Source organism: Geofilum sp. OHC36d9, from assembly GCF_052400685.1.
Lineage (GTDB): Bacteria > Bacteroidota > Bacteroidia > Bacteroidales > Marinilabiliaceae > CAZHHH01.
Map to the genome: position 1 here is coordinate 1 of NZ_JBQTGJ010000022.1, position 57,671 is coordinate 57,671.

General features: G+C 42.1%; 32 protein-coding genes (1 of these 32 running past the window's edge). 22 read left to right on the plus strand and 10 right to left on the minus strand.

All coding sequences use genetic code 11. The features are described from left to right. Positions 1 to 409: 409 nt before the first annotated feature. The 4 genes from ACT3CD_RS15305 to ACT3CD_RS15320 all read right to left on the minus strand — a co-directional run bounded on the left by ACT3CD_RS15305 (position 410) and on the right by ACT3CD_RS15320 (position 13,603). On the minus strand, positions 410 to 3,241 hold the full coding sequence (locus tag ACT3CD_RS15305) for a glycosyl hydrolase family 95 catalytic domain-containing protein (RefSeq protein WP_444646527.1): 2,832 nt from the start codon (positions 3,239 to 3,241) through the stop codon (positions 410 to 412). A gap of 522 nt (positions 3,242 to 3,763) precedes the next feature. Next, the gene (locus ACT3CD_RS15310) at positions 3,764 to 6,931 is read right to left on the minus strand and encodes a hypothetical protein (RefSeq protein WP_444646528.1); all 3,168 of its coding nucleotides are present in this window, start codon (positions 6,929 to 6,931) and stop codon (positions 3,764 to 3,766) included. Positions 6,932 to 6,942: 11 nt separating this feature from the next. Further along, positions 6,943 to 9,789 (minus strand): glycoside hydrolase family 2 TIM barrel-domain containing protein, encoded by a 2,847-nt coding sequence (locus tag ACT3CD_RS15315; RefSeq protein WP_444646529.1) that lies wholly within the window; start codon positions 9,787 to 9,789, stop codon positions 6,943 to 6,945. Between the two features lie 262 nt (positions 9,790 to 10,051). After that, complete coding sequence (locus ACT3CD_RS15320) at positions 10,052 to 13,603, minus strand: malectin domain-containing carbohydrate-binding protein (RefSeq protein ID WP_444646530.1); 3,552 nt, start codon at positions 13,601 to 13,603, stop codon at positions 10,052 to 10,054. Between the two features lie 379 nt (positions 13,604 to 13,982). Here ACT3CD_RS15320 and ACT3CD_RS15325 point away from each other — a divergent pair, with 379 nt between their 5' ends. The 5 genes from ACT3CD_RS15325 (at position 13,983) to ACT3CD_RS15345 (ending at position 19,719) form a co-directional block, all read left to right on the plus strand. Then, complete coding sequence (locus ACT3CD_RS15325) at positions 13,983 to 14,729, plus strand: outer membrane lipoprotein-sorting protein (RefSeq protein WP_444646531.1); 747 nt, start codon at positions 13,983 to 13,985, stop codon at positions 14,727 to 14,729. Between the two features lie 45 nt (positions 14,730 to 14,774). Then, positions 14,775 to 16,190 (plus strand): ABC transporter permease, encoded by a 1,416-nt coding sequence (locus ACT3CD_RS15330; protein WP_444646532.1) that lies wholly within the window; start codon positions 14,775 to 14,777, stop codon positions 16,188 to 16,190. A 35-nt stretch (positions 16,191 to 16,225) separates the two neighbouring features. After that, positions 16,226 to 17,659, plus strand: a complete 1,434-nt coding sequence (locus tag ACT3CD_RS15335) for an ABC transporter permease (protein ID WP_444646533.1) — start codon at positions 16,226 to 16,228, stop codon at positions 17,657 to 17,659. 169 nt (positions 17,660 to 17,828) lie between these two features. After that, positions 17,829 to 18,524: an ABC transporter ATP-binding protein gene (locus ACT3CD_RS15340; protein WP_444646534.1), complete on the plus strand. Its 696-nt coding sequence runs from the start codon at positions 17,829 to 17,831 to the stop codon at positions 18,522 to 18,524. 55 nt (positions 18,525 to 18,579) lie between these two features. Further along, complete coding sequence (locus ACT3CD_RS15345) at positions 18,580 to 19,719, plus strand: DUF1302 family protein (protein WP_444646535.1); 1,140 nt, start codon at positions 18,580 to 18,582, stop codon at positions 19,717 to 19,719. Positions 19,720 to 19,754: 35 nt separating this feature from the next. Here the strand turns inward: ACT3CD_RS15345 and galB are convergent, their stop codons facing one another. The 3 genes from galB to ACT3CD_RS15360 all read right to left on the minus strand — a co-directional run bounded on the left by galB (position 19,755) and on the right by ACT3CD_RS15360 (position 25,290). Then, the gene (gene galB, locus ACT3CD_RS15350) at positions 19,755 to 22,499 is read right to left on the minus strand and encodes a beta-galactosidase GalB (protein ID WP_444646536.1); all 2,745 of its coding nucleotides are present in this window, start codon (positions 22,497 to 22,499) and stop codon (positions 19,755 to 19,757) included. 128 nt (positions 22,500 to 22,627) lie between these two features. Further along, positions 22,628 to 24,256: a glycoside hydrolase gene (locus tag ACT3CD_RS15355; protein WP_444646537.1), complete on the minus strand. Its 1,629-nt coding sequence runs from the start codon at positions 24,254 to 24,256 to the stop codon at positions 22,628 to 22,630. Positions 24,257 to 25,119: 863 nt separating this feature from the next. Continuing rightward, a complete protein-coding gene (locus ACT3CD_RS15360; protein ID WP_444646538.1) occupies positions 25,120 to 25,290 on the minus strand; it encodes a hypothetical protein in 171 nt (56 codons plus the stop codon). Positions 25,291 to 25,601: 311 nt separating this feature from the next. On the opposite strand from ACT3CD_RS15360, the gene ACT3CD_RS15365 reads away from it, so the two are divergent. The 11 genes from ACT3CD_RS15365 to ACT3CD_RS15415 all read left to right on the plus strand — a co-directional run bounded on the left by ACT3CD_RS15365 (position 25,602) and on the right by ACT3CD_RS15415 (position 43,772). Beyond that, positions 25,602 to 26,495, plus strand: coding sequence for a patatin-like phospholipase family protein (locus tag ACT3CD_RS15365; RefSeq protein ID WP_444646539.1), 894 nt, complete (start codon positions 25,602 to 25,604; stop codon positions 26,493 to 26,495). 45 nt (positions 26,496 to 26,540) lie between these two features. Next, the gene (locus ACT3CD_RS15370) at positions 26,541 to 27,110 is read left to right on the plus strand and encodes a pentapeptide repeat-containing protein (protein ID WP_444646540.1); all 570 of its coding nucleotides are present in this window, start codon (positions 26,541 to 26,543) and stop codon (positions 27,108 to 27,110) included. A 598-nt stretch (positions 27,111 to 27,708) separates the two neighbouring features. Then, on the plus strand, positions 27,709 to 29,031 hold the full coding sequence (locus ACT3CD_RS15375) for a rhamnogalacturonidase (protein ID WP_444646541.1): 1,323 nt from the start codon (positions 27,709 to 27,711) through the stop codon (positions 29,029 to 29,031). Between the two features lie 500 nt (positions 29,032 to 29,531). Then, positions 29,532 to 29,876, plus strand: a complete 345-nt coding sequence (locus ACT3CD_RS15380; RefSeq protein WP_444646542.1) for a hypothetical protein — start codon at positions 29,532 to 29,534, stop codon at positions 29,874 to 29,876. Positions 29,877 to 29,926: 50 nt separating this feature from the next. Then, positions 29,927 to 31,240, plus strand: a complete 1,314-nt coding sequence (locus ACT3CD_RS15385) for a hypothetical protein (protein WP_444646543.1) — start codon at positions 29,927 to 29,929, stop codon at positions 31,238 to 31,240. 296 nt (positions 31,241 to 31,536) lie between these two features. Then, entirely contained in the window at positions 31,537 to 33,195 is a 1,659-nt protein-coding gene (locus ACT3CD_RS15390; protein WP_444646544.1) for a DUF6377 domain-containing protein, read from the plus strand. Positions 33,196 to 33,645: 450 nt separating this feature from the next. Further along, entirely contained in the window at positions 33,646 to 36,627 is a 2,982-nt protein-coding gene (locus tag ACT3CD_RS15395; RefSeq protein ID WP_444646545.1) for a SusC/RagA family TonB-linked outer membrane protein, read from the plus strand. Between the two features lie 12 nt (positions 36,628 to 36,639). Next, positions 36,640 to 38,169: a RagB/SusD family nutrient uptake outer membrane protein gene (locus ACT3CD_RS15400; protein WP_444646546.1), complete on the plus strand. Its 1,530-nt coding sequence runs from the start codon at positions 36,640 to 36,642 to the stop codon at positions 38,167 to 38,169. Between the two features lie 163 nt (positions 38,170 to 38,332). Continuing rightward, positions 38,333 to 39,820, plus strand: a complete 1,488-nt coding sequence (locus ACT3CD_RS15405) for a glycoside hydrolase family 30 protein (RefSeq protein ID WP_444646547.1) — start codon at positions 38,333 to 38,335, stop codon at positions 39,818 to 39,820. A gap of 217 nt (positions 39,821 to 40,037) precedes the next feature. Further along, positions 40,038 to 41,363 carry a DUF5125 domain-containing protein gene (locus ACT3CD_RS15410; protein WP_444646548.1) on the plus strand — a complete coding sequence of 442 codons (1,326 nt, stop codon included), beginning with the start codon at positions 40,038 to 40,040 and terminating at the stop codon, positions 41,361 to 41,363. Positions 41,364 to 41,555: 192 nt separating this feature from the next. Then, positions 41,556 to 43,772, plus strand: coding sequence for a glycoside hydrolase family 3 C-terminal domain-containing protein (locus ACT3CD_RS15415; RefSeq protein WP_444646549.1), 2,217 nt, complete (start codon positions 41,556 to 41,558; stop codon positions 43,770 to 43,772). Positions 43,773 to 44,983: 1,211 nt separating this feature from the next. Here ACT3CD_RS15415 and ACT3CD_RS15420 read toward each other — a convergent pair. Continuing rightward, positions 44,984 to 45,118: a hypothetical protein gene (locus ACT3CD_RS15420; protein WP_444646550.1), complete on the minus strand. Its 135-nt coding sequence runs from the start codon at positions 45,116 to 45,118 to the stop codon at positions 44,984 to 44,986. Positions 45,119 to 45,367: 249 nt separating this feature from the next. Then, a complete protein-coding gene (locus tag ACT3CD_RS15425) occupies positions 45,368 to 47,416 on the minus strand; it encodes a TonB-dependent receptor plug domain-containing protein (RefSeq protein ID WP_444646551.1) in 2,049 nt (682 codons plus the stop codon). Between the two features lie 289 nt (positions 47,417 to 47,705). Here ACT3CD_RS15425 and ACT3CD_RS15430 point away from each other — a divergent pair, with 289 nt between their 5' ends. From ACT3CD_RS15430 to ACT3CD_RS15445, 4 genes are all read left to right on the plus strand, one after another. Then, a complete protein-coding gene (locus tag ACT3CD_RS15430; RefSeq protein ID WP_444646552.1) occupies positions 47,706 to 48,776 on the plus strand; it encodes a hypothetical protein in 1,071 nt (356 codons plus the stop codon). A 2-nt stretch (positions 48,777 to 48,778) separates the two neighbouring features. Further along, positions 48,779 to 50,560, plus strand: coding sequence for an aminopeptidase P family protein (locus ACT3CD_RS15435; protein WP_444646553.1), 1,782 nt, complete (start codon positions 48,779 to 48,781; stop codon positions 50,558 to 50,560). Between the two features lie 79 nt (positions 50,561 to 50,639). After that, the gene (locus ACT3CD_RS15440; protein WP_444646554.1) at positions 50,640 to 52,064 is read left to right on the plus strand and encodes a redoxin domain-containing protein; all 1,425 of its coding nucleotides are present in this window, start codon (positions 50,640 to 50,642) and stop codon (positions 52,062 to 52,064) included. Between the two features lie 8 nt (positions 52,065 to 52,072). Next, entirely contained in the window at positions 52,073 to 53,089 is a 1,017-nt protein-coding gene (locus tag ACT3CD_RS15445) for a DUF4465 domain-containing protein (protein WP_444646555.1), read from the plus strand. A 6-nt stretch (positions 53,090 to 53,095) separates the two neighbouring features. Here the strand turns inward: ACT3CD_RS15445 and ACT3CD_RS15450 are convergent, their stop codons facing one another. Then, positions 53,096 to 55,243, minus strand: a complete 2,148-nt coding sequence (locus tag ACT3CD_RS15450) for a trypsin-like peptidase domain-containing protein (RefSeq protein ID WP_444646556.1) — start codon at positions 55,241 to 55,243, stop codon at positions 53,096 to 53,098. Between the two features lie 499 nt (positions 55,244 to 55,742). Here ACT3CD_RS15450 and ACT3CD_RS15455 point away from each other — a divergent pair, with 499 nt between their 5' ends. Together ACT3CD_RS15455 and ACT3CD_RS15460 are read left to right on the plus strand one after the other, a co-directional pair. Beyond that, entirely contained in the window at positions 55,743 to 56,903 is a 1,161-nt protein-coding gene (locus ACT3CD_RS15455) for an iron-containing alcohol dehydrogenase (protein WP_444646557.1), read from the plus strand. Between the two features lie 562 nt (positions 56,904 to 57,465). Then, a protein-coding gene (locus ACT3CD_RS15460; RefSeq protein WP_444646558.1) for a damage-control phosphatase ARMT1 family protein crosses the window boundary here: on the plus strand, positions 57,466 to 57,671 show its start. The gene runs 667 nt beyond the window's last position; the window shows 206 of its 873 coding nt (coding positions 1–206); the start codon lies at positions 57,466 to 57,468; its stop codon lies beyond the right edge, outside the window.

The following is a 57,671-nucleotide window of genomic DNA, read 5'->3' on the forward strand; positions in this document are numbered from 1 at the left end:
GCTATTTGTTAACATGGCAATTCCTTTTTTTTTCATTTTACTTGACTTTTTACGTCAAGCTATTTCAGAATATGACAGCGAACCATCATCCCCAAGGGGCGCAAGGCTCGGAAACTCCCCCAAATGACCGGATACAAAGGAATAGCCAAAAAAAATATAAATCGATACACAAGGCAACGAATCAAAAAACATTCTTCTCATTTACCGCTGTCACAAAAATGAAATGGCAATGCAAAACCCTTCTGAAAATAATTTCAGCCGCTGAGCTAATGGAGAATTCCACATTCATAAACGACAAAAAAATAGCAATGGTGAGAAATTTAATCAAAGTCCTCTTTAATCATATATCACGTTAAACCACAACCGCATTTATAACACCTAATAGGTTTGTTAATTGTTAAATAAATAATCACCTGGAAACGAGGGTGTAAACACCCCCAACTTCAGTATTCAGGGTTTTAATTTCATCGCCAATCTTAACTTTAAGAACATTACCTGAATTAGAGGTAATCTCGACAAAACAGAGCTTTCGGTTCTGCCATTTCATATCAACCACAAAACCACCACGCGCCCTGACGCCTTTCAATTCGCCGTCGGCCCATTCGTTGGGTAAAGCCGGCAACAAATGAACCATTCCATTCTGACTTTGGATGAGCATTTCCGCAATACCGGCAGCCGCTCCAAAATTACCGTCAATTTGAAAAGGAGGATGCGCATCCATCAAATTAGGATAAGAACCACCCCCACCCTCGTGATCGGTATTCAACGCATCACGAAAAATCATTTGCAGCATTTTATAAGCATGCTCCCCATCGAGAAAACGAGCCCAGAGATTAATTTTCCAGGCCAGGCTCCACCCGGTACCATCATCGCCCCGAAACACCAACGAACGACGGGCGGCCGACATCAAATCAGGTGATTGTTGCCAGTTAATTTCGTGACCTGGATAAACACCCCATAGATGAGACACATGACGATGCGTACTTGTGGTATCATCAATATCAGCCAACCACTCCTGTAACTGGCCAAACTGACCGATGTTATCAGGGGCTATCTGAGACAACTGATTTTGAAGAATTTCGGAAAACTCCTTGTCAACGTTAAGAATCCCGGCGGCTTCAATCACATCACGGTATAAAGTTCTGATAATTTGATGATCCATAGTTGGACCCGCCACAAGTCCGCCATGTTCAGGTGAATTAGACGGCGTACTGATTAAATAACCTGTTTTAGGATCTTTGACAAGAAAATCCACAAAAAATTCTGCGGCTCCTTTCATTAAAGGATAAGCCTTTTCGCGCAAAAAAGCCGTATCCTGCGAATACAGATAATGTTCCCATAAATGAGTTGTCAGCCAGGCTCCCCCGGTAACCCAGATACCATGATTGGAATTATTAATTGGTGCGGTGCCACGCCACTGGTCTGTATTATGATGTACCACCCAGCCATTGGCTTTATAGTACTCACGCGCCGTTGCCGCACCTTTTATGGCCAGATCTTCAATCATTCCAAATAAAGAATAATGGCATTCATCAATATTTAAAACTTCCACCGGCCAATAATTCATCTCGCAGTTTATATTAAGCGTGTATTTGCTGCCCCACGCAGGGAACTTTTTATCGTTCCATATACCCTGAAGATTGGCGGGTTTAGTCCCTTTTCGTCCCGAAGACAACATCAAATAACGGGCATATTGTAAATATAATGCCGCCAAATCGTTGTCGGGTGATACTTGCGCCTGTCGGATGCGCACATCGGTAGGCAAAAGACGCTTATCCTTACCACCCAAATCAATATCCAAACGATTAAAATACCGCTTATAATCAGACTCATGTCGTGCTTTTATGGTATCATACGCAATGGCTTTGATCTGATTCAACTGTTTCAGGCACAAGGCCGATGGATCACCAGAAACCTCATCGTAAGAGACATAATTTGTGGCAGCCACTAATTTAAGCAGTGCTTCATCGGCGTTGGTGACCCTAACACGCCCATTTTTAGTAACAACAACATCACCCCCTAAAGTCGAAACATGAATATACGCCGAGCCTTTCATAACACCATTATCCACTTTAACATCAATAGCTAAGGTATTAGCATCAATCTTCCGGAGGCCATAATTTTCATGAGGAGATTCAAAAGACACATTAAAACTAAGCGAGCCTTTGCGACTGGCAGATAGCTTTACAGCAATTACATTATCAGGATAACTTGCCAACACTTCACGTTGATAAGTGGTGCCATCCACATTGTAGGATACATAAGCCAAAGCGTCATTCAAATTCAGACTACGACGATAATTGGTGTAATTTTCATGTCCCGGAAACTGAATCATTAAATCGCCAAAAGGCTGATAATTGGCTTGATATTGCGGATAATAAGGCGGCTTATGATCTATCACCCTATATTTCCAGGCCCCTTCAACAATAATGGTATCCTGAATAAACGCATTCAATCGAAGATTCATTTTGTGCGGCTTAACCCTCACGCCGTTAAAGCCTCCCGTTGACACATAATTGTTTATTAAAACAGCAATCACATTCTCACCGGTATGAAAAACACCTGCGGGAACCGTATAGCATCTATTCCCATTTTCGTTGAACGTTGAACCCACCAGCAAGCCATTAATAAAGGTAAAATCCTCATCCTTAATACGCCCCATCTGAAAAGTCACCGGCTTATTGGCCCAGTTATCAGGGATAAACACTTTTCGACGAAAAAGAACACTTCCATTCAAATCGGGCAGACCATGTCGCTCCCACACACTCTTATAGTCAATCAACATTTCAGGCCATACCGCGTCATCAAAATCAGACTTCACCGCTTCTTCTACAACAGAAAGATGCAATACACTATCAGCCCATGCCTTACGTAAATTCTCAAATTCATTTTCATACGAAAGCCTGCCCATAAACGTTTTTGCAGCCAATAGCTCAGCCTCTTTTTGTTTACCTTTAAAAAGCAACGACCGGATCTCATTCAGATGCAGATAAGCCTTATTACGGTTATAATCACGCGGGCCACTGTCCCACAATGTTTCCTCGTTAAACTGAAGATGTTCGCAGCCAGGTTCGCCAAATACCATTGCACCCAACCGGCCATTACCGATGGGCAAAGCCTCCTCCCAAACAGAAGCCGGATGGTTGTACCACAGCTCAAAATCATCGGACGCCTCACGTCTCATTTTACATGAAAAGGCAACAAATACAATAAACAAAACAGGAAGCACAAATCTTCTCATAACAAAAAATTTTAACTTAAAGCCGCAAGTCAGAGTTTGACTATTTCAATTTAAGACAACCATTGACTATCAATCATAATAATATCTGCGAATTCACTATTGTCCGGTAAAAAATATATTCTCCATTTAAGTGCTCAAGCCGCACCGGCTTTTACTTTTTTTACTCATTGAGGTTTTTATTTCAAAGGAATTCGTGATCCGCTTCGCTCCACTACAGCAAAAAAAAGTAAACAAAAAATGCCGCCGCTGCAAGTAATTTCCTAAAAATCAATTTCATTGTCTAAAATCCGGGAACTCGCTTCGCTCAAACAGCCCGGATTTCTTTACGCCAATAAAATTGATTTTCTTAACGGAAATTTCTTGAGGCGGAAAGCAACCCCAATATCTCCTAAAATCTCTGACTATCACATTGGATCTGGGTTCTAATCATTTCTCTAAATTTTTACCGGACACCAATGCTGCGAATTATAAATTTTAACGAACCATCTGGAAATAAATACCAGAAATATTGAAATATCACATTTATTGAACCGTCAGTTCGTCCAACTGCTGCGTACAAATTTCAACGGGTTTCAGCAAACCAAAAGGAACCATGTAGTAGTTATCATTCCATGCATCAGTTTGTTCCCCCTTTACACGTAAATCGTACCAATCACGATTTCCACGGCCGTTAGGAAAACCGCCTCTGCCTGAAAAGGTAGCAGGGCCAACCCTATTCATCTCTTTCCATACATGATGATGAGGACCCAACAAATTACGCAGCGAGTTAACCAACGTTACTTTGACACTATTTTCACCTTCATGAATACTGCTGGTAACATCCATTTTATAAGGCATCCACACCAACGGGGCATACTTATTTCCATTAATTTCGACCTGTAAAACAATGGCTTCATAGTCCGGGAAATTAAAAACATATCGGGTCGACGAGTTGATCGAATCCAGAGTAAAAGAAGAAGTCAACTCAACCGCGCCGGCATAAAACGGATAACCTTCATCAGTGAGGCTCCCTGAAACAGAATCTCTTTCGCCGTCGATAAAAAAAGCATCGAAAACATGCACCGGACGAATAGGTGAAAGCCCCGACCAATTGCGCTGATTATCAAACGATAGTTGCTGAGTTTTACCAAACACCCCAAAATCGCCCATCAGATAAATGCTTTCTATTTCAGTACCATACCGATCGGCCGGCTTCATTTCTTTGGGTTGTGGCGCTTTAAAAATCAATGACACATCGACACTATTCACCCCAACATTCACCCACCGGGTAATCTCGTTGGTTAAAAATTTAGTATCAATATAATATTGGCCGTTGCAGAACTGTTGTACATGGTTATTTATCCGGACATTCCCGTTAGTCATTGATTCTTCCACAACCAGGCTCATCTTTGAGGGTATGGTTTTCACTTCAAATTCGTAGTGCAACATCAACGGGCCATTATAACCAGCATCAGTCAGCCGTTCATGAATGCCAATAACAGGCTCTTTATCGCTAAACGTCAATCCGCCATCGGTTGAATACGAGGCAAAATCCAAGGTCATAGCATTTGAATTGAGTCGTTTTGCAGACCACTGACCTGAAGTAGAATCAACAATTGCTATGGAAGCAGGCACCTTGTAGCGTCCTGACAGTTCAACATCAGAAGAGAGCGCCCCAGTGGTTATCCAGGCTAAAGATGAGGGAGCAAGCTCAATTTCAAACCAACCATTAGTTTGAGGCTTCAAAGTGTAACATTTAACAGATTCAGGTTGCCATAAAACAGGGTTATCATCAAAAAAACGGCTTCGTACAAAAAACCTTTTACTATCAAACATATCCTGATTCATCAACATCACCAAATGACCATTATCAACTTGCCTGTGACTCACCCATATTTCCTCAGCATCCGCTCCTTCAACCTGAACTTCAGGGCTTATGAGTTGCTGTATATCAAAATTAAAACTATCCGGTTTAAGCGAAATAACATCCTTTTGTAATTGACTCAAAGCCTTTTCATTCTTTATCCCATTTAAAAATGAAGGAAAACGTTTACCCAGATGAGCCACCTTGCCCCCATTTTGTAAAAACCTTACAAGCAAGTCCAGTGTTGATTTACGCATCTCAATCATATCAGGAATAATGACCAAACTATAGTGCATAGCGCCCACTTCAAGAATTTCATCTTTTACTCTGGCAATGTCGGCTAGGATTTGCTCATCGCCAATGTCATAATCAAAATGAGCAGACTGAAGTCGTAGGAGTACCTCTGAAACACCTTTAGTAAATTTAGCATCTTCTGAGCCTGCAATAAATTCGCTTTCGAGGGGACTGAGAACCAACACCTGCGGTTGATACTCGCCCACCGTTGCAGCATACGAGATGCGTCCCTGATAATCTTCCTCCAATTTATTGTAGGGCCAGTAAGGCTGATGTTCTGAAAAAGCAGGTGGATAGTCACGTTTACGTAACCCTGTTAAGCTGTACTGTGTGAGGTGCGGTACCAAATGATTAATTCCATTCATGGCATGCCAGTTAGCGATACGCTTACGATCCTGAAAATTCATATTGTGTCCGCTAATACCGAATAACTCACTCATACGTCTGGGAATACCATACTGATTCGCCACAGACGTCATACGTCGCGCCGTAATTAAACGGTCATCGGTTGACATGCCCAGCATATCGATACCAGGGATTTGCATATTTCTATAATGAAGCATCGAATTACCGATACGATCGCGCACCTTGGTCAAAACATCTTCTCCCAGATAGTGACCTACAAACAGACCGTTATGATCGCCCATATACTGTCCCATTTGAGCCGAGAAAGAACTCTCAAACTGCGCTGCGACAGCCGTATAATACTGCCAACGAATCTCACGCCAGTTGTCCTTCTCCTCGAACAACAAATTCACTTTATCCATTAAATCAGTCCCATACATCTCTTCATAGCGTTTGCGTACAACAGGCGAATATGACACAATACCCTCATTGGGTGTGTTTTTATCAAAATACCGGGCATGAATGTGTGGCTCGTCCGAAAAAATGGTAACGGGATATGGTAATTGACTCTTATACCGATCTAAATATTGCTGATGGGTTAAATGAATAAAAGTTGTCACTGTTTCGGGATTCATCAAATCAACATACGAAGTACCATTAAACAGCGGATTTCCCGGTTGAGCCGTATAACACACATACCTGTGCACGTCATCCTCCTTTAAGACATCGGCACCTTTAGGCAGGGATACATCTTTAGATAAACGCACCAGTGATTTAGCTCTAAAATCATCAGAGGCCAACGGAACCGCTCCGCCGGCAAAACCACTTGGCCAACGGTCTTCATCATAAAACCGAATCTGAACATCGGCCTCCAAAGCAGCTGCCACAGCGGTATCAACGGCCTGCCACCACTCTTTTTGCAGATAAGGCGTTAGCAATCCTTCGCGACTGTGAAAATAAAAACCACCAAACCCTGCCGCTTTAAAATGATGAATCTGTCGTTTCAATTCTGCCGGATCAAGCGTATCGTTAACCGAATAAAACGTAAACGACCTGTATTGATTTGGTGGATCAACAAATTTAGAGTAATTCAAATTTGCTTCGTAGTCGCCCTTCATTTTGGGACCTATAATCTCTTCTTTTGAACAAGACTCAAGACCAAATACTAACAAAACCGCAACAGAACATAACCCTATCAATTTTATCATAACTAACAGGTTTAAAAAATAAACATAAGAGAGCCATGCTGAATGCCTGAAACTTTTGCAGCCTGTGAAGAAGGTCCAACGAGGTCGGTATTGTTAACCTTATTGCGGACAGCCGGAATCACATCCAAAAATGAGATGCCCGTTTCAGGTAAGGTATATAACAATGCATCCCGACCATCGCGAGGCGTATAAACGCCAAGATATGGCGTACCTCCTTCATTGCCAATAGCAATATTGCCTTCGGTTGTCGAGAACACGGCCCATTGCCAGTCGCGGAAATAGCCTTTAAATTCCGGGTAAATAAACGATTCACCAGGAATTGCATCATTATATTTATTTTCCCAAATGCCCAGTGTAGTGCCTCTCAGCCTGTTTTGCCAAACGCGATATGGCCCTTGTCCCAAATAACGGACAGAAACCATCCGGGACTCCGGATAATCAAACCTGACGCCCATTAATTCCACAATTCCATCATACCTGTAATCATAATCAAGTTGAATTGTTCCATTCGAAAAAATACGCCAGACAACTTTTTGTAAAGCTCCGCTATATTCAGACGCTATAATTACACAACTATCAGTCTGGAAAGAACTAAAATGCGTCAATTGTGAGTTCACTACAATTTCGGGATAAATGCGATCAACATTGTCAGGCAAATTTTCTTCGACCCATCCATCCAATGAACGGTCGCCCCGCCGCGCGGCAACAAATTGAGGTCCGTTACCAAACGAGATGGATTTCCCATCTAGCTCAACCCCCTCCAGATAACCTGTTGCAGTATTAAAAGTATACTCTGAAGATCCGGCATTCACCACCAACAGACTATCATCTTCTGCCGTTTCAAAATGACCTGTTGATAGAGGGGCAGGCACAGCCCTCACCCGCTTCAATTCAAAAGACCAGGTCCATATCTCATCGCCAGAGGGATCAGTTGCAGTTACATACAACACATTAGCCATTCTGGCATTTGCCGGAAACGAAAGTCTAACCTCTTGGCTTGCCCCAGGAACCACATCGGGCGAGTCTATGTTGCCTTTTGCTAAAACAACACCGGAGTTTTGATTATCAGTAATCGCCGGGAATTTTTCCAGCTGATAAGTAAATTCACAAGCTCGCAAATTGATAAAATCGTATCTATTCTCAAAGATAAGAATACACGTATCCGGTGATATTTCATTTTTTGGATGGATGCACACCGGCGACCACACTTCCCGAATGGTATTAAAGCTCCCTTCTTTTTCATGATGAGGCCCAACGATGCCATCGGCGCCATGATTTCCATCCGTATCAATACGGTTATTTTGATCCGTTCGGGCCACCCCTTCATCGGCATAAGCCCACAAAAAGCCACCGGTACAATTGGGATGCTGTCGCATCATCTCCCAATAATCAAACAGACCAGCACCATGACCGCCGTCATAAAGACCATGCAAAAATTCTGTGGGCATAAACAAATCCTTTCCCCGCAAATATTCCTGTGTCTGACCAAAAGACCGATAATGCATTGTTTCAAGTCCATTTAACTCCTGCTGCGGATGTATCACAGGTCTGTTCTGAAGATCATACTTACCAAATTCGGAATCCAGTTCAGTGTTCCAACCGCCCTCGTTACCATTAGACCACAACAATACCGAAGCATGATTTACATCGCGTGTAATCATTTCCTTGACCAATTTACGACCAACACCAGTATCGTAATGGTTATGCCACCCCCCCAGCTCATCAATCACATAAAGGCCTAACTCATCACAGGCATTCAAAAAATCAGTATCAGGTGGATAATGAGACATGCGCACGGCATTCATATTCATCTCCTTAATTAACCGGGCATCTTCATAGTTTAACGCTCTATTCAATGTACGGCCAGTTTCAGGCCAGAAACTATGACGGTTAACTCCTTTCATCATAATACGAGAGCCATTCAGATAAAGCCCATCTCCCTGACGAATTTCGAATGTTCTAAAACCAATTCGTTCTGTTTTTTGATGCAACAATTGATCATTTCTGAACAAAGAAAAACGCACTTGATAAAGATTAGGTGTTTCGGCCGTCCATTGGCTAATTCCTGCAAATTTTGACTTTAGATTTACCTGATCGGAACCATCCCCTATCTTCGATAAAAATGGTTCACCAATTATTTTTCCGTTTAAATCAAACAATTCTGCTTTTACAGAATAATTACCTGTTACACCTTCCGATAAAAATACATGTGCTTTACAAGTTCCATCGGCTTGAGCCGACACAGCCACCCTATTAATAAAACAAGGCGGCATAACCTCAAGATACACGGGCCGGAAAATACCTCCAAAATTCCAATAATCGCCCCGTCGCTCAGCCATATTAACACTAACATTATCAGACTCTTTACTAACTAAAACAGACAGCTGATTTAACTTACCAAACTTCACATAATTAGTAATATCATATTTAAAGCGGTAAAAAGCGCCCTGATGAGTACCCACCTTTTTACCGTTGATGCGTACTTCAGCATCGGTCATTACTCCCTCAAAAACGATATATATTCTTTTACCACGCCATTGAGACGAAACATCAAACTGATGACGATATTCACCCTTCTCAGAGGCAATCAACGGATCGCTTTTTTTACCATAAAAATTCACACCATAGCCATATTCCCCAAAACCTTCCTGCTCCCAGCAAGATGGCACTTTTATAGTACTCCACTCATTACTGTTACGGCCACCGGTGCAAAAAAAGTCCCAATTAACGGCATCATCAAACCCCTTACCTGAAAGATAAATTCTTTGTGTCTCCACACTCTGGGGTACAGCGGACATAAGACCTATCCAACTGACCAGGATCAGCATTCCCCATTTTTTTAATTGATTAAAAACCATCTCTTATACTTTTAAATATTTACAGCCTGACTTAATGAACTCCGGCTTATTTTAAGTCCTCGACAAAACATCTTTCGAACCTGTGCTTGCAAAAAGCTCCAACTTCTGCGTTATGCTTATTCTCAAATAAATCATTTACCCTAATAAACTCACATTTTCAGGACTTCTAAATAATTAATTTAAAACACTTAACAACAGACACTTCAATATTATCGCCAACACTCGTTAACAAATCGAAAATTCTATTTTTTTAATATCAATATTATTGAACCTTCACCCAATCAAAATACATCTCTCCTTCTTTCAATGGCGTTAGTCTAATTTCATAAATACCGGCATTAATGGTCGTCCCCGTATCTGTACGCAAACTTTTCCACTTCTCCGAAGATGGAGAAAAATCCAATATCCCCATCCACTGAATGGTTTCATCCGAAGAAACAATTTCCATTTTGACAGGGATAGCATCATTACTCAAATTCAGGTATCTGAAATGCAAACCGTATTTAGAGGCCAGTCCAACAGAAAAAACAAATGAGAGCCTGTCATGTCCTTCACGTTGAACCATCACACAGTCTTTATTCTTATAATAAACCACACGCGCTGTTGCTCCATTCATATTCCCATTACGGGCATAATATGTGTTAGTTGGTCTCAAATCAATGGCATCATCCATCCCATGTGCCGCATTAACAGCTATAATAAATTGACTATTTGTAGTAAAAACAGGCACCTGAATATTGGCTCCTGCGGGGAAATATTTTTGATACACCTGATAAACACCATTATGTTGCCCCGTTATTACGATACTGTCATTAATACTATTCCAGTCAAACATCTCATCCGGCATTATTTCAGCTTTATTAACAGCTGCATAGACACAGACATTGCGAGAAACGGTAAATGACAATTTTTGCTTATCAACGCTATTTTCCAACTGTTTTGGATATTGAATCCATTCGGCACCATACAAATCAGGAGGTAAATAAGAGAACTTCGAAGGGCTATCCACAAAAACAAGGTCGCCTGTTGACAGCCATTTTTTGGAAACCGGCGATTGGTCACCAGATAGTAATACAATATCCTCAATCAAATTATGTGCAGGCGGCGCAGCCTTAACCAATTTGTCATCCAACGACGACACAGCAATAGCCGAAATAACAGCCTGCGAAGCTTTAACGCCATTAAAGCCAATTTCCAGACAGCCTCCGGTCACCTTTACAATTGCGACTTTTTTCAAAGCCTTATTAGTTCCAACCTCGTTCCAAATATCAAGGTCATCAACCAGTGTCAGGCCATTGGCAACCACATCAAAAAGCCGCCAGTTTTTACATGACGTGGCACCCCCAACGCCATACCAGGGCTCCATAAAAAACAGTTCCACCCGATAGGTTCCGTCCGGTATCGGAAACCGGTATCGTAGCCCCTCCATTCCATACCGATAAGTTTGAAACAAAGGCCACTCACGAGTTCCGGTAACAGGTGAATAAGATTGTCGTTGACTGCCATAAAAAGGTGGCATATCATTGAAATAATCAGTCCAGTTAAGAGAACCCCACGACGTTGAATCCTGCCATTGCACATCACCCAGCCAAGTATTACCATGTTCGTCGGCATAATCATCACCGCCGCAGTTAACGCGATAAATATAATGACCATTAGTTTGCGGAATAACAAGCGACTCATGAGTCGACTTCAACTGCGCAATACCAGGTGCTTTATGCAGATGGTTCAACAACACCTCATCAGTAGCGACAGGCTTTCCGTTATTATAGCCCACTGCGTGTAACAAATTATAAACCACCAAAACACTATCCCATTCAAAATGAAAGCCACGCCCTGGATTTTTAAGTCGTCCCAAAGAAGAACCATTAATATCATTAAAAAGCTCGACTTCTTCGCAATTTGAAAAAACAGAAATACGACTTTTTGTTCCCGGTAAAACAAATCGGTCGGGCCATGAATGTCCGGCAATATAAACCATCGGGTCTTTAACGCCATCTGCATAATTAGCCCTATACATATAATACACATCGAGCGGCTCACCCCAAACTGTAAAAAGCCCTTTATAGTTCACTGGCCCCACGCGGTCCAACGCTCTAAATCCTTCGCCGCTTTGAGTTCGACCGGGATTTTCATGCGAAGCAAACAGCCACTGTATATGTCCACATGAACTATCAGAAACACTTTCAGCCAGACGAAGCTTCATTTCCATCAGTTGCCACATACGTTCTTCGGTGTAACTGCCTTCCTGATCAAATTCACCTTCGGCATGCCAGTCAGCACTTCGCCAGGCACCATATTCACCATTAAAAGCCTGCCGTTTTAAATCTTCATCATATTTTTCAGGTTGCCCGCCGTAGGTCCCCGACCAATTTTGAACCACATTCCAATCCGTGCCCGTTCCGCCATTGCAAGTGGTGACCAACCTTTGTGTGGATGCTGTAGGGTCCATTTCCCTGAAAATTTCGGTGCATTCACGGGCAAAAGATTCGGGTAATACGCTCTCATTCTGTAGCCCCCATAGAATATTGGAAGGACTGTTGCGTCGTTCTTTGATAAAATCACGCAGACAGGCTTTAAAATTATCACGAAACTCAGGAGTGTCAAACCAAATATGAGCCGACATTTGAGGCCACCATAGCATCCCGGTTTGATTCCACAACTTATTATACCTTAAATTGTGAGGCTGATGAGCGTCTCTAAAAAGATTAAATCCTGCTGCTCTTATCTGTTCTACACGCGACTGAACCATTTCATCGGTAAAAGAATGACTACGCCCCATAAGGTGCTCATATTCTGCCGTACCATTCAAAAAGAAAGGCTTCCCATTGACATAAAAACGATTGGTGGCTTGCTTTCCCCGTAACTGTTTAAGATCCCATTTCACCCAACGAATCCCATACCTGTCGTTCACCTCATCCAAAATCTTTCCGCTTTGATACAACCTTGTTTGGACGGTGTAAAGATACGGCCGGTCCGGATGCCATAACACCGGATTTTTGACCGGACTAATACTCGCAAATGACGTAAGAGTCTGACCGGCCGCGATGGTAACCTTTTTCCTTATTTCAGCGACTAAATCACCTTTATTATTTAAGAGTCGGTTCTCAATCACAATTAAAAAATCACCATCCGAATAATTTTTCACTTCCGTATTAACATAAATCTGCGCTTCCTTATCTGTTACTGTTGTATCATTCCAAATATGAACACCAAACGGTTCTACCCGAACAGATGCTGTTTCGATTAATTGAACCGGACGAAAAATTCCCAAAGGCTGGCTCCCTTCCGAAAATCCCCACTCCGAACTACATCCGCCACAAACCCATGGGAGATCATTAATATGAGCGGGTTCATCAGCCCGTACAGCCAATAAATTAGCATCACCTTCGGCAATCGCATCAGTGATATCAAGCGTAAAAGTAGTACGGCCACCGGCGTGATAGCCAACCTTTTTACCATTAACCCAAATTGTAGCATAAGATCCAATCCCTTCAAAAAACAAAAAATATCTTTTCTCCTTCTCAATTTTTGAGATCGTAAAATATCGACGATACAAGGCTGAACCATGCTTATTTCCATGCTTTAAACGGCGGTATCCATAGTATTGATCCCAATTGTGCGGTACAGTGACAGAATCCCAACCTATCAGCCCGAAATCCCTGTTTTGAAAACCATTATACTTTTCAGCGACCGTATCCGCAAGGATAGAAACCCATCCTTGATCTAATCTTCTAACATTTCTAATTTCAGCATTGTATGGTTGACAACTTACCATAAAGGCAAGAGAGATTAAAACAATGATTCGCATCATCAATCGGCTTTCAAATTCAGTTATGGACCAGTTCATTATGAAGGGGAAAAATATTTAGTTTATAAATAATGTTATCGTTTTCACATTATTATACTCCAACATTTCAAGATATTAAACAACGACAATATATGAAATAATGAAAACGTTTAAAACGCAATTATATTTTTAACCCGGAAACTTTGCAATAATTCACACAAAAAACTTAAAAAAACGAATAATGTAACTCACCAAATAGCAGATGCGGCAATGTGACTGGTATAACTTTCATCCAAAAATTGTATATTAACACCTGAAAGAACCAGGAGAATTACTTCACACACAGGTGCATGATTAATTTGAGAAAGTTTCATGTGACCTTAACAAAACAAATTATAAAAGCATGAAATTAAAAGTACTGACAATTGCGCTAATTAGTCTGTTTACCATTAAAGGATTCAGCCAATCGGCCACCGAAATCATTAAAAAAATGGATGACAAAACACAAGGAAATTCAAACATAAGTGAAATGTCGATGGCCATTGTCAGACCCAAATACACCCGAACCATTGAATTTAAAAACTGGTCGTTGAAACGCGATTATTTCATGACCTACATAACCGCTCCAGCCAAAGATAAAGGTCAGGTTTTTATGAAGTATAAAACCGAAATGTGGAACTACACGCCATCAATAAACCGAATGATCAAACTTCCGCCCAGCATGATGTCACAGGGGTGGATGGGATCTGACTACAGCAACGACGACCTGGTGAAGCAATCGTCGGTAGTTACCGATTACAACCATACGCTCATAGGTGAAGAAACCATAGACGGACGCATGTGCTACAAAATTGAAATGATTCCCCATCAAACCTCGAACATTGTTTGGGGAAAAGTATTAATCTGGGTGGACAAAGCACTTTTCATTTCTATGAAAGCCGCCTATTACGATGAAGAAAACTATCTGGTTCGAACCGAATACGGAAAAGACATTAAGACATTTGATGGCCGCAAACTAACTTCAGTTATTGAAATCATACCGGCAGATGAGCCCGAAAACAAAACCATTATTACCATTAAATCCATGGACTTCGACGTGGATGTTAAAGAATCATTTTTCACCCAACAAAATATGAAACGCATTCGATAACCCACAAAAAAGTCTTTCCATCAAGGAACCTATAAAATAAAAATCATGAACAGAATTGTGAGCATGGCCTGGCGTAACATCTGGCGAAATAAGCGACGCACACTAATAACCGCCTCATCAATATTCTTTGCCGTTTTTTTTGCCATCATAATGCGTTCGTTTCAGTTAGGAACATACAGTCACATGATTAAACAGAGCATTGAAATGTTTTCGGGGTACCTGCAGGTACAAAATCCGGATTATTTTGACGATCCCAATCTCGACAACTCCTTTGAGCTTTCACCTGATGTGTTAAAGACCATCCGGACCACCCCGGGCATAAAAGTAGCTGTTCCGCGTATCGAATCGTTTGCACTGGCATCAACTGGACACCAAAGCAAAGGCATAGTAGTGACCGGCATCGACCCTTTGAAAGAAAAACAAATCAGCAACCCCGAACACATGCTGGTACACTATAAACTAACGCCTGAATTGGTGACAGCAGTCTTAAAAGAGACAGACTTACCCCAAAAGCAACAAGACCTATTATTACTGCACCAAAACAGCATTTACAACAATCTGGACAGACTAGCACTTGACCTGGGTTTAAAAAGCAACGAGATAAAACCCTATAGAGAAGTGTTTGAAAAATATTTTAAGTTTCCGGGAACGCATCTTAACCCCGACGACAAGGGGGTTTTAATCAGTTACAAGTTATCTCAGTTTTTGCGTGCCTCGGTAGGCGATTCGCTGGTGCTTATTGGTCAGGGATATCATGGAAATTCAGCCGCAGGTCTGTTTCCTGTTCGGGGAATAGTGCATGTGCCTTCACCCGATCTGGATAACAAACTCATCTATATGACACTGAGTATGGCACAGCATTTTTATTCCCTGGACAACCATATCACATCTGTGGTATTGAACCTGACCGATGCCGGACAAATGAAGGAGATTCAGGCCAGTCTATCCAACAAACTGCCAAAAGATCAATATCTGGTAAAAAACTGGCAGGAGATCAACCCCGTTTTAAAACAACAAATTGAAGGCGATAATAAAAGCGGACAAATCTTTGTTGGAATTTTATACCTGATCATTTTCTTTGGCATATTTGGAACCGTACTCATGATGATTACAGAACGTAAACGCGAATTTGGTGTATTGGTGGCCATTGGCATGCGAAAAAGAGTGTTGGTAACTGTTGTGGTACTTGAGATGTTTTTTCTGGGTTTAATCGGTACCGTATCAGGAATGCTGGCTGCCATTCCCCTGGTACTCGGTTTTAACGCCAATCCTGTCCGCATTACCGGCAATATGGCTAAAATGTATGAAGATATGGGTTTTGACCCGGTAATGCCTACGGCACCCATTGAACATTACTTTGCCTGGCAGGCCCTCATCATTCTGATAATGGTGCTGGCAGCCTGCTACATCCCGTCAAACCGTATTCGTAACATCAAAATAGTAAAAGCCTTAAAAGGCTGAGCAAGCTCACATCATTCTTTAACAACAAACCAATTATGAGCATAATACCAAATATATCCTGGAAAAACGTATGGCGCAATAAACCACGCAGCTTAGTCGTGATTGGCGCAATAACGCTGGGAACGGTGGCTGGAGTTTTTGTGGCCGGTATGATGAAAGGCTGGGTTGATCAAAAAATTAATGCCGCAGTATACACCGAATTGGGCCATTTAAAAGTGCAAAACCCCAACTACCTTATTAACGAAGAAATTATTTATAGCCTGCCCAATGTCAAAAAGCTTGACAACTATCTGTCGAAAAACAACGCCGTTAAAGCCTACGTATTTCGCAGCAAAGTGATGGCTATGGCTACCACAGCACGCGGCAATGCCGGCGTGGTGCTAAAAGGAATCGACCCCGAAAAAGAAAAAACAGTCAGCGATTTATTCACCAAACTACTCCCCAACCAGGGAAATTATTTTGAAGCTGAAACACGTTTGCCTGCTGTGTTAATTAGCTTAAAAACAGCCGGGCAATTACGAATCAAAAATTACCGCGTGACGCAGCAGGTAGAAGACAGCTTAACCCGGCTACAGATACCACAAAATATCGTGAGTCAACTCGACAGCATCAAAGACATTCGTTTCATTACCGAAAAAAAATTCGAACGGGCCGTAAGTCAATTGTGGAGCAAAGCAACGATTCAAAAATATGGGCCCAAACTGATGAATACAGCCATGTATATCAATCCCCGGTCGCGTATCACCTTTAGCTTTACCAACACGCAAGGACAACTGACTTATCAGACCTATCGCATTTGTGGCGTATTTAAAACATCCAACACCATGTTCGATCAAAGCAGCGCATTTGTCCGGCAGCGTGATTTGGCACCAGTAGCTGGTCTGGCTACCAATCAATATCATGAAATATCCATCCTTCTTAAGGACAATAAATTACTGGAACCAACCAAAAAAGCCATTGCAACAGCGTTCCCCAATCAAAATGTGATGACATGGAAGGAACTGGCGCCCGATGCCGGAATCATGGCAGACTTCATACAGGTATACTATTACATAATTATGGGAATCATCTTTTTTGCTTTGGCATTTGGCATCATTAACACCATGTTAATGACAGTCCTTGAACGCATTAAAGAATTGGGAATGCTGATGGCCATTGGCATGAAAAAAAGAAAAGTTTTTCAGATGATCATGCTCGAAACGGTATTTCTTACGCTTACCGGAACATTTATCGGTATGTCGCTGGGGGCGTTACTCATAAAAATAACCGGACACACAGGCCTGAACTTTTCGTCGGTGGCCGAGGGATTCGAAGCTGTAGGTTGGGCTGCTGTAATCTATCCATCCATCGAGCCCAGCTTCTTTTTTGGAATAACAATTATGGTTACCATCATTGGCATATTAGCCTCCATAATACCGGCACGCAAAGCGCTTAAAATGAACCCCATTGAAGCGATAAGAATTGAATAACACAATTTTGTTTTCCTATTTCAGTTTTAAGCGATGCTAAAAACACGTAACTAAATTCCATATGGCAAATGATAGACAAATGAAACGAACCATGCGAATTACTTCACACACAAGAGGATGATTAATCCCGGCGAGTTCCATATGACCTTAAAAATCAAATAATAAACAGATGAAAGTTATAGAAATAAGTAACCTGAATAAAATTTACAATGAATCCGAAATTCAGGTGCAGGCGGTAAACAATGTGACAATAAATTTTGAGGAAGGGGAATTTACGGCCATAGTCGGGCCGTCCGGTTCAGGTAAAACAACCTTGTTAAACATGATTGGAGGTTTGGACGAAGCCACGTCGGGAGAAATAAAGATAGCCGGCCATTTGATGAGTTCATTGAAAGGAGCTGCCTTAACCGATTTCCGACTGCACAACATAGGCTTTGTGTTTCAGGCCTACAATCTGATTCCGGTTTTAACAGCCAAAGAAAATACCGAATTTGTGATGCGCTTACAGGGTAAACCGGCTAAAGAATGTGATGCCCGAACCACAGAACTGCTAAAAGCAGTCGGCCTAGGAGAACGCATGAACGCACGACCCGCCAAATTATCGGGCGGACAGCAACAACGCGTTGCAGTGGCCAGAGCTCTGGCCTCCAAACCAAAATTTGTATTGGCCGACGAACCAACAGCCAACCTCGATTCCAAATCCACAGAAACACTACTCGACATCATGGAAAAGCTGAATCGCGAGGAAAATATCACCTTCATATTTAGCACTCACGATGCCCGTGTGGTTAAAAAGGCAAGACGCATTATAACCCTTGAAGATGGTAAAGTATTAAGCGATGTGTTTAAAAATAACCGGGCGTAAAACAGGCACAAAACAGAAGCATTTCAAAAAACAACCATCAAAAGCGATCAATTCGATGAAACGACCGATTTCATTAATCATCCTACTATTTACAGGCATAAACATCATTGCCCAAAATCAACTGGCGGTCGATGGTTATATCTCACAATTGGGATCTTCACAATTCTACCGGGAATCATCAAATGCCACCTGGGACTATGTGTGGCATAACCGCATAAATATGGCGTGGTATCCGTCCGACAAATTCACCCTAAAACTACAATTTCGCAATCAATTTTTATGGGGTCAAACAATGAAAAACACGCCGGGCTATGCCAACCTCTTCAGTGCTGACAAAGGGATGATTGATATGAACTGGAACTGGTTCAACGGTAACAACACCCTTCTAAACACACAAATTGACAGGCTGTATGGCGAATATAATAAAGGGAATCTGGAACTGACCCTGGGCCGTCAACGAATCAACTGGGGGCGCTCATTGGTCTGGAATCCCAATGACATTTTCAATGCGTACTCGTACTACGATTTCGATTATGCCGAGAAACCAGGTTCGGATGCCCTTCGCGCGGTGTATTATACAGGAACTGCCTCGTCGGTTGAATTGGTGACCAAGGTCGACAGCACCCACAACATCACCATTGCTGCATTAACCAAGTTTAACAAATGGGGTTACGACATACAATTTTTAGGCGGCTATGTTAACGGCGAAGATTTTATTTTGGGGACCGGATGGGAAGGCAATATAAACCAATTTTCACTTCGTGGCGAAATATCCTATTATCATCCTAAAAAATCATTTGCCGATACTTCGGGTGTGTGGTTAGGCACAATTGGAACTGATATCAGTGTGAATAACAGTCTCACCATCCAGGCCGAATTTTTGTACAACGATAAACAGACGGTAAGCAATTTAAATCAGTTAATTGCGGCGCCGGCCAATTCAAAAAGCTTATCAATCTCCCAATTCAACCTGTTTGCCAATGTCAATTACGTCATAACACCTATTATATCAGCCTACATGGCAGGTATGTATTACACCGATCAGAAAGGTTTTTTCCTAATGCCGGGATTTGATTTGTCATTAAGCAACAACCTTTATTTTTCCATTATCTACCAATATTTTAATGTAAAAATGCCGCTATCAGACCGGCTGGCCTTAAATATGGCATTTGCCCGACTGAAATGGAATTTTTAAACCATAATACAAAGCAGACTGTAAATTTCATAAAACTATTGACCGTTAATTACAACCGAGGCATCGGGTAGCCCGACCGATTTGGCTGTCACCTTAATGGCTCCCGGATTTCCGCTTTGCGAGCGTACAATGACAAGAGCCAGCCCGTTAAAGGCATGACGTGACAGGGACGAAAAAGCCATCATATCCGTAGGATCGCCATTATCGGTCGCCACAATAATGCCAGGCCCCTCAATACCAAATTCAATCAGATTATTGGTCCGGGGCACCATACGGCCATCATCATCCGACACCTGAACTGTAATAAATGATAAGTCCGTTCCATTGGCCTTTATTATCTGACGATCAGGTAAAAGCTTCAACTGAGCCGGAACGCCAGTAGTTTTTACCATCTCTTCGGCCCATATCTGACCGTTTTTATAGGCAACAGCTTTTAACTCACCAGGCTGATAAATAACGTCGTCCCATCTCAAGCGATACTTACGCGTCTTTTTTTTCTTTCGTCCCAACGACTTTCCATTTAGAAAAAGTTCCACCTCATCACCTGATGTAAATACATGTACCGGGGTGATTTTGCCAATACGCTCGGGCCAGTTCCAATGCGGCAGGATATGAATCATCGGATAATCGGGACGCCACCGCGACTGATACAAATAAAAACGATCTTTTTTAAATCCCGCTAAATCGATGATACCGGTGTACGAACTTCGGGCCGAATAGTAAGGCGTAGGCTCGCCCAGATAATCCCAACCCGTCCAGACAAACTCACCCGCAACGAAAGGATGACTGTCGAGAGATGCAAAAACTTTATCCGCCGAAGCACCGAAATCAACAGCATACAGTTCATAAGAGCTCACCTGACAAATATTGGAGTCACCTCCACTACCCTCTCGTACCGGCGCACTAATGCCATGCGAAACCGGGAACAAATAGATACCACGACTGCTAAAAGCCGATGCTGTTTCAGTACTAAGAATCATTTTGTCAGGAAACTGATGATGAAAATTATCATACTGCGGCTTTGTTCGTATACGATCGGTTTCTTCGAACATCGGATCCTGCCGGATGCCTTCCCCCTGATAGTTGAGTCCGATAATATCAGGCACCTCCGGCAATTTCATATAAGGCTTGGCAAAATTCATAGCTGTAACTGCTGGCCGCGTGTTATCTTCTTCTTTTAACATTTTGTACAAACGGCGTCCAACAGCAGCCCCTTCCGAATCGGTATATTGCTCACCCACTTCGTTGCCAAAGCTCCACATAACAACCGACGGGCAATTACGATCACGCCGCACAAAAGCGCGCAAGTCGGGCTCAGACCATTCAGGAAAAATAAGATGAAAATCATAAGGTGTTTTTTTCTGCTCCCACGAATCAAATATTTCGTCCATCACCAGAAAACCCATTTTATCTGTCAACTCCAGTAATTCGGGCGCTGGCGGATTATGCGACATGCGTATGGCATTGCACCCCATCTCTCTCAAAATTTGTAATTGACGCTCAGCAGCTCTGGTATTAAAGGCAGCACCTATTGCACCCAAATCGTGATGCTGATTAACACCTTTAATGATGATGTGCTCGCCATTAACAAACAGACCACTATCGGGATTAAAGGTTAACGATCGAATGCCAAAACGAGTCTCATAATTGTCAACCGGCACCTTATTTACATATACAACCGTCATCGCCTTATATAAATCAGGTTGCTGTGAAGGCGGCGGTCCCCACAAACATGGATTTTCTATTTTAACACGCCCATCCAGCTTTATATTGTGCCCGGCACTCACAGTCGCCTTCAATAAAGGGACTTCAGTCACTTCCATATCATCATCTATTTTGCCTTCTGCATTAAGACCATAGATGCGTGTTATAACTTCAACGGTCTTTTCTGATTCAGAATCATTGTCAACCTGAACCATAACATTCACAGTAGCCAACGTATCCGACACCTCTTGAGTGGTAATATAAGTTCCATATTGCGCCACATGTACTTTGTTTGTTTTAGTAAGCCAAACATTGCGATAAAGGCCGGCTCCGGGATACCAACGTGCTGAATAATTTGGGTTGTCGAGACGAATAGCGAGCTGGTTCACCCCTCCGGGCACCACATAAGGCGTAAGGTCAAGACGCCATGAATTGTACCCATAAGGCCATCCACCCACCAAATTACCATTCAGCCAGACCATTGCATACGACATAGCGCCATCCACATCCAGAAAAAAGCACTGATCCGCATCTTCCAATGCGATATCCAATTGTCTGCGATACCAGGCCACACCATTGACAGGCAATCGTCCCATGCCACCACTCACCTCCGGATTATTGCCTTTCTGAAAAGGTCCTTGTGCAGCCCAATCATGCGGAAGTGTCACGGATTGCCAGGCACTATCGTCGAAGCCGGGTTGAACAAACGGAAAATCAGCACCGGGATTACCTTCGGGACGCTCATGCCACTCTTCCCTATTACTGATAAACGGGTTGGCCGAAGGAAGAATCCAGGGCTTTAAAACCTTCTTTTTTGTGTCAATCTTTTGCGCCAACGTCGGACGGGCATCGGCCTCTTTAATTGTATTTGCACCATTTACTTCCGGTCGGACATCATACACAAGATCATCCGCCGATTGAGCACTATCATATTTAAAAAATCGCCAGTTCTGGTTAATTGAAATACGTTCGCGCACAACTTCGTCAGATTGAGGAAAGCTGGTGCACCCCACCAACCATATTGATAAAACAACCAACACAGTTCCTTTTAAATAATTGAATAGTTTACACATCATAAAACCAAATGATTATTTGTTATATTATCCAGTGCTTGCAAGATACCGCTCCGGCCCCATAGAACGGCGTTGCTCTCAAATAGATTTCAGTCCCTTCAATTGAGGCAGATTCAATCTCTTTTCCATTATTAAAATTCAATCACCACAGTAGTCACGCTTCTGGCATCCAGATCCAGAGTAATACCACCATTGTTGGCTGCATCAAGTATTATCGCTTCCCGATCCTTTTCCAGAGATGTGGTATAAGCAACCGCCGCCGAAATACCAGTCAAACCAATCAGATTAGCCTGGGGAACGATGCTGTAGGCATCATTAATTATAACCACTACAGTTTTACCGTCACCGGTATAAGCCGTCGCCTTGACTCCTGCAGTTGAATTTTCAACCTCAGCATCAATACGGACATAACCGGGCCGTATAAACTTTGAAAACTGAGAGTAGGCAAAGCCTCGTTTAAGTATTTCGCCCCTCGTCGTCCCTTTTTCACCATCGCCCAAAAATGAATAATACCGTCGAATGTACCACCAGATATAGGCATTCCAGTTGTTGCACATAACAGCATGTATTTCATCAACCATCTGCATCGTTTCATTCCAGATAGTAACCGGATCAGTATATTGGGTCCAAAGTTCAGGATTGTTACCACTGTCGAGATTCAACAAATGTTCGGTCATCCACACTTCCTTTTGCTTTTCAGCCGCCAAAGGATACGGCGCATTACCTGAACCATACAGATGTCCACCAATAATATCAATATTATCAGCAACCACAGCATCATTTAGGATGGCTGTTGTGTAGGCTTGATTGGAATTAAGTGATTCAGCAACCATTAATTTGGCCCCCTGAATCATGTGACCCTGATTTTTAACAAAATTAAACATCTGATTTACAGTGTATTCACAACCTTCGTAAGAGACTTTCCAATCGGGTTCATTTTGTACAGAAACCACATCAACAGTCGCATTTGCATCGGCCATATATTGAATAAAATCATTAATATAAGTTGCAAAATCAGCGTAATGATCTTCGAGAAGGTACCCACCTCCATTCACGCTATTGTTACTCTTCCATTCGGCCGGAGGCGACCATGGACTAGCCAACACCTTAGCGCCATAACTATTGGCCATCGTAACAGTGTTCACCAAACCAGGCCAATCACTTTTGGAAGAAGACAAACGCACTCTGAAAATAGATAATCCGAGCCCTTTATCACCAGTGCCAAAAGCCAATTCCATTTCATTTTGATTGAGGTAGTCGGTGCCCCAAATAGCATTTGCACCTCCAAAACCAGTAATGGATTGATGTATTTTGGATGCATCGAGTGTGATATCAAAAGGCTCCACTTCTTTGGCCAATTGCGACACAACAAATGTGTCGGCCAGACTGCCATCAGGGGAACGAACCACAATTCGTTGCTTATTAACTGAATAGGTGTCGTTATTTTCATACACAAAGCGAACCTCTGTGGTGCGCCCCTCCATCTCCTCATCACCAAAATACGAAGGCGATACTTCGCTTATAAAAGGACTCCCTTCAATAGTCTCGTCAAGGGATACTCTCACTATCGTGAAAGCCCATGAAACACCAATGGTAAATTCACCGGCCTTACTTGACAAACTGGTAGCAGGAATAGTCGTTTCATCAATCGAAAGGGATGGATTCGGATCGACCTCATTGGCATCGTCGGTACAAGACATCGCCATTAAAACGATGAATAGATTTAAACTGAAAAAACAGGCAAAAAACTTTTTTCTCATCTCGTAAAGAATTATTTAATAATTGCCAGATGAAACTCACCGGAAATAATCATCCTCTTGTGTCGGAAACAATTTTTATGGTTCGTTACATTTGTTTAGAACAAAGCTAAGGAGATTACCTCTTTACAAAGAGGAATTTTTTGCTCAAAGAGAGGATATTTCTAATTAAAGTCTGTCTATAAAGTCCAACTTCTGCGTTACGCTTGCTCTCAAAATGGTCATTTACGGGAGTAAACTCACATTTTTCGAGCTGCGCAAGCCTTGAATTTGAACTTTATAGCTCAAACTCCCGACTTTATGGACAGACTCTAATTAGTTTTTGTCTATAAAGTCAACTTCTGCGTTACGCTTGCTCTCAAAACAGTCATTTACGAAAAGTAAACTCCTTGATTTTTATGACTTCGCAAGCCTTGAATTTGAACTTTATAGCTCAAACACTTAAGTTTATGGACAGGCACAAATTAGTCTTTGCAAAAAAGGTAAAACACTGCGTTATTCTCGTTTTTGAAACAGTCATTTACAATTAGTACACTCCTTGGTTTCAAGAAATTAGAAAGCCTTGTCTTTGACAATTTATTATCAAAGACCAAAAAACAAGGGATTTTCTTGAAGGCACTAATTCATGGGGATGAAATAAGGGAATTAACAGATAGCACCAGTGGACGGACAATCAAATATTAAAAAAAACTTTGATGTGGCACAAGAAATAAATCTTTCGGTAGATTTAAATTCTGACGTTATAAGTAAGGATCAACGCATTGTGAAACTAAAAAATAAGGTATCAACAAACAGAACCACAAAAATAAAGGCTTAAACAATACACTTTACAGCTTCAACAACACCCAATTTTTACAAAAAATCTTTTACTCCTCAACATTTTGAATCGACGCCAAATCATCAGCCGGCACACTATGAGCGCTATACCACAAATTTGAACAATTGCAGGGTTTGGGCGCCCGTGAGGTGCTGCGACAGGCGCCTAGCGTAAACAGAAACAAAACAAGTAAAAGCAATAGATATTTTTTAGCCGTCATGATTTCAACGTTTGGCAATAAAACGGCAAAATTAGCAGAATGTTACACTACCGGATATTATTCAAGCAATTAACGTTATAAAAAACTGGATTTCAAACAGTCTATACCCCCATCTACAACCTTAAGCAAACACCCGAACAGCATATTAATAAATAAAAGAAACAGGAACTCAACACAAAATACTTATGGGTGGCGGCATTCCAGTCTCACCAGTTTTATATTTTTAATGCCAAAACAATCGAAAATAATATTTAATCGTAATTTTGAGACCTAAAAAAACAGTTATAATAAACCACCATCGTTAAATATAAATGAATCAAACCACAGAAAGAACGTCAAACGCCCCCATTCAAGATGTAGCCTTAGTGCTTGAAGGTGGCGGGTTTAGAGGTATATATACCGCAGGCGTGCTGGATGCAATGATGCAGCAACAACTCTATTTCGCTTATTTAATAGGCGTTTCGGCCGGTGCGGCTTACAGCGTATCATACATATCGCATCAATACGAACGAAACATAGCTGTTAACCAATATGTAAATGATAAACGATATTGCAGCTGGGGCAACCTTATCAAACGGGGCACTTATTTCAATTGGGAGTTTATGTATCGTACAATTCCTACGCAAATTATCCCATTCGACTATAACTCTTTTTATCAATCATCCTCCCATCTAAAAGTTGTCGTCACAAACACGATTACCGGCAAAGCGGAATACAAAGAACTACGAACCAACCAACCTGACGAATTCCGTGACTGGCTCACAGCCACCTCGTCATTGCCATTTATTGCACAACCCAAACAAATTAACGGTCAGCTCTATATGGATGGCGGTTTAAGCGATTCCATTCCGGTGCAACAAGCCTTAAAAGACGGAAACCAGCGCGCCGTGGTGGTATTGACACGTCCCCTTGGATATCGAAAAAAAATGATGAAAAACAGTTGGATAATAAAACAGTATTATCGTAAATATCCAAAACTGGCAGAATGCATAGTGTCGCGCGCACAAGCGTACAATCATACGCTTGATGAATTAGACCAGCTGGAACAGGCAGGAAAAGTATTTGTTATCCGACCCGCCAATACCCTTGTTGTCTCGCGTCTTGAGAACAACCCCGACAACCTTAAAAGAGTCTATGACGATTCGCTAATACAAATGAAGGAAGTGCTGCCCAAACTAAACAAATGGCTGGCAACCAAAATTTAAAAACAGCACCGTGCTGATCGCCTCACTAATTCTCAAAAATAAATAATGGAATATATAGATAGTAAGACCTTTCACAACATAAATTTTGCAACGACACCGTGCGAAGCTAAAGAATATGAGACCTGTTCGTTTCAGAATTGCGATTTTTCCAATGCCAATATTTCCGGCTGTCTGTTTTCCGACTGTCAGTTTATGGATTGTAATCTCAGCCTGACAAAAATAGACAGAACGGCCTTTCAGGATGTCACCTTTAAAAATTGCAAAATGCTGGGTCTTCACTTCGATAGTTGCAATCAATTTGGTCTTTCCTTATCATTTCACGATTGTCAGCTTAACCACTCCTCCTTCTTTAAACTGAAACTCAAAAAAACGACATTTAATAACTGTCAATTACACGAAGTTGACTTTGTTGAAAGTAATTTAACCAGTGCCCTATTCAGCAACTGTGACCTGATGGGAGCCATGATTGAAAATGCCAATCTCGAAAAAGCAGATTTCACAACCGCCTACAATTTCTACATCAATCCCGATCTTAATAAAATTAAAAAAGCGCGCTTTTCCATCAATGGTTTACCCGGATTACTTGGCAAATATGATATTGTTATCGACCAATAAAAATTTATTTACAAATCATTGGTGTCCGATAAAAATTTAGAAAAATGATTAGAACCCAGCTCCAATGTGCGAGCCAGAGATTTTAGGAGATATTGGGGTTGCTTTCCGCCTCAAGAAATTTCCGTTAAGAAAATCAATTTTATTGTTGTAAAGAAATCCGGGCTGTTTGAGCGAAGCGAGTTGCCGGATTTTAGACAATAAAAATCCAACTCCGGCCTTACGCTTTCAACCTGAACTTCACAGCTACAATATTGATTTACAAACTGGCACTGATGATATCTATTAATTTACCGAAACAAACAAATGGTAAGTTAATATGTCTGGCCCAAAGAACAACCTGAGTATACAAATTCACACAATTAGTATTTGAAAAAAAATTATGACAGGTCGGGTGATTGTTAAACTATTCAATAAAAAAAAAGAAAAGAATAACGTAAAACAAATAACTGAGAAACAGCCATAATAAAGAGATAAAGGTAAAACACTACGTTACGAACAGGCGCAAACGACCTTGGAAATTTCTTAATTTTTTGTACTAACAATACCACGAAACTACAACATAACATTATATTTGCGAACGAACCAATATAAACAAGTTATGTTAAAACAATTTACTTTAATAGTGAGCATACTGTTATTTCATCAATTCGTATTCTCACAAACAGAAAATAGTTTTCCTGATGGCACCCCCTTCAGCACCTGGATTACCAACTCCACAAAAATTCAGCTGAAAGATTTAGGAACTCAGTATACCATCACGGACTTCGGTGTTGTAAACGACAGCACAATCCTTCAGACGAAGGCAATACAGTCTGTCATCGACCGTGCTGCTAAAAATGGCGGTGGCGTCATCATTATCCCCGAAGGGACCTATCTGAGCGGCGCTCTCTATTTCAAGCCCAACACGCATCTGCACATAACCACCAATGGGGTATTAAAAGGCTCTGATAATATAGCCAATTATCCACTTATACCTTCAAGAATGGAAGGACAGAATCTGGACTATTATTCAGCACTCATCAATGCCTATAATGTCGACAACTTCACTATCACAGGCCATGGCACCATCAACGGCAATGGACTAAATTTTTGGAAAGCTTTTTGGCAACGACGGGCCGAAAATCCCAAATGTACCAACCTTGAGGTTTCGCGCCCCCGTCTTGTTTTTGTATGGAGTTCCGACAATGTGCAATTCCAGGATATCCGTGAAATAAATTCAGGTTTCTGGACCAATCATTTTTATCAATGTAACAACATTAAGTTGCTTGATTTACATATCTTTTCGCCAAGTGCTCCAATCAAAGCGCCCAGCACCGATGCCATCGACATCGATGTATGCTCCAATGTATTAATAAAAGGCTGTTATTTATCTGTTAACGATGATGCCATAGCCCTTAAAGGTGGGAAAGGACCTCAGGCCGATAAGGACACATGCAACGGACCTAACACAAACATTTTAATAGAAGATTGCGAATTTGGCTTTTGCCATTCTGCCCTTACCAACGGAAGCGAAGCCATTCACAACAGAAATATTATCATGAGAAACTGCTCCGTTAACGATGCAAAAAGACTACTATGGCTTAAGATGAGACCTGATACGCCCCAGAAATATGAATATATCACCGTGGAGAATATCACCGGACAAACCCACCTTGGAATAGATGTCTTTTCCTGGCGACAATTCTTCGACCTGAAAGGTCACAATGAGATACCTTTATCCTATGCCAATCATATAACCTTAAGAAATCTCAATCTCAAATGTGATACATTTTACGATATCGAAGAAGATCCCAATATAAGGCTCTCTAACTTCACCTTCGAAAATCTTCAGATAGAAACCAAAAACTCGTCCATCAATAAAAAACTCGTTGACGGACTTATTTTGAAAAATGTAATAATCAATAAACAAATGGTCGAATAATCACAGGCACAGACAATTTAAGTGTCGGTGACCAGTTAATTTAAAAGTAACGTTGACTATCGTTCTAATGCTGACCACGGTGCATTCAATCACCAGAGTAGCAATGGAACGATAGTTTGTTTTTAGACTAATTAGTGTTTGTCTATAAAGTCAACTTCTGCGTTACGCTTGTCATAAAAACAATCATTTACGAAAAGTAAACGCCTTGATTTTTATGACTTCGCAAGCCTTAAATTTGAACTTTATATTTCAAACACTTAGTTTATGGACAGACTCTAATTACTCAAAATCCAGTATTTGACATTAATATGTAAGAATAAATTCCGACATTTTTCTGTTCCCTATTGACTTTTACACGCATGATATCTTAAATTTGGATTCAAGACTGATTTATCCTTTTATCTTTAAAATATTCGAATCCAATTGACACACCGCATAAATGATGCTTGCAGGAATACTTTTTTTTAAAATCATAAACAACTAAAAATTATACACAAGCCATGCCAAATACAAAAACGATACAAAAAGAAGAAGAATTCAGACTGACATCAAACAACCTTAAAATAAGATGTATACCCGGAGATGCCCATTTAACAACGAGTCGCATCTATTTAAACAATCAACTGATTAAAAACGGAACTGGCATAGTTGAGGCACAGCCGGATATTCATCAAAATGATGAATTTCTAATTGTAAACACCATTAATAAACCGGGTAATCAGAGCGACTTCGCAAGCATTACTGTTATCTTCGAAAATCAGGGAAGTGAACGCAGTTGGGCCTTTTCGTCTCCCGAACCCGATTATACTGAAGTTATCTATCAGATAAAAATCAAAATAATTTAATCAATAGCATAATAATAGACCAATCAACTTTAACAAAGAAATCGTTCCAAATGAAAAATATTTTACTTTTAGCAGTTTTAATCTTTATTACCAACCAACTTTGTGCACAGCAAATTGAACTGGATGAACTATCTACGCCGTCTACGCCCGCATTTTCAATATTAGATCTGAGTCCAACCAGCATCAGTCGCCCCACGCTGGGAAAAACGTTTCTGATGAGTTTGGCCAACGGCTTAAACAATAACAACATTGTATCGGATGTGGCCATCGAAACAACTCCCTATTGGTGGGTATCGAGGCCCGGACTGACTTATGAAAAATACTACGGGTTAGACACCGTTTCAGCTTCGGATAATATATTCGATCAGATAAGCAGTACATTGTCCCTTTCGTTTGCTACCAGCGATGCCAGTCCGGATATAGATAGCATAGACTCGAGATATCTGGCCGGCGGACTTCGTTTCCAGGTTTTAAAAGGCCAACCTTCGCAAAGCTTTAAAAACGCCTACCATAATTTGTTACAGAACGATCAGCTTTTAATCAGAGAGTCGATAGCCGAGTTAAAACATAGGGTAGATCTAAATATGATAACCACTCTGCAAGCATTAAAAACGGATATTGAAGTAAGTGTGCAGAGCATCATATCAACCAACTCAGCCTACCAAAACCTTACAGCACAAGACGTTGCAGGCTACAAACAAAAGGCCATCACTTACATCCGGAATATTATTGATAAAATGGATGCAACAGAATACGACAAAACAACCATTAGCGACTACTTAGAGAAAGAGAGAGCAACGGTTTCCGAATCTATAAATACAATACTAATGGATATGCAGGGTATGAGCCGCGTTGGCTGGCTGTTGGAATTTGCCGGTGCTGCTTCGTTATATGCCCCAACCAATAAAATTGATTATACGATGGGGCACAATTGGGCAGGCTGGGGAACCCTGACTTATCGTTTTGAGCCCACAAACGGAAATGAAAGAATGACCGATCTGAATTTCATGCTTCGTATTGGTGGTAATTTCCAAAACGCCAGCAGTTATAACACCGATTTTGGCTTAAGCTGGGTATCATCCGGCGATAATTACAGTCTGTCGTTAGAAGGTCTTTTACGCAGCTACCGCTCATATATCGACATAACCGCCATCGACGGGCAAACATACGAGGTTTCGGACACCGACAACACCTGGCGCTTTGCACTGGCCTATCAATACAAATTATCCGACAACATCAATATAACAGTAACAGCCGGCAAAGATTTTGAAAATTCCGCTATTTCGGCCGATGGAATGTTTAGCTTGCTGAATCTCAACTTAACTTTACCGGCAAGTCAAAAAATGCTTGTGAATAATAATTAAAAAATAAATAGTAATTGCAAAAAAAACATGCGTTACTTCAACAAATAATCATTTGGGGACGAGAATAAAGAAAAGTTAAATTTAATATTCAGATGCATAGTAGTAAATTTCTGAAATAAACCGTTACTCGTCAGATTGGCTATACCTTTCAGTATCTGAAGAGTCATCCGATGAGTTTTGAAAGACAAACACCGAAGAAAAAAAACGTTTTTAATCCTCATACCCGCATATTATTAACAAGCAGCACTCATATTTTTTTATCTTTGTTTCAAACAACGTTAATCAGGGCTATATCCATGAAAGCTGCTTTCTTAATATTTCTTTTTTTTTCAATAGCAATCAGTATCCATAGCGAAACCCTAAATAAGGAAAATCATTCCTTATTACAGACGCTGGATAAAGAACTGAAAAACAGAAAAGAATACACACACGAGCGTGAAACAAAAATTGAATATTTAAAAGAATTACTGGCCGAAAGCTCAACGCCGGAAGACGTATTCACCCTTCAGCATAAACTTTATCAGGAATACCAGGCTTTCATCTGTGACTCAGCTATTTATTATCTTGAGAAAAATCTTGAACTGACCCGCCATCTTAACAATGACCAAAGCTACTACGAAACGGCTATTCGACTGGCTCATCTGCTTTCGTCCAGCGGCATGTACAAAGAAGCGGTTGACATACTGGATTCTATTCCTCAAAACAAGTTAACAGCTGATCTTACCGATCAATTGTTAAGCTCCTACGATCATGTTTATGGAGAACTGGCCTTTTATTCGCGATCCAACACTCTCAAAAAAACATACAACTCAATAGCAAAGCAATATAAAGAGAAACTATTTCAAATTTTAGATCCTTCCTCAGATTTATACCTCAGTATGAAAGAGACCCGATTTCGTGATTCTGCGAATATCGACTCAGCCCTGTTTATAAATAACCTCCGACTTAAAAAATTATCGGAAGATGACCCCGGTTTTGCTTTGGTAGCTTTTCACCGTTCGCTGGACTACAATATAAAAAACGAGTATGAACAACGTAAAAAATATCTTATTCTTTCAGCTATTTCCGATACCCGGTCGGCAATAAAAGACAATGCTTCATTAACGCTGTTAGCCAATATTTTATTTGAAGAAGGTGATATCAACAGGGCCTATAACTACATCAGATATTCCATGGAAGATGCCAACTTTTATAATGCAAAACTCCGAAACGTACAAATATCAGAAATACAACCAATTATCGACCGAACCTATAACATCAGAAGCGAATATCGAAAACGACTATTACGGCTATTCCTTTTCATTTCGGTGCTGTTATTCATATTCTCGGTATTATCACTTTGGATTATTTATAAACAAAAACGAAACCTATTAAAGGCACATAGTAATGTACAGCAAATAAATGAACGTCTGAAAACTTTGAATCACGATTTAACAGAAGTCAACACCCGCTTGCAATATACCAACAGCAGCTTAGCCGAATCAAATCATGTAAAAGAAGAGTATATTGGTCTATTCCTTAGCATTTGCTCAACCTACATCGACAAGATGGAAGGCATGCGAAAAATGGTTTCCAAAGAGATAACCCACGGACGGGTAGCCGAACTGCTTTCGTTCAGCAAATCGGGCAACTTTATTGACAACGAACTGCGTGAATTCTATGCCAATTTCGACAATACTTTCCTGCATCTTTACCCTAATTTTGTTGACGCCTTTAACAATTTATTACAGCCAGAAGAACAAATTGAGCTAAAACAGGGAGAATTGCTAAACACCGAACTTCGAATTTTTGCCCTCATTCGACTTGGCATTACCGATAGCTCAAAAATTGCCGGACTGCTAAGGTATTCGGTCAATACTATTTATAACTACCGGGCGAAAATTAAAAACAAAGCGAAAATCTCCCGCAATGATTTTGAAAAGCAAGTGCAAGCTATCGACTCCACATTGTACTAACCGTCCTGATCCGGCATGTATATCAACAAAACATCTTCTCAAATCACCACCTCTCATCCACTTTTTTCGACGCCATATTAAACCATAAATATCTTTAAATAAAGAACTTAAATCACTACTACGATTTAAAATATCCACTATTTTACCCATCCGAATTGGCACTGCCATAGTGTGTCTTTACTTTTGAATTGTTTGTTAACAGACTTTAACTTCTGTTACCATGAAACAGAAACAGTGCTTGCACAAAAAATGAGCATAAGAAAGTTTCATTTTGAGGCTTTAGAAACGTGAAAATGTAAGTTTTCTGCTGTTTTTAAAGGCATGGGTAATGAAAAAAACAACATTTTCGTGCTGACACTCACTAAGTCTGTTAGTTAACGAAACAAAACAGGAGTAAACAATTGCGAATACAGGTAAAATGGATAAATAAATCATCAAAAAACAAAATTTATGAGAAAAGGAATTGCAATGCTAAACCAAATGAGCTTTGCCCTGATTATCCTGATAATTTTTTTCGCATCGGGCACAAGGGCCCTGGCACAAGAGATTTCAGTAACAGGCAAAGTAACTGATGCTGCCGGAGAACCCCTTCCTGGCGTAAGTGTTATCATAAAAGGCACAACACAAGGAACAGCTACGTCGTTAGAAGGGACATACAATCTGAAGGTTCCGGCCGACGGCACCCTTGTATTTTCATCTCTGGGAATGCGCACCGCAGAAATGCCTATTAACAATCAATCGGTGATTGATATCGTGTTAACTGATAACATAGAGTTGCTTGACGAATTAGTCGTAATAGGTTACGGATCCGTAAAAAAGAAAGATGTGACCACAGCCATTTCTTCTGTTTCAACCAAAGATCTGGATCAAAGACCGGTCAATTTAGTATCACAAGCCATACAGGGACGCGCAGCCGGGGTATCTGTAACACAACCCAATGGTGAACCCGGTGCTGGCATGGTCATCAGGGTCAGGGGTACCACTTCTTTCAACGGTAGTAACGACCCTCTTTATGTGGTTGATGGAGTACCCATGACCGACATTGCCTTTCTTTCAGCCAACGACATCGAAAGCATCCAAATTCTTAAAGACGCTTCATCGGCTGCTATTTATGGCTCAAGAGCAGCCAACGGGGTCGTCATGATCACAACCAAAACAGGCGCCACGGACAAAGCACGTGTGACTTTCAATGCACATACCGGCATTACCCGTCTGTCCAACAAAATTGAATCACTCAACGTAGACGAATACCGCGAGTTGTTGGAAGACATGGGCTCAACCATTACCCTGCCCGACAACCTGACCGATCAAACAGACTGGTATGATGAGACTTACCAGACAGCCAGAACCGAGAATTACCAATTATCGATATCCAACGGTAACGATAAAATGAAATACTACCTCTCAGGCGGCTACAATCATGAGGATGGCATTATCAGCGTCGCCTTCTTCGAACGCTATAATTTTAAGGCCAACATTGAAAACCAAATTAAACCATGGTTGAATATAGGAGCCAATATTACCTATTCCGATTATTCGTCAAACGGTATTATTTCAGGTCAAGGAGCCAATCGGGCCGGTGTGGTTTTATCGGTGATTAACACCCCAACCTACGCCCCGATATGGGATGCAGAAAACCCCGGCCAGTATTACAATAACTTTTATGGCGCCAATATCACACACCCGGTTGAAAATATGTCGCGTAGCGAAGATAACAAAAACAGCAACAGCCGTTTGGTTGCCACCGGTAAAGCGGAAATCACATTTCTGCCCGACTTAAAATTTAAATCGACGGTGACACTCGATCGCAGTTACACAAACTCCGTCTCATTCCTCGATCCTGTTAAAACCTCCTGGGGCCGGAGCCAATATGGCGAAGCCAGCGACAACCGCTCATTAGGTACCGTGATGATATACGATAACATACTGACCTTCAACAAAACAGTAAAACAACACCAATTTGATATTATGGCCGGAACTTCCGGCACGACTTCCCAATGGTCGCAAAGCTACCAAACAGCCACCCATTTTATTGATGGAAGCATAAAAACGCTTAACGCCGCCAACAAAGTTTCGCAAAGTAATGGCACAACCGCTTCCAACTGGACCATTATGTCGTATGTAGGAAGAATAGGATACAATTACGCCGGGAAATATTTATTGACGGCCAATATGCGGGCCGATGGCTCATCAAAACTACATCCCGACCATCGCTGGGGTTATTTTCCCTCAGCCTCGGCTGCCTGGCGTATTTCCTCCGAAGATTTCATGGCCGGCTTAAATTGGCTCGACGACCTAAAATTACGGGGTGGCTGGGGACAAACCGGGAACCAGTCGGGACTGGGCGATTATTCATACCTGGAACGCTACGGTATAACCCGTCAGAACTGGTGGGAAACGGGAAAAGAAAACGCAACTGTTATTTTGTATCAAAACAATCTACGAAATACAGATCTCTCCTGGGAAACAACTACCCAAACCAATATTGGTCTGGACATGACGATTCTTAACAGCCGGTTAAATTTAGGAATGGACTGGTATTATAAAAAAACCACGGATATGCTTATGACAGTGACACTACCTTCGGGTGCCGCTGCCGCTAATTCCATCAGTCGCAATGAGGGCGAAATGACCAACACAGGTTTTGAATTCATGATCGACTCTCACAACCTAACCGGTCAGCTGAGCTGGGATACAAACTTCAACATTTCGTTCAACCGCAACGAATTAAGCAGCCTTGAACTCACAAAAATATACTATGACGCCCGCACCAGCGACAATCTGAACGAATATGTGGTGCGCAACGAACCCGGACGTCCACTGGGTGGGTTCTATGGCTATATTAGCGACGGTGTAGATCCCGAAACCGGGGAACTAATGTATCGCGACACCAACAATGACAAACTGGTTTCCAGTTCGGACCGAACCTACATTGGCGATCCAAATCCCGATTTCACATTCGGCCTGACCAACACATTTACGTACAAAAACCTATCGCTCAACATTTTTCTTCAAGGCAGTTATGGCAATGACATCTTCAACGCCTCACGAATTGAAACAGAAGGAATGTACGATGCCAAAAACCAATCGCGCAATGTATTAAACCGATGGCGAATTCCAGGACAAATTACAGATATGCCAAAAGCCGGTTACGACATGAAAGTATCTTCCTATTTTGTTGAAGATGGAAGTTACCTGCGGGTTAAAAATGTTTCGCTCTCCTACAATTTCAAAGGTAATTTATTGGACAGATGGGGCATTAACCGTCTGCAACCCTATTTCACGGCAACGAACCTCATCACCTTCACCAATTACTCGGGGATGGATCCCGAAGTGAATCAGTGGGGCAACAGTGGGGCTGTACAGGGCATTGACTGGGGTACTTATCCGCAAACCAAGTCGTTTGTTTTGGGTGTAAATGTTGAATTTTAATACGATAGCATTATGAAATATATAAATATGATCAAGTTTATGACCGTAGTCATGGTATTATTCATGGCAACAGCCTGCTCACTCGACGAAGATCCTGTTTCTGAATTTTCAGAAGTCATACTGGGATCCTCCGGCGACTCGGGCGATCGCATTAAATACAAAACCCGCGCTGAAATAAGCTCTGCTTATGAAAGTCTGTACACTACGCTTAAAGACCGACAGGAACACTGGTATCTCGACTATTTATTACTGACCGAGACACATGCTGATAATGCCTATGCCGGCACGACAGGTTCTGAAGTTATCCCTGTTGAAAACAATTCCATCGATGGCGGCAACAGTGTGATTACACGCGACTGGGATCGTTATCTGGATGATATTGCCGGGGCGAATGCCATCATCTGTAATATTGACTCGGTGCCCGACGCCTCATTTTCACAAACCGAACGCCAACAATGGAAAGCCGAAGCCAAGATATTCAGAGCCATGATGATGTTCGACATGGTTCGCTTTTGGGGAAATATTCCTGTCATCACCGAAGAAGCAGGCGACATCACAGCAGATAACATCGAAACGGTTTACCCCCTGTACTTTCCTACACAAAAAAGTCCTGAGGAAGCCTATGCCCAGATCATTGCCGATCTCACCACGGCCATTCCGTATGCTCCCGCGAACAACGCTTCCGACAAAACCCGACTGAGCAAGTCAGTCGCACGCGCCTTGCTAGCCAAAGTGTATGCCGAAAAAACGGTGCAGGACTACAGCAAGGTCATTGCATACTGCGATTCGGTGATTAAAGATGGTTTTACGCTGGTAGATGATTACTCTGATCTCTTTGGCATGAATGACGAAGGAACAGACGCCAAAGTACGCAACAGCTCTGAATCCATTCTCGAAATTCAATACTTTTCGGGCGGTGGTAATTGGGTTACATGGATGTTTGGCCGCGATTTGCTCAACTATGATTCCAATTTCACCTGGGCAAAATGGGTGACGCCTTCACGCGATCTGATTTCGGCTTTCGATGCCCAAGGCGACACACAGCGAAAAAACGAATCTATTGTGTTTTATGCCACCAGCTGGAGTAACTATTACCCGTCAGACAGCTACGCTTTTATGTACAAATGCAGATCAGCCAACAGCAGCATAATAAAACTGCGTTTAGCAGACATATTGCTTCTTAAAGCAGAAGCTCTGGCATGGCAAGGTGGCGCAACCAATCTGGACGAGGCTGCTGGCATTGTAAACCAAATACGCAATAGAGCTGGTCTGGAAGCGCTGTCCGAAAACGTAAAAACGTCGCAGGAAGCCATGATTGACGCGGTGTTGAATGAGCGACGCCTGGAGTTGGCTTTTGAAGGCCAACGCTGGTTCGACCTTATCCGAAACAATAAGTTGCAGGAAGTCATGAATACACTGAATAATCGCGACAGTGGCAGATTAACGCAATTACGATCATTCAGTGAGACATCGGAACTGCTGCCAATTCCACAAACGGTTCTCGACAATAATTCCAATCTGGTACAAAACCCGGGTTACTAAAATTCATAAAAAACAAGTAAACGGCGTCATTTTGGCCCGGCAAACAACTAATAAATCCATTATTAGTTGAGATAGAAAAATTAACCAGTTATTAGCGGGACAAGGGCGTTCCGGAAAGCATTCGCGAACCGGAACGCCACACCCCAAAAAACATAAAAATTCAATGAAATTAAAAAACATATACTGGCTACTGGCCTTCAACTTTTTCATCACTGCCTGCGGAACATCAGCCTGCGACTCCAGTGAAAAAGATTCCACTGATCCGGGTATCAATGATGAAGATACCGACGTATCTGTACTGGTAACAACCAACAACCGATCGTTGGATTTGGCCGTTTATGGCACCGCATTCAGCACCACCTCTAACATGTCGCCATACACCATCACGCTTCAACCAAAAACATCATACCAGCAAATGGATGGTTTTGGCGCTGCCCTCACCGGCTCTTCATGCTACAATCTGATGCAAATGAGTGCCGCCGATCGCACCAGTTTCCTGACTCAAACTTTTTCGAACGACAAAGGGTATGGATTTAGCTACGTAAGGATTTCTATCGGTTGTTCTGATTTTTCGCTAAGTGAATACACTTGTTGCGATGAACCCGGCATCGAAAATTTTGCATTACAAAATGAAGAGATAAATTATATTATTCCTGTATTAAAAGAAGTTCTGGAGATCAATCCCGACCTCAAAATACTGGGATCGCCATGGACCTCTCCGCGCTGGATGAAAGTGAATAATCTGAATGACCTTCAGGCACTCAATTCATGGACCAGCGGACAGCTAAACCCGGCTTATTATTCAGATTACGCCCTTTATTTTGTAAAATGGATACAAGCATTCGCCGGGCATGGCATTCATATAGACGCGGTCACACCACAAAATGAACCTCTCAACCGCGGCAATTCCGCTTCTCTCTTTATGGGATGGGATGAACAACGCGATTTTATCAAAGTACTGGGTGCTGCCATTCACCAGGCCGGCCTCGACACTAGGATATACGCCTTCGACCACAACTACAATTACGATAACATGGCCGATCAAAATGATTACCCTGTTAAAATTTACAACGATGCCGATGCCGCGCAATACCTGGCCGGAGCCGCCTATCATAACTATGGAGGCGACAAAAGCGAATTACTTGACATTCACGAAAAAGCCCCCGATAAAGCATTGATTTTCACAGAAACATCAATTGGGACATGGAATAACGGGCATGACCTTTCGCAACGATTGATGGACGACATGGCCGAAGTTGCGCTTGGCTCCATTAACAATTGGTGTGAAGCCGTAATTGTTTGGAATCTTATGCTCGACTCCAATCGTGGGCCAAACCGTGATGGCGGCTGTCAGACCTGCTACGGTGCCGTTGATATCAGCTCTTCCAACTATAAAAGCATCACCCGAAACTCTCATTATTACATCATAGCACATCTTTCAGCAGTGATAAAACCCGGTGCCGTTAGAATTGGCACCACAGGGTATACGGTTCAGGGATTAACCTACTCAGCCTTTAAAAACACCGACGGGACTTATGCTTTTGTAGTACTCAACAATCAGGATACAACCCAATCTTTAACCTTAAACGACGGTATTAATCATTTTTCATACGAAATTCCCGCCAAAGCGGTGGCTTCATTCAGATGGTAAGAAAATAAGTTTTAAAAACAACAAATCATTTTGTCAATGAAGCAACCACATAGTAGAATTCGCAGCCGGGTGCGACTATTATAATGCAAAGTTTCATCCGGTAACGAACAATACAAATAATATCTGATGAAACGTCCATAATAAAAGAAGTCTCACACACAACGATGATTTTCTTACCGAAATTCCATCCGGCAATTAAAAATTAAAATACAAACACATGAAAAAACAGATCTTTTTATTCATAGCAATTTTATCGCTAACGCTTTTTTCAGCATGTAGCGACGAGGACGAAACAACCGGTCAACCCCAACTTACGGTAAGCGGCATTCCCGACAATGCTTTTTTTGGCGATAGCATTGCCTTTTCGGCATCTGTCATGGACGAAGAAGGCATTCCGCTATCAACCCTTAAAGCACGTCTCTATTTTGGCGAAGAAATGGTTTCGGAAACGGTTATCCGAACCAAAAATGAAGGCGAATATGCAGGCAAAATTTTCGTGCCTTTCATGAAGAATATACCCGATGGAACCGCATCGCTTAAATTCGTGATTCAAAACATCAAATTCGCAACAAAAGAGCAGGTCTTTGATTTACCACTGCAACGGCCCAATTTCGCCTATCTGCAACTGGTCTCAGAAGACCAGGAATACCAGATGGAGAAAATTGGAGATTATACGTATGGTGTAACAGCCGAATTTCCTCAAAAAATAAAAGCCGTTATTAAGGCCCCGGCCTTTGGAGAGCGTGGTAATGATATCGTTTTTGGATGGTCGGAAGGCATCATAACCCAATCAAGCGAAACAACAATACCATTCTCAAATTCCGTGGCAGGAAACTATACCATTAGCTTCAACACGTTGAATTACGAGGCAGCGCCATTCATCACCCTAAAATTTGCGGGGACAGAAATGGCTATGATAGACGATAATAATTATAAAATTGAGCAAGAGCTGACCCAAGGCCAAATCATAAATATTGAAGGATTTGGCGACACCGAAAATTGGTGGATTGATACCGATTATTTACAGAAAAACGAAGATGGTACTTTCACCTTTTTACCGATATCTGGCAAGTACAGAGTTACTGCCAATTTTGAGTATCAATATTTTATTTTTGAAGTAATGAGTGGTGATGACACTGCAACATTACAAGACGATGGAACAGGTGCACTCTGGATTATTGGCGAAAACATAGGCAAACCATCGCTGGATAACACCACCGGCTGGGATACAAATAAAGCACTTTGTTTGGCTCCCATAGCTGAAAAAGTGTATCAGATAACCGTTGTTGGCGGTGAAACAATTGACCTAACAAGCATCAACTTCAAATTCTTTCATCAAAAAAACTGGGGCGGAGAATATACCAATGCCGAATTAACCACCGAAAGCGATCTCGTATTTATTGGCGATGGCACCAACGGCCGCGACTCTGGAAATCTAGGCATCGTCGATGGAAAAACATTCGAATCGAATAAAACCTACGTCTTTACCGTAGATATCTCGGCAGGAAAAACCAATGCCGTGCTAACAGTGACGGCCTTATAACAAATACAAATATCAAAAAGCCGGCGTGTATCAAATAATATACGTCGGCTTTTTAATTGATTAAACAGGTATAACCAGAAACAGATGCCTGAGATTTTTATCGCGGCTAACAATTTCATTTTTAAAATAATGGTAATACCTTTAAACAAAATGAAATCATTGAGAAGTATAACCAAATAAAAACAACCTAAAATGAAGCGATTAATTAGTGCCATTGGTTTAAGTTGTTTATGCGCAATGACCTCGTTATGGGCGCAGCCAAAACCAGCCTATCTTGACGACACAAAGCCCATTGAACAGCGGGTCAGCGATGCCCTGTCGCGCATGACACTCGAAGAAAAAGTGGCGATGATACATGCACAGTCCAAGTTTAGCTCGCCCGGCGTCCCACGACTGGGCATTCCCGAGGTGTGGATGACCGATGGCCCCCACGGCATCCGGCCCGAAGTACTATGGGATGAATGGTCACAGGCTGGATGGACCAACGATTCATGTACGGCATTTCCGGCACTCACCTGCCTGGCAGCAACATGGAACAAAGAGATGTCGTTGGCCTATGGAACAGCCATTGGCGAAGAAGCCCGATACCGAAAGAAATCGGTGCTATTAGGCCCCGGTGTAAACATTTATCGCACCCCGCTCAACGGCCGTAACTTCGAATACATGGGCGAAGACCCGTTTTTATCGGCTCAAATGGTCGTTCCATACATCAAAGGCGTTCAGTCTAATGGCGTGGCTGCCTGCGTAAAACATTATGCCCTCAACAACCAGGAAACAGAACGAGGATCCATCAATGTACTCGTTGACGAGCGTGCCCTGCGCGAAATCTATCTACCTGCCTTTAAAGCCGCTGTTCAGGAAGGGGATGCATGGGCTATCATGGGAGCTTACAACCAGTTTAGAGGCGAACATTGTTGTCACAACAATTACCTTCTCAACAAAATTCTTCGTGAAGAATGGGGTTTCGATGGTGTTGTCATCTCAGACTGGGGCGGCGTACACGACACCAAACAAGCCATTTTTAATGGCCTGGATATGGAATTCGGATCCTGGACCGATGGTCTGAACTGGAGCAGTACCAATTCATACGATCGTTACTACCTGGCCAAACCTTATCTTGACATGATCAAGTCGGGCGAAGTGGGCACCACCGAACTGAACCAAAAAGTAAGTAATATACTTCGTTTGATTTTCAGAACCGAAATGAACCGCAACCGGCCCTTTGGCGCATTTACATCTGAAGCGCACAGTAAGGCAGCCCTCGAAATTGCACAGGAAGGTATCGTTCTGCTGAAAAACGACAACCACGTGTTGCCCATCGATCTGAAAAATGCTAAAAAGATAGCCGTCATTGGCGAAAACGCCATTAAAATGATGACCGTTGGCGGCGGCAGTTCATCACTAAAATCTAAATACGAAATATCACCGCTTCAGGGTCTCAAACAGCGCCTGCAACCGAACGTTGAAGTGATTTACGCCCGTGGTTACGTAGGTGATGTTGGCGATAGTTATAACAATGTTTCAACCGGGCAGAATCTGAAGGACGACCGAACGCCTGACGAATTAATGCAGGAGGCCGTCAATATTGCCAGGGAAGCCGATTATGTGCTCTTTTTTGGAGGTCTCAACAAAAGCAAAAATCAGGACGCCGAAGGCGACGACCGCAAAAACATGAATCTGCCCTATAATCAGGATGCACTCATCGCAAAACTTGCCGCCGTCAATTCAAACATGGTATTTATTAATATTTCAGGTAATGCGGTTTCAATGCCCTGGATAAATGAAGTACCGGCAGTTGTTCAGGGCTGGTACCTCGGCTCAGAAACAGGTCATGCCATGGCGGCCATATTGGTTGGTGACGTTAACCCATCCGGAAAACTGCCTTTTTCATTTCCCGTTAAGCTAAGTGATAACTCAGCCCATTCGGCCGGTGAATATCCGGGTAAAAATGGCGTTGTGAAATATAACGAAGGCCTATTTGTTGGTTACCGGTGGCTCGATAAACAAAAGATTAAACCACTATTCAGTTTTGGACATGGGTTAAGCTACACCACTTTTGAATATGGAAAGCTGACCTTAAACCAGAAATCGATGTCAAAAAAAGGAACAATAACCTGTGCCATCCGCATTAAGAACACAGGCTCAAGAGCGGGTAGCGAAGTGGTTCAATTATATCTCACCGATAAAAAATCATCACTACCTCGTCCCGTGAAAGAATTAAAAGGCTTTCGTAAAGTAAACCTGAAGCCTGGCGAATCAACCACCGTTGAATTTGTCATTGACAACGCACTGTTGCAGTTTTATGACGACACCCTAAACAAATGGACGTCGGAACCCGGCAAATTTGAAGCTTTAATAGGGGCTTCATCAACCGATATAAAAGCCAAAGAAACATTTGTGTTGCAATAAAATTGATCACTTAGTCTATGGACAGACTAAAAAACCAAACATTACTTTACCATCCCCTTGCATTGTTGGTGCAGGGGGATTTTACATTTTCAATATTCTTCAGGCATATACTTGCGCAAAAAACGATATCTCAACAATCATTATTGCAAATATCATAAACCACAAGGTGTCGTAGGTTACTGTCTATAGATTTCAGAGGTTACTACCTCAGAGTGTCCGATACCATTTAATCAGGGTGTCCGATACCATTGACTCGGGATGTCCGATACCATTGACTCGGGATGTCCGATACCATTTAATCAGGGTGTCCGATACCATTTAATCGGGATGTCCGATACCATTTAATCGGGATGTCCGATACCATTTAATCGGGATGTCCGATCCCATTTACTCGGGGTGTCCGATACCATTGACTCAGGGTGTCGGATCCCATTTACTCGGGGTGTCCGATACCATTGACTCAGGGTGTCCGATACCATTGACTCAGGGTGTCCGATACCATTGACTCAGGGTGTCCGATACCATTGACTCGGGGTGTCCGATACCATTGACTCGGGATGCATGAGACTGCAATCTCAAGGACGAACTAAAAGCGCGGCTAAATTCAGTCCAATGGCAACGCCTTGGGAAAACGGGTATCGACAGGATCAGCACCCTTTAAGGGCAGGTCTGTCTATTTCCCCTTATGCCTAACCTAACCTCAAATTTCACCCCCCTAACCCCACTCGGCAAATGGCAGGGTTAAAAATGAGCGCGTAGTGTAGCAACAAATAATTCGATGAATAGGGGGATGTTGGCGGGCATTTTGGGGTTCTCGCCCCCCTCGGTCCCCCCTTGAGGGGGGAAGCAGCAAGCACTTCCTGGTTTTTGTGTTTTTCTAAGATATTGGTTGCTTCGTAAATCGGTGATTGCTTAGCCGGGCGCGTTGGGAAAGGGGGTTAGGGGGCCAAGGGGCTTTTACGCGCATATGTGGCAATTTTTATTATTTGTATGTTGCATGTGGCATTCAGTGCGTAAAACCGAAAAGACAATAGCCCTGAAAGGGCGACAAGCAATAGCATGGGGCAACGCCCTATGATTATGATCAACAATGGCAAATTGCCCTGAAAGGGCTAAAGCCAAACCGTTTCAAGAAGGATAACATCTAATATTAAAACTAAATCATCGGGTAGACAACCACACTAAAATCTGTTTTCCTTGGGAATATCATATCAGTTGCGAGGTAAAACATCCATATATTTATTTTTGGCTCTGGCCCTTTCAGGGCGATGAAACTCCTGCATATCTGAATACAGGGCGATGCCCTTTGCCAATGCTACAAGACTTTCAGCCTTGATCAATATCATTTTGTCAAAATCTGCAATGCCTAATTTATCCTATCCTATGTGTAAATGACCATTTTGAAAGCAAACAAAAAAAGACGTTTTCCTGCTGACACAAATTAATGTCAGCAAAAAAACGCCCAATTTGTACCTCTCCATAAAATCCTATAAAAGAAGGTATGCGCAGCTCAAAAAATGCGAATCTACTAATATAAATGAACATTTTGAAAGCAAGCGTAACGCAGAAGGCGGACTTTACAGATGTAATTCCGGCTACAAATTCATGTCAAGCTTCAACCCGAGACGAAACCATCTGCCGGGTTGTCGCAATTCGCCCAGATCGGCATATGACACATCCATCAGGTTGGACACTTCTCCATACACCGAAACAAAGGACCGTCGCCATGTAATTCGCACATCCGTTAGCCACACCGGCTCATAACTCTTCTGCAACCCGGTGGATGAAACGGTGTAACTACCTTCCCGATCGCGGTATAGCATATTCCACCTGGTCGATACGTTTTTCACGCCCAAACCATGTTCCAGCCCCACATTTAATTTATGTTTAAGATGATTCAACACATAAACAGACTGATAACCATCGGGGACCTCTTTTTCCTGCCAAAGGCGATTGTAACTGACAGTCAAATTACGCAACCAGTTTTGCATCCAAATCTTATCAATATCCAGAGTAGCAGAGCTCTCAAATCCGAAAGTCTTCACTTCGTTTATATTAGAGGTGGTATATACCGATTCGCCCACCTGGCGTCCCCAGTCAATCAAATCAGTCCCTTTACGATAAAAACCTCCCAGATAGATATCGACACCGCGATAGCGATAACGAAGCCCGGTCTCAATGGCCGTCGCCTCTTCCGGCTTCAGCGACGCATTACCAACGTTGGTCGGGCCATTATAAAACAAATCTGTAAAAGTTGGCAAACGCAACGACTCGTTATAGGCAGCCATCCACTTCAACCTATCGTTAAACCAATAACTGACGTCAACACCCGGAAACCATTCCACATCATACCCGGTTCCTGAGTTATGATTGGCCAGTAAGCCGGCCGACACATTCAACTTATAAACAGTAAAATTATGCTCCAGAAAAACAGACGTATTCACCCTGTTATAGGTACGGGTAAACTGCCCCACCGATTCGCCCGGCACATCCATTGGCATGTCCATTTCATAGCCGAGAACATTACTCCAGACCGTTTCGCTTCGCACTTCGCCGCCCAGCGAAGTCACCCCCAACGACCAGGGGATAGAAGCGTTTACCGAAGCACCTGTCACATCCGTCATGTGGTAATTGTGCCCCGTATACCAATCGGCTGCCTCCTCGTAATTACGAAACAGTTCAAAACGGTCGTGATGCCGACGCCAATAAACTTTAGGACGTATTTTAATACGTGTACCACTCTCCATGGACAACGACCCGAACAACGTGCGGTTGGCTTCAAACTGATTGGGGTAAGCGGCCGAATAAAAGGCGTTGGCGCCCAACTCTTTCTCTGAATACCCCAATTGCAAAGACACAGACTCATTACCGGTTTTCAGGGTACCATGGTAAAACAAATTTCTTGCCGCTAAATCGGTGTTGTCAATATAACCATCCGTGGCCTTTTTCCCCACCGAAAAAGTATGCCTTATGGCGCCTGTTTTAAGACTAAAACCGGCATTCATGGCATATAAGCCATGGCTTCCGGTCATCACCGAAGCCCTGACATTATCAGAACTTCTTAAGCCGGTTATAAAATTTATGGCCCCATTAAAAGCATTGGGACCGTAAACCCGTGATGCAGACCCCTGAATGACTTCCACCCGATCAATATTATCCATTTCAACGGGCAGATCCAGCGCAAAATGGCCCGTTTGAGGATCGGTCATGTTAACGCCATTCAGCAGAACCATCACCTGGTCAAACGAGCCACCACGTATGCTTATATCGGCCTGAGCACCCAACGGCCCCCGCTCGCGCACGTCGAGGCCGGGCAATTGCCGTAAAAGAGCCTGAACACTTTGCACCGGCAGATTTTCGATCTGACCCCGCGACAGCACCGTCACCGTCCGCCCCACTTCCGAAAATAAAGAAGGCGCACGACGAGCTGACACCTCAACCTCGTTAAGTTTTATTTTGGTTTGAATGGTATCGGTATCCGCCTGTGCAAAAGTGCTATACACACCTAAAGTGGTGAAATACGATAACCCCAGTACGCCTATCCTAACCTGATGGTGCAACGTACTAAAAATGGCATAACCAGCATGGCGCCAATGCTTAAACAATAATCCAAATTGATTTTTCAAAGAACATTTTCTGTTCATAACCGTTATTTTAAATGATACAAAAGCCCCTTTTGGGGGCACGAATTAGCCCTAAAAGTAAAACAAAATCCTTATTTTTGTTGGAAATGAAAAGCAGATATCGTTTTCGCCTGACAGCAAGCGCTAATTTTTACATTTGAATATATAAACGGTCTGCTTCAGTATTATCGGTTCACACACGCACAGCCTTTGGGATTACAGTGTGGCAGGATATTTGAGACAAAAGCATCCGGCAGATCAACAACTAAAGTTCAAAAATTAAACTAAATACAGAATAAATTATTCCCACATGAATGCTATCAAAACCCTCTGTTTCATCGTTGTATTTCTTTCAAGTGCGGTTTTATTTGCACAGGGACAAAATAATACGAGGCACAACAAATCAACTAAAGAAGAGCGTCTTGTTGGATCAACCAATAAAATAGAAATACAAAATCAGTATGGGAACATCACCTATACCGGCTGGGATAAAGACTCAATAGTCATTGACGTTAATATTTGGGTGGAAACACCAAATGGAGAGATAGCTCAAACAATACTCGACAAGATTGAAGTCCTTCCGCATCTGACAGCCGGCACACTCAGGTACAAAACAATTTTTAAAGATGATTTTTTTTCAAACTACCCGTTTGGTATTGAATTTATCATTTTTGCACCTTCCAATATGGAACTTGAACTGCACAACCGCTTTGGCAACATAAATCTCTCACATTTTGGCGCGAAACTTAATATCGATCTTCAATATGGAAATTTCAACCTTCGTAACCAAACAGTCATGATTCCGGGGGGCAGAATCAGTGTTACCAATGGCGATTTAAGTCTTGAAAAATTATCCAACGCAGAAATTGTCCATAAAAACGGACACTTAAAAATGGATGAAGTATATTACACCTCTCTGATGACCGACTTTTCTACCGGTGACATTAAAACTGCGGAAAGTTTAAAGGCCAATCTAAGTACCAGTAACCTTAAAATAATCGACACAAAAGACCTTACAGCCGCTATTATGGCATCAACGCTTACCATTGACCGGCTCAGCGACAAAGGGTATTTCGAAACAACAGACAAGAGTCTGTTATCGATTAAACGAACCATGCCCTCAACTGAACAGCTAACGGTTACGGCCACCAACTCACAAACAAAAGTAGGGCTAAGCAGCAATCTGTCATATACCCTTCATGGTGAGATGAAAAATGGCCAGATAACCCATTACCAACCCGAAAGCATAACTAAAATACGTGATGGTAACACCACTTCTTTTTCAGGCGACTTTGAACAACAAAACATGAAGCCTGCCAGTATCATTCTTTTTGGTGAAAATGGAGATATAACGGTTTACCTCTCGGATAAAAAACAATAAATATGTTAGTACCAGACAAACTTCAACACCTTAGATCCAAAATGACAGCACTGGGCATTGATGCCTGTGTAATTCCATCGGGCGACCCACATACCAGCGAGTATCCTGCTGAACACTGGAAAATCCGCGATTGGCTGAGTGGATTCACCGGATCGGCAGGCACACTGGTGGTTGGCCTCGATGAGGCAGGTTTATGGACCGACTCACGATATTTTCTGCAAGCAGAAAAACAACTGGAAGGCTCTGGCATTGAGTTGTTCAAAGAAGGAGAACCCGACGTCCCAACCTATGCCGAATGGCTTTGCGACATTTTATTACCGGGCCGTAAGGTGGCCGTCAACGGCAATACCATGCCCTTATCTCAATCACGTGCCTTAGCCGGACAATTGCGCAGCAAAGGCATCACTCTCGACGTTAATTTTGATGTAGCCGATGAAGTATGGGAAGGCCGACCAGCCATTCCCGACAAAATGGTTATTATCCACGAAGACACATTTGCCGGAGCCACTCGTATGGAGAAAATTGAATTTGTAAGAAATGAAATGCGACGTCATAAGATATCACATTATTTCACAGCCACCCTCGACGACATAGCATGGATGCTTAACCTTCGCGGCTCTGACGTACCTTTCAATCCCGTATTTCATGCTTTTTTGATGGTGGAACACAACAACATAAAGCTCTACATCGACCCCCATAAATTAACCGCACAAACGGCTCAAAAACTAGCGGCTGATAATGTCAGTATTTCTTTGTATGATGAAATTTACAAGCATTTGCAGGAAACACCGCACGACAGTACCGTTTATATCGATCCTGACAGAACAACCGTTGGCTTGTATAACGCTTTCCCATCCAAAGTAACCAAGCGCGAAGGACTGAGTATCATTACGGCTCTCAAAGCCATTAAAAACGAAAAAGAGATCAACCATCTCAAACAAACACTTATCAATGATGGCGTAGCCATGGTAAAATTCATCCATTGGCTCGAAGAAAATGTCCCTACCGGAAAAGTAAGTGAACTGTCGGCTGCTAAAAAATTAAAATCATTCCGGGCAGAACAACCGGGATTTTCAGGCGAGTCATTTAATACCATTTCGGGTTATGCTGCGCACGGCGCCATTGTTCACTATAGTGTTGACGAAGAAAGCAACAGCACGCTAAAACCCGAGGGGCTTTACCTGGTCGATTCGGGCGGTCAGTATCAGGGAGGGACAACAGATATTACCCGCACGCTGGCTTTAGGACCGGTACCGCAACAAGCCAAAACCGACTACACGCTGGTACTAAAAGGACATATAGCTCTGGCTAAAGCCGTCTTTCCCCAGGGTTCGCGTGGCGTTCATATCGACTTACTGGCTCGAAAAGCGTTGTGGGAACACGGTTTAAACTATGGCCACGGAACCGGACATGGCGTCGGCTATTTTCTGAATGTACATGAAGGACCCCAGAGCATCCGGCCGCAGGACAATGGTTTTGAAATGCAGGCGGGCATGATTACTTCCGACGAACCAGGGATGTACCGAACCGGTCAATATGGAATTCGTATTGAGAATCTGGTCCTCTGTAAAGAAAAAATGAAAACTGAATTTGGACGTTTCCTTTCATTTGAAACTCTCACGCTGTGTCCTATCGATAAAACTCTGATAGATAAAAAATTACTAACCACAGAAGAGATAGACTGGTTGAATCAATACCATCAAAGAGTTTACGACGCAATAGCGCCGAAACTAGATGATACATTGCAAAAGTGGCTAAAGGATAAAACCACACCTTTAAATTAGTCATCGATTTAATTTCAATTGATTACAGAAACTCGTCAATGTAATTTGACGGGTTTCTTCACCTAAATAAGCAGGAGAAATGAGGTCTGTAAAATTATTATTCCTTTTTCTGACAATCTTTGCGGGCGCATCTGTCATAACGGCTCAGCAAGGACACCGCATTGAAGTGCAACTTAAAGGCTTTGAGAACAAAGATGCCATACTGGGTTATTACTCCAATAAAAACATGTATGTAACCGATACCGTTCCATTTAACGACAAAGGAGTGGCTGTTTTTACCGGTGACGAACCTTATCCGGGCGGACTTTACCTGGTATATTTACCCAACGGCAAATATTTTGACCTGCTCATAGACAGTGACCAAACGTTTTCAATTAAAACTGACACCACCGATTTAATCGGAAAAATGGAGATTAAGGGGGCGACTGATCCCTTGTTGTTTAATCAATACCAACGGTTCATCAGCGACAAGCAAAAAAAGGCCTCTACCCTTCAGTCTCAGATAAAAGAGACCTCTGATGAGACAGAAAAAGCAGAACTGCAAAAACAACTGAAAACCATCGATCAGGAAGTAAAAAACTATTGGCGCGAATCTTCGACCAGCCATCCTGAAACATTTTATGCGGTATTTTTAAAGGCCATGCAGGAACCTGAAATACCAACCTTTGATGATGTTCCTCAAACAGCGGTCAATCGTGATTCCATCGTTCAAATGCGCCGTTATCTGTTTATCCGCGACCATTTTTTCGATAATATTGACTTTACCGATCAACGACTTCTGCGCACCCCGTTTTACCCACAGAAGCTGGACACCTATTTTGACCGTTTTCTGATTCAAAGTCCTGATACGGTGACTGAAGCCGCCATTAACATCATTGAAAAATGCCGTTCCAACAAAGAGATGTTCCGCTTTACAACTCAATATCTCTTCAATAAAATAAACGACAACAAAATCATGGGAATGGATGCCGCCGTAGTTGCTCTGGCTCATAAATATTACCTGAGTGGTGACGCAGAGTGGGCTACAGACGAATTCCTTGAAAAACTAGAAAAATACGTACGCGATGTCAGTCCCACTCTAATTGGAAAAACCGCCCACGACTTGCGCATGGAAAGCCTCGACGGACAAATTTACCGTTTGCATGAAATTAATGCGCCTGTAACCATTATAGCATTTTACGAACCCTCCTGCGGCCATTGCAAAAAAGAGATTCCAAAACTCTACAAACAGGTGTTTGAACCCTACCGTTCAAAAGGCGTTCAGGTATTTGCCGTTTACAGCCTCAACGATCGTGAAGAATGGCAGAAATTTGTGGACGAGCATGAATTATACAATTGGATTAATGTGTATGACCCACATTATGAAACCAACTTTCGCAGTTATTACGACATCCGGTCTACGCCGATGATTTACATCCTCGACAAGAACAAAAAAATTGTTGGTAAAAGGCTCGATGTAGAGCAAATGCCCGGCTTTTTGGACCATCTCTTAGAGCAACAATAATATCTCTTATGACATCAACAAAAATTACAGTAGGCTTGCTCCTTGCAATTTTAGTCTTAACCGGTTGTAATGGGGAAGAGAAAGAGATCCCGGCTCCCGGCATTTATTTTGATATGGATGACGATGGCTATGAGATAGAAATGGGCGATACACTGACACTGTCGCCCAAAATTATCTACGACTATGACGCATCGTATCAATGGTATTTAAATGGCGAGTTCTTGTCGAGCGACAAGGTTATAACCCATATTCCAGAGACGCTGGGCACCGACAATTTTGCGTTTGTGGTTGAAACACCCTATGGCAGCGATTCCATTGAGGTACCGGTGTCGACCATTCTAAACATCGATTTTAGTGAACTGGAGCTGGATGATGAGGAGGATGACTATGACACCGGGAAAGATCTGGTTGACTCCGATGGTGGATTTATCTCAAACCTGGCTTTTTTCCCTGTCAATCCGGGCGACGATGATTCATGGACCGGTTTTGCCCTAAGCAATATATTCAACACCAGTTTAACAGACGAAATCAGCAGCTTTTCGGCCTACGCCACCCAAAGCTCCGATGAAAAGTTTATGATTTATCAAATGCCGGAGACGCCTGATGCGGCAGCCATTCAATTTCTGAATGACACCGCCTTTGTTATCGGAAAAATGACCATTGCAAATTCAACACTGGCGTATTACCTGATGAAATATGGCTATGATGACGAGAACGATGACAATGACATACCATATCTTCAGGCAAAGGGAGATGATTCGGACGGCGACTGGGTGAAACTGACTATTGAAGGGTTTGACAAATATGGGGTAAGCACAGATACTGTTCAATTCTATTTAGCCGATTACCGGTTTCAAAATAAAACAAGCAATTATATTGTAAGTAAATGGACCACCGTGAATCTTGAGAGACTTGGAAAAATAAACAAACTTAGTTTTACCATCACCGCCTCGGTTACCGATGAGAAAGGCATCATGTTAATGCCAGGATTTCTGTGTATCAACAACATTAAATTGATAGAATAGCACCAGTTACTCCACCACAATAAGAACCGGCCGTATTCCGGCATGGTCGGTTTTTAATATATAAATCCCCGGATTCACATTAGATAATGATAAACGAGACCTTCCGGCACTAAAATAAATTTGTTTATCAAGTACTGGCTGTCCATTCAAATTTACCAGCAAAACATGAACATAACCTGTAACAAAACTACCATTAATCATTAAATAATCAGTCGCCGGATTCGGAGTTACACTTATCGATTCAGCCAGTGGCGTAGTCGTTGAAGTATCGGCAAGAACAGCATCGGTCATTAACAAATCAATCCATAAAGAAGACTGCCAGCCACTTACCGAAGAGGTTAAAAGCCATGACTCCGAAGCGTCTTTAAGCCATGCCGAATTAATGGTATTATCGGCTGCAGCCGATTGATACAATGCCAAAGTATCGGTAACAGATTCGTAATTAAGCGACACATCAACCCAGACCCTCCCCGACACTTCCAGCGGTTCATTCAGCGCAATAAAAAATTCACGATTGGCCTTTAACTGACTAATTGACATATCATTCCACGATTTCAAAAGAGTCTTCGGTTCTTTGTCGCCCTGCCATAATTTAATATCGATGGTTTGCTCATTGGTTGTCTGAACCAGTGCCGGCATGATATAAATGCCATTCACCGAACCCGATAGAAATGGTCCAAACGCCTCAGCGACCGAGGCGTCCTGACGGCTGTTATGCCCCGACCAATAGCCCCCGCCGGTCATCGTGACTGTTACAGGGGTCTGAGATTTCGACAAATGGCTCCAACGAGCCACGGCGTCGTCGTATAAATAAAATGATGACACAAAAGAAACATCGGTATTATCAGGATCGAGCCATGCGGCCAGTTGCTTTTCAGGCGCATCATAATAATCCCAGGCCTTCTCAAAACGCACAAAATTATCGTTTACAGGTTTCAAACAAGTCGCCGAACCACCCGACAAGGTACCTATCAATAACCCTTCCGGATCAAACAAAGGCGCCCCCGAAGAACCGCCTTCGGTGGTTCCACTTTCCCACCCAGCAATATTCCAGTGTGAATCGGTCACAAACATCGACGACAAAAAAGTGGTTTTAGTTGGCACATCCTCATCCAAAGCAACCTTTTTAACATCTCCCTCAGGATGATGAATACACAGCACGGGAGACTGCGGCGTCGATGTACGGTTCCACCCCGCCCATACCGGCCTGTAAGAAGCCGGCGGCGTCTCGTTTAATTCCAATAAAGCCATATCCAGATCTTCGGCATAAGCCTTAAGTGATGAGCCCGAAAGCGTCTGCAAAAAAGTGCCTTCCATAAAAGAGACACAGTTGGGAACCTCGTAATTAAAAGTAAAAACGGTGGTTTGCATCTCGGTTGGATTATTAATACAATGGCCGGCCGTCAACACATAGGGCGTACCATCTTCACGTGTGTTATTCATCAATGTTCCGGTGCACAAAGTTGTGCCATCAACAATTACCCGACATACCGACTTTCCCACATCAAGCCAGGACGCTTCGTCCAGACACGAAAAATCGGTATGACATGAAGCACTTTGATTAAAACGGTTGGTTTCCACGGTCAACATTGAAAATAAATTGAGATAATCATGATTTACGGCCCCTATAAGTAGTTGCGAAGATTTTAAAGTTCCTAAAGGCTCCTGTAACTCCACAATAATAACATCACCGGGAACAGGCGATGTTGCAAGAACTCCTGATTCATTATTATTTTGCGAAGTATAGGCACCCAGTACCACACTCTGGTCGGCATTAAAAATAAATAAGGAAGCCCCATCCACCAGATTAAAACGGTCAAAAATCAAATTCAATGAATAAGCACCTTCAGAACGAATAGCCAGGCGCCAAATATTACGGCCATCGCTGCCTTCTTCCCAGAAACCTGAGTTATCGGGTGTAAACGACACAAAAAAAGGATGCGCAAAACGCAAAGCTTCAGCATTCTCTTTGGTATTTATTCCACTTAATGCTTTCACCTTTTGTGGCAAAGCAGGCATCTTTTGCCCGGCCAATTGAATCACTTCATCTGCTTCATCTTTACCTAATAACGGGTGTCCGCCATGACTAATTTGTGCCTCAACAAACAACGAAACAGTCATTATCAGGCATAACAAAACAAGATATCGTCTCATAAAATTAATTTTCTAAAAATATAATACTCCCGAAATGTAAAAAAAGATTCACATTAAACAGTAAAAAGAAACAAATGCATTTTTCCATCCAAAATCCCAATTTTGGATACGCGCAGAAGGAATGCGATATTCATGTCTAAAACTTACCGGACATATTTATTTCTTTTAAGAGCTACAATATACTATAGCTTTGTTTATACCTTCTCCAACTAAAGAACATTATTGAATTAAGATTGTTTTTTTACAGAACAATTGATTCTGTCATTTACAACCATTAGAATCTGTTGCTAAATTACGACTTCCACGTTACGCTCGCGTTGTAAATATACCAAGAAACCCTAATGCAGAGAAGAATTTTTTCGACAGCACTAAAAACACAAGATTCGCGTAAACCTATAAATGTTGGATACAATAAGACAAACGTATCGGCACACTGTTTGTATATTTGTCAGACAGATTCTTTTTAATATTTTCAAAAACGCTACATAAAAATACAATCATGAATAATTTTGAATTTTACAATCCGGTAAAAATCATCTTTGGCAAAGACCAACTTGAGAAACTGGCTACACTAATTCCAGTCAACAAGAAAGTTTTAATGCTATATGGTGGAGGCAGCATCTTTAAAAATAACGTTCATGCCAGCATCAAAAAGGCATTACAAAACCATACTGTTTTGGAGTTTGGAGGCATTGAACCCAATCCTCATTACGAAACAGCAATAAAAGCAGTTGATCTTATCAAAAAAGAGAACATCGAATTTCTGCTGGCTGTTGGTGGGGGTTCCGTTATTGATGCGACAAAATTTATAGCCGCCGCCGCTTTTGTTGAGGACAAAGAACCGTGGGAAATATTGAACAATCATTTGCCTATTAAAAAAGCGTTACCATTAGGTACTGTCTTAACCTTACCGGCCACCGGGTCGGAGATGAACTCTGGGGGTGTTATCACCCGTATTGCGACCCACGAAAAAAGGGCTTTTGGAAGTCCCTTAGTATTCCCTCAATTTTCGGTTCTAATGCCGGAAGCAGCTGGCACCCTGCCCAAAAGACAAGTTGCAAATGGCGTTGTTGATGCCTTTGTGCATGTTATGGAGCAGTACATCACCTTCCCGGCCGGCGCACCACTTCAGGACCGCTTTGCAGAAGCGGTATTACATACTTTAGTGGAAGAAGGGCCCAAGGCATTTGCCAATCCGGCGGATTATTCTGCCATGAGCAACCTGATGTGGAGTGCCACCATGGCTCTGAACGGCGTAATAGCCTGTGGAGTACCACAAGATTGGACTACACACATGATAGGTCATGAACTAACCGCTTTCTTTGGAATTGACCATGCCCGTACGCTGGCTATTATAGCCCCGCCACTATACCGCCATTGTCTGAATGACAAGCAGGAGAAGCTGGCTCAATATGGTGAGCGAATATGGGGTGTAACAGGAAATACAGTGCAAGAAAAAGCATTGGCAGCCATTGAAAAAACAGAACAGTTTTTCCATTCATTGGAAATAAAAACCCGCCTGTCGGAGTACACCCCCAAATACGAAGGTACAGCCGAAAAAATTGCCGAACGATTTACCGAACGGGGTTGGGTTGGAATGGGCGAACGTCAGTCCATAAAACCCACCGATGTGGAAAAAATTGTAAAGGCAAGCTATTAAATTTGAAAAGATAATTTCTAAAATATGGAGTTAACTTCCTTATAAGCCCACTTTAAAAACTTTATGGGCAGACACTAAATAAAAAACCGGGCTATATAAAGTCCGGTTTTTTTATACCTGGACATAGTGTCTGCCAAAAGCGTCGTTTACCCTCATTGCGTTTACTTGCAAAATAAACATATAAAACAATTAAGCCTCCTTGCTGAGACAATATAACAACAACAAACCAAAACAGATCATCTATCTTTTACAATCGGGATCAATTTTAAGAACAACGAAAGTCATCACCATTATTTGTTTCATCAATACGTTATAAATTAAATTGAGACATTTAACCGTCATTGTTTTGACCAAATGTTCATTTAAAAAGTTATATTTGTATATAAATAGTGGCAGATAAGTATACGCCAAGTTTGATGATACTATCGCCTTCAAAATGGTGAATTACACCTGTGAACTCACATTTTTTAAACTTCGGAAACCTCAAAAAAAAAGATTACATATCTATAAGTAGAGTTTGGGGGATTCGAATAATTGATCTCGTTTAAACAAAATAATAAACATGCATCCCAATTGTATCCAATGTCATCAACTACAAGCCGATAAATTATTTTTAAAGCACCATATCAGTCAAGAAGAATCGGAAAAAATAACGACCAGCGTGCAGCAGTTTATCGACGACAGGGATCAGCAGACGTTAATCTCACCCGAAGTGTCGCGCTTTGTGCATAACAAAATAAAAGAGGCAGCCGGAATAGAAGATTTATA

What these genes read in the sequence shown, in the direction of transcription:
- ACT3CD_RS15305 (WP_444646527.1), bottom strand. Translation starts at nt 3,241, where the DNA reads ATGAGAAGATTTGTGCTTCCTGTTTTGTTTATTGTATTTGTTGCCTTT.
- ACT3CD_RS15310 (WP_444646528.1), bottom strand. Translation starts at nt 6,931, where the DNA reads ATGATAAAATTGATAGGGTTATGTTCTGTTGCGGTTTTGTTAGTATTT.
- ACT3CD_RS15315 (WP_444646529.1), bottom strand. Translation starts at nt 9,789, where the DNA reads ATGGTTTTTAATCAATTAAAAAAATGGGGAATGCTGATCCTGGTCAGT.
- ACT3CD_RS15320 (WP_444646530.1), bottom strand. Translation starts at nt 13,603, where the DNA reads ATGATGCGAATCATTGTTTTAATCTCTCTTGCCTTTATGGTAAGTTGT.
- ACT3CD_RS15325 (WP_444646531.1), top strand. Translation starts at nt 13,983, where the DNA reads ATGAAATTAAAAGTACTGACAATTGCGCTAATTAGTCTGTTTACCATT.
- ACT3CD_RS15330 (WP_444646532.1), top strand. Translation starts at nt 14,775, where the DNA reads ATGAACAGAATTGTGAGCATGGCCTGGCGTAACATCTGGCGAAATAAG.
- ACT3CD_RS15335 (WP_444646533.1), top strand. Translation starts at nt 16,226, where the DNA reads ATGAGCATAATACCAAATATATCCTGGAAAAACGTATGGCGCAATAAA.
- ACT3CD_RS15340 (WP_444646534.1), top strand. Translation starts at nt 17,829, where the DNA reads ATGAAAGTTATAGAAATAAGTAACCTGAATAAAATTTACAATGAATCC.
- ACT3CD_RS15345 (WP_444646535.1), top strand. Translation starts at nt 18,580, where the DNA reads ATGAAACGACCGATTTCATTAATCATCCTACTATTTACAGGCATAAAC.
- galB (WP_444646536.1), bottom strand. Translation starts at nt 22,499, where the DNA reads ATGATGTGTAAACTATTCAATTATTTAAAAGGAACTGTGTTGGTTGTT.
- ACT3CD_RS15355 (WP_444646537.1), bottom strand. Translation starts at nt 24,256, where the DNA reads ATGAGAAAAAAGTTTTTTGCCTGTTTTTTCAGTTTAAATCTATTCATC.
- ACT3CD_RS15360 (WP_444646538.1), bottom strand. Translation starts at nt 25,290, where the DNA reads ATGACGGCTAAAAAATATCTATTGCTTTTACTTGTTTTGTTTCTGTTT.
- ACT3CD_RS15365 (WP_444646539.1), top strand. Translation starts at nt 25,602, where the DNA reads ATGAATCAAACCACAGAAAGAACGTCAAACGCCCCCATTCAAGATGTA.
- ACT3CD_RS15370 (WP_444646540.1), top strand. Translation starts at nt 26,541, where the DNA reads ATGGAATATATAGATAGTAAGACCTTTCACAACATAAATTTTGCAACG.
- ACT3CD_RS15375 (WP_444646541.1), top strand. Translation starts at nt 27,709, where the DNA reads ATGTTAAAACAATTTACTTTAATAGTGAGCATACTGTTATTTCATCAA.
- ACT3CD_RS15380 (WP_444646542.1), top strand. Translation starts at nt 29,532, where the DNA reads ATGCCAAATACAAAAACGATACAAAAAGAAGAAGAATTCAGACTGACA.
- ACT3CD_RS15385 (WP_444646543.1), top strand. Translation starts at nt 29,927, where the DNA reads ATGAAAAATATTTTACTTTTAGCAGTTTTAATCTTTATTACCAACCAA.
- ACT3CD_RS15390 (WP_444646544.1), top strand. Translation starts at nt 31,537, where the DNA reads ATGAAAGCTGCTTTCTTAATATTTCTTTTTTTTTCAATAGCAATCAGT.
- ACT3CD_RS15395 (WP_444646545.1), top strand. Translation starts at nt 33,646, where the DNA reads ATGAGAAAAGGAATTGCAATGCTAAACCAAATGAGCTTTGCCCTGATT.
- ACT3CD_RS15400 (WP_444646546.1), top strand. Translation starts at nt 36,640, where the DNA reads ATGAAATATATAAATATGATCAAGTTTATGACCGTAGTCATGGTATTA.
- ACT3CD_RS15405 (WP_444646547.1), top strand. Translation starts at nt 38,333, where the DNA reads ATGAAATTAAAAAACATATACTGGCTACTGGCCTTCAACTTTTTCATC.
- ACT3CD_RS15410 (WP_444646548.1), top strand. Translation starts at nt 40,038, where the DNA reads ATGAAAAAACAGATCTTTTTATTCATAGCAATTTTATCGCTAACGCTT.
- ACT3CD_RS15415 (WP_444646549.1), top strand. Translation starts at nt 41,556, where the DNA reads ATGAAGCGATTAATTAGTGCCATTGGTTTAAGTTGTTTATGCGCAATG.
- ACT3CD_RS15420 (WP_444646550.1), bottom strand. Translation starts at nt 45,118, where the DNA reads ATGATATTGATCAAGGCTGAAAGTCTTGTAGCATTGGCAAAGGGCATC.
- ACT3CD_RS15425 (WP_444646551.1), bottom strand. Translation starts at nt 47,416, where the DNA reads ATGAACAGAAAATGTTCTTTGAAAAATCAATTTGGATTATTGTTTAAG.
- ACT3CD_RS15430 (WP_444646552.1), top strand. Translation starts at nt 47,706, where the DNA reads ATGAATGCTATCAAAACCCTCTGTTTCATCGTTGTATTTCTTTCAAGT.
- ACT3CD_RS15435 (WP_444646553.1), top strand. Translation starts at nt 48,779, where the DNA reads ATGTTAGTACCAGACAAACTTCAACACCTTAGATCCAAAATGACAGCA.
- ACT3CD_RS15440 (WP_444646554.1), top strand. Translation starts at nt 50,640, where the DNA reads ATGAGGTCTGTAAAATTATTATTCCTTTTTCTGACAATCTTTGCGGGC.
- ACT3CD_RS15445 (WP_444646555.1), top strand. Translation starts at nt 52,073, where the DNA reads ATGACATCAACAAAAATTACAGTAGGCTTGCTCCTTGCAATTTTAGTC.
- ACT3CD_RS15450 (WP_444646556.1), bottom strand. Translation starts at nt 55,243, where the DNA reads ATGAGACGATATCTTGTTTTGTTATGCCTGATAATGACTGTTTCGTTG.
- ACT3CD_RS15455 (WP_444646557.1), top strand. Translation starts at nt 55,743, where the DNA reads ATGAATAATTTTGAATTTTACAATCCGGTAAAAATCATCTTTGGCAAA.